This window comes from Pseudoalteromonas sp. APC 3495 (genome assembly GCF_030407645.1).
Lineage (GTDB): Bacteria > Pseudomonadota > Gammaproteobacteria > Enterobacterales > Alteromonadaceae > Pseudoalteromonas > Pseudoalteromonas tetraodonis.
Map to the genome: position 1 here is coordinate 57672 of NZ_JASDDA010000009.1, position 57671 is coordinate 115342.

A 57671-nucleotide genomic window follows, 5' to 3' on the forward strand; every position below is an offset into this window, starting at 1 on the left:
AACTCTCGATTATTCACTTTATTATCAAAGATGCTGGCGCGTTGATTAAACACAAACTTTACTTTGCGCTTATTTAGCAACCTAAAGCTGGCTTTATAAAAGGCTTGGTTATCTATTTGCGCTTCACCGGGTAAAAATAGCCCTTGATTAAAACGCCCTGTAAGCTCAGGTTCTAAATCCGCTATTTGCTGCGTATTAACCGCTTTGGCACTAAAATTTAGTAACGGCTTTATTCGCTGTGCAAAACTTTGTAAGTCACCTTTATCCTGCGGGTGAGCAACCACTAAGGTGCCCTGCTGTTGAAAGAACACCTCACTGTTTAACTCATCTAAAATAGCAGGCCAGCGAGCAATAGAATCTACTCCCAATAGTGCTAAATCATGTTCACACATAACCGACTCAGCTAGTGGTGCCAGCATAGCCGCCGCCACTTTACCCGCACTATTTTGAGTATGCTCGTCATCAGCTTCAAATACAGTAATACGGTGCTGCTTACTTAATTCAAGCGCCGCCAACCGCCCCGCTAAACCAAAGCCCACCACAGCAATGTCATAAAACATAAACACTCCTACATTTAGCTGCGAGCTGCGGGTCTCTGGCTTCGAGCAACAAGATGTTAAGATAAACATTTCGCTACTCGATGCTCGCAACTCGCAACCTATTTTATATTGCTTTATGGTAAATCTCTGAGCCTGTTTGCTTAAACTCTTCAGATTTAGCTTTCATCTCGGCCTCTACATCAACCATTTTGATTTCAATGGCATCACCCACGTTATTAGGATCAATACCGCGCGCTTCTAGATCTTTGGCGTAGTCGCGTACTTCTTGGGTTATTTTCATCGAACAAAATTTAGGGCCACACATGGAGCAAAAGTGGGCTACTTTTCCTGATTCTTGCGGCAGTGTTTCATCATGGTATTCACGAGCGCGAACAGGGTCTAAACCAATGTTGAATTGGTCGTGCCATCTAAATTCAAAGCGTGCTTTTGATAGGGCGTTGTCTCGCTCTTGTGCACCGGGGTGACCTTTGGCTAAATCGGCGGCATGAGCGGCAATTTTGTAGGTGATAAGGCCTTCTTTAACGTCTTCTTTATTTGGCAAACCTAAATGTTCTTTCGGTGTTACATAACACAGCATGGCACAGCCATACCAAGCTATTTGCGCAGCCCCAATCCCTGAGGTTATATGGTCGTACCCCGGTGCAATATCAGTGGTGAGTGGGCCTAAGGTATAAAAGGGCGCTTCGTCACAATGTTTAAGTTGCTCTTCCATATTGGCTTTGATCATATGCATAGGCACATGCCCAGGGCCTTCTATGAACACTTGTACATCATGCTTCCAAGCTATTTTAGTCAGTTCGCCTAAGGTACGAAGCTCACTAAATTGCGCTTCATCGTTAGCATCGGCAATAGAGCCCGGACGCAGACCGTCCCCTAGTGAAAAACACACATCGTATTGTTTTAAAATTTCACAAATATCTTCAAAGTGGGTGTATAAAAAGTTCTCTTTATGGTGCGCTAAACACCATTTGGCCATAATAGAGCCGCCACGCGACACAATGCCGGTTACGCGTTTTGCTGTCATAGGGACATAGCGCAAAAGCACGCCGGCATGAATAGTAAAGTAGTCAACTCCCTGCTCTGCTTGTTCAATTAAAGTATCGCGGAATATTTCCCACGTTAAGTCTTCAGCTACGCCATTTACTTTTTCAAGGGCCTGATAAATGGGTACAGTACCAATAGGGACTGGCGAATTACGCACTAGCCATTCGCGGGTTTCGTGAATGTAGCGCCCAGTTGATAAATCCATTACGGTGTCGGCACCCCAGCGGGTTGACCACACCATTTTTTCAACTTCTTCCTCAATAGATGAACCAACTGATGAATTACCTATATTGGCGTTAACTTTAACTAAAAAGTTACGACCAACAATCATAGGCTCGGTTTCTGGGTGATTAATATTGTTAGGTAAAATAGCGCGACCACGCGCTATTTCAGCACGCACAAATTCAGGAGTAATAAACTCAGGAATACTCGCGCCAAACGACTCCCCTTTATGCTGCGCAGCTAGTAACTCTTCACGTATTTGCGCACGCCCCATGTTTTCACGTATCGCTACATATTCCATTTCTGGGGTAACTATCCCTTGGCGGGCATAATGCATTTGCGTTACGTTTTTACCCGCTTTTGCACGGCGAATTTTTGGTAAATACTCAAAGCGAATATGATCAAGCCCATCGTCAGCCATACGCTGCTGCGCAAACTGTGAGGTAACTGACTCAAGTACTTCAGTATCACCACGGCTTTCAATCCACTGCTCACGGTATTTATCAAGCCCTTTACGTACATCTAATTCAAAATTAGGATCGGTATACGGGCCAGATGTATCGTAAACACGCAGCGGCTCATTCGACTCATACACAGGGTTTTCATCTGTGCCACCTATGAATGTATCGCTTAATGTTATTTCGCGCATACCTACACGCACGCCTTGCTGGGTTCCTTCAACATACACTTTATGAGAGCTTGGGAATGGTTGACCCGTTAGGTTATAAATATAGTCAGATGCAGCAGCACGGGTTTCGCGGCGCGACGATTTTTTTGTAGTGTTTGACATGACTTACCTCATTGCTTAAGGGTTGTCTTGCCAGATATTCCAATGGAATAGAGAAAGATCGTAAAGTAGCTTTATGCCACTTTGCAGCCTAAATTGACGGGTTTGATTTTGTTGTACGCATAAAAAAAGACGCACAAGCGTCCCGTTTAGGCAGCTTGTTCCCTACGCAGGTATTAACCTGATCAGGTTCACGGATCCCGCTTTCGCGATCTCAGCCTAAATAAAACTTAGGCACTCCGACAAGTAGTTAAATTGTTCGTTGATTTGATAATGTTTTAATCAAATCTGCTATGAGTGTACGCCAGTTGAAAATTCCCCGCAAGGGGCTGTTTTTCAAAATGTGTAAAATTTACTTAGGGATAAACACAAATTTTTGCTCGCCTTGCATCACCAATTTTTGGTCTTGCAGGTTAAGCTCGGCACCTTGCTTAAGCGCTTGTAAAAACTGCTGTTCAAACTCATCCAGTTCAGGGCCGCATGATTTGCGTGTCATTCCTAATTTACTTACGCTCAAGCTGCTATCTTCAAGCGAACCTTCACCAAAAAACTTATTGCATCCGGCAAAGCCATTTATTTGTAGCGCTTCTATAAAGCTCATTGATGCTTTAAAAGATGCGGGAATAGCCAAACCATCAACCTTTGATAATTGCCATTGTGTATATTTTAGCTGCTCAGTGGTAACTGTCCCTGTTGATGCGCAACCAACACATAAACCGATTACAAGCATCGGTATTGCTGCTAATTTCATGTTACTACTAACTTATTGTCTAATTAATGTAATAGTATCAATATTTGTCAGGTTTATCCGTTAAAAATGCATGTTTTAAATGTAAATTTTTGTTCTAAGCTAGTTTAAAAGCAGTGCTATTTGGAATTAAGCAATTGCTTGGAATAAGTTATCTATCTGTGGTGGTAAAAATGGACGACCTTTCTCGTTAACCGACGTACCTATTACTAAGGCATTGAGCATCACTTTTTCGTCTAATTTGCGAACTACCGTTTGTTTAAACGCAAATTTAAGGCGACTAATGCGTACAGGCTCTACTGCTACATAAAATTCATCCGCTGGCTTTAAAGACTGCTTGTAATCCATTTCACTGCGAAGTACCACTAAGTTAATTTTATCTTTGGCAAGTTGTGCAAAATCAACACCCTGTGCGTATAAAAACTCATGACGAGCGTGCTCCAGATAATTAAAATAAACACTATTATTTACAATACCTTGTAGGTCACACTCGTAGTCACGCACTTTAAAGTCTACTTTAAAGGTCATATTAGTAATCCAAATTATTTAACGTATAATTGCCGCGTTTATAGCACAAGTGTTGAAATAATTGCTACCATACAAGTCCCTAAAATGGAGTTAAGTAACCTAATGAATTTACGTTTGTCTTTAATTACAGCCACGTTATTACCACTATTCGGTGCCCCAATCTACGCCAATGCAGATGACACCGACCTAGAGAAAATCATTGTTACTGGTGACTTTCAAAAAGAAAGCATTCAAACGTTAAGTGCCAGCGCAAGTTTATTTTCTGAGGATGAAGTAAATCTCAGAGGGGCTACTTATTTAGATGAAATGCTAGCAAGCGCTGCAAATGTGAATTTTGCTTCAGGCGCCTCGCGCGGACGTTATATTCAAATTAGAGGGGTGGGACTTCGTTCACAATTCGTCGACCCAATTAACCCATCTGTCGGTTTAGTGATTGACGGTATAAATTATTCTGGCCTTGGTGGCAGCTCATTATTATTTGATATTGACCAAGTAGAAATTTACCGCGGCCCACAAGGTACACGTTTTGGCGCCGATGGCATGGCGGGTATGATTCAAATGCAGTCAGCATCTGCTACCAACGATCCTAGTTTAAAATTACATTTAGGTGCTGGCACTTATAACAGCCATGAAGCAGGCGTTGCTGCTAGCACAGGTTTAACCGATGATACCAGTGCACGCGCTAGCTACTTTCGCAGAAAATCTGACGGTTACGTAAACAACCTCTATTTAAATGATGAAACACAAAATCAAGATGAACAAGTTGCCCGCTTTAAATTAAATAGCCAACTCACAGCTCATTTAAATTCAGAGCTAAACCTGCACTATATCGATATCAATAACGGTTATGATGCATTTACCCTTGATAATTCTCGCAACAGTCTTGCTGATCAACCGGGCGAAGATAACCAACAAAGCTATGCTGTTGGCCTTAATAATACTTACACCGGTTTTGACGCCTTTGATGTCAGCTTAAACCTTTCAGCCATTGATACTGAGCTTTTTTATAGTTTTGATGAAGACTGGGTATGTAACGATACAAGTAAGCCGCAATTATGTGCTTCCGGTCTGCACCCCGATGGTTATAGCTCAACAGATATTTATAGCCGCGATCGTGATGATCAAGCGCTCGATCTGCAGTTTAATGGCAAAACAGGTAATTGGGTGGCGGGTATTTACTATCAAAACCGCGATGTTGACCTTGAGCGTCAATATACATGGTTAGCCAATCCATTTGCCTCAACCTATGAAACCAATAACATGGCAGCTTATGGCCAATTAGCCACAGCAATAGGCCCAAAAACTACGCTTATTACCGGTTTACGTGTTGAACAATATCAAGGTGATTACACAGATAGTAACGGTTTTATTGAAGAAACTGACGATATTATGCTCGGTGGCAAGGTTGCACTTGAATACCAAGTTATTGACCGCACCATGATTTATACCAGTATCACGCGCGGTTACAAAGCCGGTGGGATTAATTCAGAAGCGCTAGCAAAAGCAAAAGATGAAGGGTTAAGTTTAGATGCTGATTTTTTCAAACAGCATACTAGCTTTGATCCAGAGTACTTATGGAGTGGTGAGTTTGGTGTTAAAGGCAGCTCATTGGATGATAAGTTTACCCTGCGTTTAGCTGCATTTTATATGCACCGTGACAATATTCAATTAAAGTCGTGGCAAGTATCAGACCAACAATTTACCGGTTATGTCGCCAATGCCAGCTCTGGCAGTAACTATGGTCTTGAAATTGAAGGCAGCTATCAACTAACACCAAACTTATTTATTACCGGAAGTGCCGGATACTTAGACACTAAAATTAATGACTTTGTTACTAAATCTGGTTTAAATCAAGACGGTCGTGAGCAAGCACAAGCGCCTAAATATCAATATGCATTTAGTGCACGCTACAATGTTACTGATGAGTTATATGCTATGTTAGGTGTTGAAGGTAAAGATGATTATTACTTCTCCGATAGCCATAATGCACAAGCTCCAAACACAAACTTAGTGAATGTAAGCATTGGTTACGAAGCCGATATGTGGGCTGTACGCGCATGGGCACGTAATGTGTTTGATGAAACCGTTCCAACTCGCGGTTTTGAATTTGGCAACAACCCGTTAGATGGTTACGCAACCCAAACTTACACACAATTAGGCGAGCCTCGCGTAGCCGGTGTTACGTTTACACTTAATTTGTAATACTGCGACCAGTTGTCAGTTCGAGAATAAAAAAAACACCGCGTTTAATGCAAACGCGGTGTTTTTTTATCTGATAGCTGACCGCTAAAAGCTATTAGCTGCTTTAAGCTCTTGCCACATCAAACGCAATCACCTCTTTTATTTTTTGCTTATTGGTTGCTAGCATCACGAGTCTATCAATTCCCAATGCAACCCCCGCACATTGCTCTAAACCATGCTCTAATGCGGCAATTAAACGCGTATCCATAGGTACTTGTTTTAAGCCATTAGCAGCGCGGTAGGCGTTATCTTGGTTAAACCTTTTTGCTTGCTCTTTGGCATTGGTGAGTTCATTAAAGCCGTTGGCTAACTCCATATTTTTATAATAAAGCTCAAAGCGCCCTGCAACTCGCTGATCGTGCTCACAGATTTGTGCAAGTGCCGCTTGCGATGCGGGAAAGTGATACACAAAACAGGGGATTTCTTGACCAATAGTCGGCTCTACTTTCATACAAAATAATAATTGCAGTAAGGTATCTTTATGAGTCTCGTTTTTAGCAATATCAGCAAAGCCATGTTCGCATGCGAGTTGTTGTAGCTGCGTGATAGAGGCAGTTAATGGATCAAGCCCTAGCGTGCGTTCAAATGCGTGTTGGTAGGTAATCCGCTCTGCAGGCGCAACCTCAAGAATAAGCTGCATCAACTCATCTATTTCATCCATTAAAGCAAATTCGTCAAACCCAGGACGATACCATTCGAGCATTGTAAATTCAGGGTTGTGATGACTGCCCGCTTCTTCATTTCTAAATGCCTTACAAAGCTGGAAAATAGCGCCTGAGCCGGCCGCTAACAAGCGTTTCATCGCAAACTCTGGAGATGTTTGCAAAAACAGGGGAAGCCCACCAGCATGACCTGGGCCGACAAATGTAGTATCAAAGCTGGCTAAATGCACATCGGTTACACTGGCAGCACTTAAACTCGGTGTTTCGACTTCCATTACATTACGCTCATAAAAGAATTCCCGAATGCTGCGCATAATTGCTGCGCGTTGCTTAAGTATTTCTATGCTGGCACTCGGCTTCCAAAGATCTGCTGACATATTTTCTCCAAAAAAAATCCCAGCTTAAGCCGGGATTTAATTAATAAGACGCGTTGCTGCTTACTTAACACGGCTCACGTATTCACCATTACGAGTGTCTACTTTAATCACTTCGCCAATTTGTACGAATAATGGAACACGTACTACAGCACCTGTGCTAAGCGTTGCTGGTTTACCACCCGTGCCTGCTGTATCACCTTTAAGGCCCGGATCAGTTTCAGTGATCTCAAGCTCAACAAAGTTTGGTGGAGTTACAGCAATTGGGCTGCCGTTCCATAATGTAATAGTACATACATCGTTTTCAACTAACCATTTTCCAGCATCGCCCAGTGCTTTTTCGTCAGCAGCGATTTGTTCAAATGTTTCATTGTTCATGAAATGCCAAAATTCACCGTCTGTATATAGGTACGCTAAATCGGTATCCATTACATCAGCACCTTCAACCGATTCACCCGATTTAAAGGTTTTTTCAAGTACCTTGCCAGAGATAAGCTTACGGATACGAACACGGTTAAACGCTTGGCCTTTACCCGGTTTTACCATTTCATTTTCTAAGATACTGCAAGGTTCGCCGTCCATCATAATTTTTAGGCCGCCCTTGAACTCGTTGGTGCTATAATTCGCCATCGTTTCCTCTATTTATATTTTTCGAGTAATCTACGTGCCAATGATACAAAGAAATGAAGCAAATTTGCATAAAAACTGGCAAAAAGAATTAGCAAATGTAGTTACCTGCCCAAAAGTGTTGTTAGAAATGGTTGGTTTATCGAGCCAAGTCCATGAAAACGACATAAAAGCTCGTAGCTTGTTTCCTGTTCGTGTGCCATTGCCTTTTATAAAAAAAATTCGTCATGGCGATGCAAATGACCCTTTATTGCTGCAAGTTATGCCCCGCCATCAAGAGTTTTTGACTAAATCGGGGTTTAATAAAGACCCGTTACTTGAGCAAGATAACAATCAACCGGGTCTGTTACATAAATATAAATCGCGTGTTTTAGTCATGTTTAAAACCGGTTGTGCTGTAAATTGCCGCTACTGCTTTAGACGCCATTTTCCTTATCAAGAAAACCAACTGAATAAACGTAGCCTTATTGATGCATTGAGCTATATAAAATCGGATAAAAATATTAACGAAGTGATTTTAAGTGGTGGCGATCCACTAATGGCCAAAGACGATGCTATTAGCTGGTTTTTAGATGAGCTTGAGCAAATACCACAAATTAAACGCATGCGCATACACAGCCGCTTGCCTGTGGTTATTCCTGCACGTATTACTGAACAATTATGTGAAAGATTAGCAAAGTCACCATTAAAAATTATATTCGTTAATCATATTAACCATGCAAACGAAATAGATAATGACTTTAAAAATGCCATGAACATGCTCAAAAAAGCAGATGTGCTACCGTTAAACCAGGCGGTTATTTTAAAAGATGTGAACGATACAGTTGATGCGCAAATAAACTTAAGTGAAGCACTATTTGATGCGGACGTACTGCCTTATTATTTACACTTACTGGATAAGGTAGAAGGCGCAAGTCATTTTGATATAGATGAGGCGCAGGCCATAAAAATAATGGCAGAGCTTTTAGAAGCCCTGCCAGGATTTTTGGTGCCTAAACTAGTTCGGGAAATAGGAGGTCAAAAAAGTAAAACCCCTATCGACCTCAAATTAGTTTAAACATAAACGTTTACATTATTCCCAAGTGTTGCAGTGACCGACTTAGCCGGTGTTTGCGCACTTGAAGATTGTGTAGCACCTTCAATAAGTGCCAGTGCAGCGGCACCATCAGCTTGCTGTTGCTTTTTAGATAAAGCAGCAGTTAATACTTCTGCGCCTTGGCCTGCACCAGGCATTGTAGGTAGATTTCCACCTGATATATTCATAACTCACACCTGACTTTTAACTGTAATACACGTATTATAGTCGCTGAATTGGTAAATTACTTTACCAACCCACTTAAGTATTTATCGGCAACATTGCACTAAGCTTTAGGAAAACCATGGATTCTATAATTGAACAACTCAACGCCAACTTAAAAATTGTTTACCGTCAGGCACTTGACGCTGACAAAAAACTCGATGAGTTACAACAGCAAGGTCACGGAAAATTTAAAGCCTTATTTGCCGAGGACGCTGGATTTAGTTTCGAAGCTAAACGTTTTAAGCCTTACGTGTTAGACGTTGCCGCTGATGTAGAAAGCTTATCAAGCGACGGTTTGGATGAAGAAAAACTAAAACAAGCGGTTATTAAACTACAAAATTTACTAACGCTGTTAGCGACCTTTAAATAAAAATTAGCGACTTACTTGCAAAGCATCTACCAAAGTAGATGCTTTGCATTATTAGTTAGATACGCGGTAAAATTTGCTCACCAAACCACTCTGTTAATAAGCGTTTTTCATAGTAAAATGCTTCGTCTCGACCCATTTTAATTTTATCCATAAAGCCCATATCTTTTAAGCTCACTTTGTCTTCTTGTGCGACAACACCACTTTCATTACTAAGCACATAGTTAAATTCAATCCGTGGAAAGTGAATGGGTTTAACCACCCGAATTTCGTTAACACCGCCATAGCGCACGTCACCAGCTAAATCTAAATCGGTTACTTCAATTTTTAAACTATAATTTTTAGGAAGCTGCTCACTGAGCTTTGCAAAGTGCTCATCAATATTTTTGGCAATTTGCTTATGGTATGAGCCTTTAGTTTGGTTTGATGGGCGTACATCGCGATAATCATTAAAGTCATGCCATTTAACTTGTGCCTCACCCGCGCAAACAACACTCGGTAGTGCAATAAATATCAACATTGCTATTTTTTTAACTGAGTTCATACGTTTCTCCAACGAGTATGCTGATCATTATAATCAACTAAATATTTTACAAATTGCTATACCTAACTTTAGCAATTACATATGAACTATAACTTAATCTTTCTACTGCGGTGTTATTAAAATTGCACAAAATGTAATCAAAAGTACAGCTTGCGATGTTACGATTGCAAAACAAACAAAATAATACATGTAAAAGCTCAGTATTTATGGTGAAATTAACTTAATTGAACAGAGGTTTCCAAGGAGCATTCATGGCAATTTTAGTAACCGGTGGCGCAGGCTATATTGGCTCACACACCGTTTTAGAACTTTTACAGCAAGGCAGCGACGTTATCGTGATTGATAACTTAAGTAACTCCTCTGAAGAGTCACTTGAAAGAGTGAAAAAAATAACTGACAAAGCAATTACTTTTTATCAAGGTGATATTTTAGATAAACCCTTTTTAGACTCGGTATTTGCCAAGCATACCATTGAAAGTGTGATTCATTTTGCTGGCCTAAAAGCCGTGGGAGAATCGGTCGTAAAACCCATTGAGTATTATCAAAATAATGTACAAGGTACACTAACACTGGTTGATGCTATGCGTGATGCAGGTGTATTCAAACTGGTATTTAGCTCATCCGCCACTGTATACGGCGACCCAGCAAGCTTACCAATACGCGAAGACTTCCCCGTTGGCGGTACAACCAATCCATATGGTACGTCTAAACTAATGGTTGAAATGATGTTGCAAGATATCGCTAAATCAGATAAGCGCTTCGCGTTTGCTATTTTGCGCTACTTTAATCCTGTCGGTGCACATGAGTCAGGCTTGATTGGTGAAGACCCTAATGGTATTCCTAATAATTTATTGCCTTTCATTTCACAAGTTGCGGTTGGCAAATTAAAGCAACTTGCTGTATTTGGCGACGATTATGATACGGTTGATGGTACTGGCGTTCGTGATTACATTCACGTTGTAGATTTAGCCCTAGGGCATTTAAAAGCACTTGATAAAATAGCCGCAGAAACCGGTGCGCTTGTTTATAACCTTGGTACAGGTAACGGCTATTCAGTATTACAAATGGTCAATGCGTTTATTAAGGCTAGCGACCAAGCAATCCCTTATGCGGTGTCACCTCGTCGCCCAGGTGATATTGCAGCCTGTTATGCTGCGCCAGAAAAAGCCCTTAGTGAACTAGGTTGGCAAGCTGAGCGTGGTATTGATGTCATGATGCAAGATACTTGGCGCTGGCAATCAAATAATCCAAATGGATATAAGTCATAAAGGCTTCTTTAAGTTATCAGCTTAAAATTAAAACACCGCATTTAAATTAAATGCGGTGTTTTAATGTTGTACTTACCAATTTTGCATTTCTACAATCCGTGACTGGGTTCGCGCATATTCAAAACTTAACTTTTTACCTTGGTATAACTCGTTTATGTCGGCCTGGGCATTAATTACCAGTAATTTGTGGCAATCGTAAAACTCATCGACTAAGGCAATAAAACGCCGTGCTTCATCATCAAGAGTATGCTCATCCAATTGCTGCTTTTCTCGCTGATAGCTATCTTCTATACCATGCACAATAACCTTACCGGTTGCCTCTTTTCCCATTATTGGCACATTCGCGATATATACTACCGAAAACTGTTCTGCTAAAAACATATAGTCATTGGCGCTGCGAGGACCTGAGCACAATGCCATAAAATCAATCAGTAAAGCATCGTCAGTTTTTAATAAATAGGAGAGTGCTCGGCCATGCACAGTCATTGTATTATCACGCGTTGCTTGAGGGTATGCGGATAAAAACCCAGCCTCAAATTCCGCGTGGGGCAAGTTAATAAAATAATGACGACTGCTTCTAACGTACCTGAAGCGGTGGTCTTCCTCCCCCGCTACGTTAATTACATGACAATGCGCATTTATTAAATCGATAGTTGGTAAAAATCGCGCGCGTTGCAAACCGTTGTAATAAAGTTGCTCGGGTTTTGCGTTAGAGGTTGCGACTAGTACCACGCCTTGTTCAAACAAAGCGTTAAATAACCGAGCCATGATCATGGCATCACCAATATCACTAACAAAAAACTCATCAAAGCACAGTACCTTTATCTCTTTGGCCCACTGTTTAGCTATTATTTGTAGCGGATTTTTATCCCCTTGTAACTTGGCCAATTGAGCATGAATTTTTTCAATAAAGTGATGAAAATGCAGGCGCTGCTTTTTCTCTGTGGGTAAGTTTTTATAAAATAAATCCATCAGCATAGATTTACCCCGACCAACAGGACCGTATAAATATACCCCTTTGATTAACCGTGCTTTTTGCCACCAGCTTGTTGGCTGATTTAATTGCTCACTCAAAGACTGTAACGCACTCACGGCTTGGTGCTGCGCCGCATCAAAAACAAGCTCTCCTAATGAAACTTTGCGGTGGTACAGGCTTAAAATTTCTGTGCTGGGCTCTGTCATGGCATTTCACTATCCGCTATACTCGCGGCCATTGTAGCCGACTAAAAATGTGAACAACATGAAATTTCCTTGCCGTTTAGATAAATTTATTAGCCATTTAGCAGAGTTACCACGCTCAAAAGCCCGTGCGGCAATAAAAAGCCAAGCGGCTAGCGTTAATGGCGAGGTGATCACGGCATTCGACTTTCAAGTTACTCTACAAGATGACGTGCTGTTTTATGACGAGCCATTAGTTTTTTTAGGTAAACGCTACTTTATGCTCAATAAGCCGGTAGGTTATGTATGCGCTAATTCGGATGAGTTACACAAAACCGTATTTGATTTGCTTGATGAGCCAAATTTGAGCGATTTCCATGTTGCTGGGCGTTTAGACATAGACACGACAGGCCTAGTGCTTATTACTAACGATGGCGAGTGGTCACATAAAATTACCTCGCCGAAAAAGAATAAATTTAAAACCTATTTGGTTGAAACCCAAGAGCCGATTACCGATGATGCACTGCAGCAATTACGCGACGGTGTACAGCTTCACAATGAAAAAGATTTAACTCGCCCTGCTATTGCTGAGCGCTTGGGGAATTATGGTTTACGCTTGTCTATTTCTGAGGGTAAGTATCACCAAGTAAAACGTATGCTAGCAGCGGTAGATAACAAAGTAGTTGAATTACATCGTGAACAAATTGCGGGTATAAAGTTAGGTGAAGATCTGGCTGCAGGTGAATACCGCCCACTAACCGCCGCAGAGATAAAACTGTAAGGCTGTTTAGGTATTAGGAAAACAGCTTCAAACTGACCGCAGCCCTTTCTGAAACCTGACGCCTAAAACCTGCTCTTATGATTTAATCTGCACTAAATCAAAGTCTGTCATCCCGGGTACAATGGCTTGTAGGCGAGACTCTGTAATATCTAGAGAATTTAAGCATTCACAGTATTCAGAGGCTTTAAGTTCTAATTGGTGGGCTTTTTTCTGCAACGACTTATCGATTTCTTTGGTGATGATATCCATGCGTTGCCCCATGTCGTTCATGCGGTCTTCTATATTGCCTTCTCGAGATTTAAACGCATCCCCGAGCGACATTAAAATAGCACCCAAAGAGCCATGTACTGCAGAGTGTATTTTTTGGCTAATTTCTTTAGTAAAAAAATCATCAATTTGGGAAAGCGATTGAGGGGCTATAAAAAAGAAGTCGTCGCCACGCTTAAACTTATCCATAAGTGCACGCTCTACATATTGTAATTGCGTTTTTAGCACTTCGGGTTCTTTATCTGACATGCCCTCAACAACATGCTCAATAGCACTGAGTCCCAGGTTTACACCATCAGTCGCTAAATCGACTAGCTCAGGAACCGTTTGACGAATACCATTGCTAAATTGTTCTAGCACTTTACTTTCGTCGGTACTTAAATCGACCCAGTAGCCTCGAATAAACAGTTGATTATTATTGTTAATTTGCACCCTAGTTTGGCCTTTATCAACAATACGGATCACATCATCGGTAATAATTAAACCATGACGAAGTTCAACATCACATTGCTTTTGTGCGATTGCATTGCAGCTTAAAAGTGCCATTGATAACGCCAATATCGAACGAGATAAAAACGCCATAAACACCTCAAAAAGACTAAAATAGGGGGTGGCTAGATTAACAAAAAACCAACTTTATGCAAGCAAAAGTAACACCCTAAAAACAAGGCACCATGAAACGTAACGTTTATACAGCGCCTTTATCCTCTGGCTTGTACTATTAAATAGGTGAGCCTGGTGGTATGGGTAACGCTTTAAAGTTATCAGGCCACTGGCCTGTTGTTAAAAACTGATTAATTTGCGCCGCTAAATAGTCTTTAAATGCGCTGTCACCTACTTCAGGATGGCTCAGTAAAGAGTGTTGATTAAACTCATCCGCTAGTTTATTTAGGTAAAAATGCAGTTGCGCTTGCACCTCTGGACTTAGTGTTTGGCTAGCGACAAGATCAGCCATAGTTTTTGCCGTTAAGTACTGTACTCGTTGCGTTACTTTTCCTGTCATAGTGGCAGGCGCTGATACATTAAACACCTGCTTATATAATTGTTTAAGCAGCTCATCTAAGCCATAAAAGCGGTTATCTCGCACTTGCTGCTGCGCTAGACGATTTAATCGTTGAGCATTAAGTAATAGCGATAAGCTATGCTGCGCGGCGACTTCAGGTAATGCAAGTGCATCCATGGTTAAGCCGGTACGCCCCACTATACTTTCTCGTGATTTAGACTCGCCATACGCTTTAGGCACGATTAAGGAAAGTATCGACTCTGGAAGCGTTAAGTTGCTTGCTTTTAGGGTCGCTAAAATGGCATTAACCGCTTGTTGTTGAGCCTCTTTAGTTACAACTTGGGCGCCTTTAACGGGTGCATCACTGCGTATCTCATAGTCATAATCAACGCCCGCGATAAGCTTAGCAACCGCTTCAACTTGATAACGGTGGAACAAATAAAGCGGTACTAGCTTTTCTTCCAATTGCGATAGCGCAACCCCAGTTTTTATATTATTAATACCAAACTGCCCAAGCGCCTGCTTTCGCACATCAAGCACTCTAAGTAATTCTTCACTTGGATTACTGCCGTTATCCCAAAGGTGCGCTGTAGGGTGCGCCCCACCTTTGGCACGGGCATCACTGTCAGAAATAAACGCCAAACCTTGCGCTTTATTTTGCTGTAAAATAGCAGCGAGTGCTGCGCTTTCATCTTGTCCGGTAAAGTCGCTGTAGCCATATTTGATCACTTGGGTATCCCATGCCCCCATGCCTTTAGCATAACCATCAGATACATCTAACTGACCATTATCAGCAAAACTTAACAACGGATGCGGATAGTCCATCACCGAAGCACGATTATTTACTGACGCAGCAAAGTTGTGCGCAATACCCAGTGTATGACCAATTTCGTGAGCACTGAGTTGACGAATACGATCAAGTGCCATTGCATGTAAGGTACTTGCTACTTCATTGCCTTTTAAATAAGGCGCTGCCAGTGATTCAGCAATTAAAATATCTTGGCGTACTCGTAGCGATCCTAGTGTGACATGGCCTTTAATAATTTCGCCTGTACGTGGGTCTATAATTGAACTGCCATAAGACCAACCACGAGTTGCGCGATGCACCCATTGAATAACGTTGTAGCGCACATCCATAGGATCAGCATTATCTGGTAGCACTTTAACTTCAAATGCATTTTTATATCCTGCTGCATTAAAGGCGTTATTCCACCATTGCCCGCCTTCTAATAAAGCCGTTTTTACTGGTTCAGGTACGCCAGGGTCTAAGTAATACACAATGGGTTCGACCGGTTCACTTACAGCCAGACTCGGATCTTTTTTTATTAACCGATGGCGTGGAATGTAACGCACATACATAGACTCATCGAGCCCTGCTGCATAATTTTTATGCTCCACACTCCAATAACCCGATTGCGGGCTGAATTTACGTGGCGTGTAATTGTCATCAGGCAATTTGATTAATGAATGGTGCATATGCACGGTTAGCGCGTATGGATCAGCACTCACTTGGCGCACATATTCACCTGGTTTAGACCCTTTAAAGGTGAGAATGGCTTCAAGTTCAGTATTTTTCAAAAATGCTTTTGAGCGATTTATAAATACCGCACTGCGTGACTCATCAAGGCTAAACTGCCCTTGCTTGCGCGCAGCTAAAGTACGGCTTACGCCATGTACATCGCTTAGTAAATAGGGGGTGTAATCAATTAATGCAGCATTGTCATCTTGCGCGACAACTTTAAAACCCGCCAAAATACTGGATGCAAACGCTTCTTTAACGCTTTGCTGCTCTGCTAGATTACTTGTGTTTGCACGGTAGTAAGTATTTACAGCGCGCAACATAACCTTATTGCCAAAGCGCTCAAACTGTACCAAATAAGTACCGCCTAATTGGCCTCTATCTAAACCAATATCGTTAGACCCTACTCCATAAGGTAAGCTGTGTTGTAATAAAAATTGTTGTTCAAGTTTATCAACCTTTAAATACACATTGCCGTTTTGCGTATCGTAAAAGAAAGAAAAATAACCCGGGAAATGGTTCATTTTTTCAGTAAATTCGTCAATAGACTTAATTGCTGCGTGCGCTTGAGTTATCATACAGAGCAACACAGTAAAGAGTATGTAACTTAATCGTGATATTTTTTGCATAATCTTATCTTTGTTATTAGCGTTTTAAATGCGATGTAGGTATCCCATTATAGGGGGTTATTTATACAATACAGTTATTTAAGACGAATTTCAGCGCTCTAAACTAATCTCTCTCACATTATGATTAGTTTTAACACGTTATCAGGAAAAAAGAATGCGTAGACTCCCACCAGTATTACTAGAAGATGGCTGTTCAAGAGAACTTTTGTCGTTAATTCGTACTATTTTAGCGGCATGTAAAGAAATTTCATTTCGCGTCGGTCAAGGTGAATTATCGGGCGTATTAGGCTCAACCCTCGATGAAAACATTCAAGGCGAAACACAAAAGAAACTCGATGTACTGTCTAATCAGTTATTAAAAGATATATTGCTGGAGTCAGGCACAGTTAAAGCGATCGCCTCTGAAGAAGAAGATTATACTGTTGCCGGTAACCCAGATGCCGAGTACATTGTTGCATTTGATCCACTTGATGGCTCGTCAAACACCGATATTAACTCGCTAGTAGGCACTATATTTTCTATTATGAAAGCGCCGGTGGGCTCTGATGCTGCTGATGAAAAGATTTTTATGCAACCTGGGCATCAACAAGTAGCTGCAGGTTACGTACTGTATGGGCCATCGACCATGCTTGCGCTAACAACGGGTAAAGGTACACGCATGTTTACCTTAGATAAAACCCAAGGTAGCTTTTTACTTACCCAAGATTTTGCCGCTATTCCTGCTAAAACCAATGAATTTGCAATTAATGCCTCAAACCAGCGCCACTGGGAACCGGCGATGCAAAACTACATTAATGATTTACTTGCGGGAGATACAGGCCCTCGTGCTCAAAACTTCAATATGCGTTGGATTGCTGCAATGGTTGGCGATGTACACCGTGTACTTAGCCGTGGTGGCTTATTTACTTACCCAACTGATACTAAAGATCCTAATAAGCCTAATAAACTGCGTTTACTTTATGAAGCAAACCCAATGGCAATGCTAGTAGAGCAAGCAGGTGGTATTGCTTCAACAGGCACTGAGCGTATTATGGATATTCAGCCTGATGCCATCCATCAGCGTGTTGCGGTTATTTTAGGCTCTAAAGACGAAGTAGAAACTTGCTTGAGCTATCATAAGTAAACAAGTTGTCAGTTGTCAGTTGTCAGTTGTCAGTTGTCAGTTGTCAGAAAATACTAAGCCGGATTTAACTTAAATGCGGCTTAGTATTATTTATCCGTTACATAAAACCGCAGTAAGCTCGCATCTAAAAGAGTTGAGTTAGCCTAAATCTAGTCCTTTAATAATGCTAATAATTGTTCAAGCTTTGTATGGCTAAACTCGCCCATTTGTTCGCTATTGCTCAGCGCATAAATAACCCCTTCATGCTCAGCGCTATCTATATCTGCTCTTGATTCAATGACGTTGGCCCAAAGCGCGAGATCATCGAGATCTATTTCATTACTTACACAGCGCTTAAGCACATCAATCAATACGGGTGTCGTTAACTTATAAAGTGGCTTAGCATTGTGCGCAGAGCTTGACACTATTACTGAGATTGCTTCGTCTCTTTGCTCCCCAAATGTAATAAATTCAGCCAATGCTTTTTGTATATTCATAATGTTTGTTATTCTTGCTGCTCTACTGTTAATAAGACCTAAAATGACCCAGATAAACTGCAGCCAATGTAATACAACGCTTAACTGTAATGTTAATGATATAACCGCATGTTGGTGTTATCAGTTACCCGCTATTTTACCACTCGATGATACAGCAACCAGCTGCTTATGCCGATCATGTTCTCTTGCTAAAATAAATAGCTATTTAGAGACTATATACACCCAACCAATAAAAGCTCAAATCGCTTTTGCTAAACAATTTAGAAGCCATGATAATTTAATTGAAGGGTTAGATTACACCATGCAAAATAGTTACATGGTGTTTAGTAAGTGGTATTTTTTAAAGCGTGGTACTTGCTGCAAAAATGGTTGTAAAAATTGCCCTTATAGCTAAATTAGCCACACACAGCAATAGGCAGTGAGTTATCAGCGCCCCATTCACTCCACGAGCCATCGTACACACTTAAATTACTATAGCCGCATTCATCGGCAAACAGCGCAAGCGCACAGGCAGTAACACCAGAGCCACAGCTAAATTGTAAGTGGGTTGCATTACCGACTAATTCACTAAACTTTGCCTGTATAAAGTCGAGTGATTTTGCTTCACCATTTTCTAATAGACTAGTTAAAGGTAGCGAATAGCTATTAATAATATGGCCGCTGCGCATTCCGGCTCTTGGCTCACTACTTTTGCCGGTAAAGCGCTCATAAGCGCGTGCATCTAAAATAACTGTATTGGCATCCTCAGTAGCACTTAGCACCTGTTTTTTATTAATAAAGTAATCAGGCCGGTATTGAGCAATAAAATCGCCTTTTAATGATGCTTGTGTATAGTTTGATTCAACCGGAAGCCCGAGTTCAAGCCACTTGGCTAAACCGCCACTGAGGACTTTTACGTTATCAAACCCCATGGCTTTAAACATCCACCAAGCTCTAGCTGCACTGAATAACCCTGCATCTTCATAAATCACCACAAGTGAATCGTGATTCACTCCCGCTTTTTGCATCACTTGAGTAAATTGTTCTGCACTACACAAGGTATTAGGCAATGGGTTTGAGGTATCTGCGAGTTCTTTTTTGATATCAAACCGTTGTGCTTTAGGAAGCATGGCAACGGGTGAGTACTCCCCCGCAGCTGAGGGACGTAACATACCCGCATCAAAAATAACCAGGTTAGCTTGCTCTAAGCGAGCATGTAACCATTGTGCACTGACCATGTTTTTCATCGTCTTTCCAAATTTGAGGAAATGAAATAGCTATATATTATTACAGCCTGTTTATAAACAGAATTTAGACTGGTTACAAATTATAATAATGCTAAAATAGCTGCTTTGAGGTTTCTAAGTAAAATAAAATTATGCCAATCCCTTTTTACATTATCAATATGCAAGGCTGCGAAGACCGTTGGGAAACAACCCTAAAGCGACTTACCAGTCTACACTTAAATGCTGAACGTTTTGAAGCGACCATTGGCAAAAACCTTAGTGAAGAAGAAACCCTCAAGTGGTATTGCCCGAAAAAAAATAAAAAACGTTACAATCGCAATCTATCTGCAGGTGAAATTGGTTGCTATGTAAGTCATATGCGCCTTTGGCAAAAAATGGTTAATGAAAACATGCCTTTTTGTGTTGTATTAGAGGATGACCTTTTCATTGAAGCTTCACTTAAAGATGTTGTTGATGCGGCGCTTAAATTGAAAAACTGGGATTTAATAAAATTATCTGACAACAGAAATTTTCCATTTATTGACAGTGCCCCATTAGAAAATAATCTAACAGTCGGTAATTATAAAAAAGCACCAAATGGCACTCAAGGCTACATCATTTCATTAAGTGGGGCTAAAAAACTACTGCAAAGAAAACCATTTTTTAGACCCGTAGATGTCGATATGCAATTTCACACAGAAGTAGGGCTAAGTATGATTGGCATAAAACCCTACCCGGTTGCCGAAGATCGAAGCTTTATTAGTGAAATAACAAGCGCTAATGCAGGTTCGCACTCAAACCGCAGTACATTTATCAGAAATTTAATTCATAGATCGAGTATTCATATGCAAAGACGATATAAAACTGCGGATCTTGCCAAAATTACAAGTGAGTAATACCAAGCATATTTTTAAATGTATGCATTTGATTATAAAATTAAATCTTAATAATTTCGCCACGCAATGGCGCCATTTTAGCTAAAATTTTATTTTGCACTGTATGTGGGATATTTTGCTCGTTCATTGCATTTATTAATAAATCGACAACGTGATTGAAGTCTTTTTCGTTTATATTCATGCCAGTATGAATAGCAACCATAGAGTCACCTTTATATTCACAAGGGCCCTCCACCAGCGAACATAAATGGCTAATAAACCCTTGTCGAAAATGACTGATATTACTGTGCTCAAAGTAATGAAACACTTGTTGGTCATTACCTATTTGTGTAATAAAACTATCAGTTAGCCTCTCAAGCCCAGCTTGTTCGCCAAGCTGGTGATACAAAGAGGTGTTGGGTTGGGTTGTACACCCTGCAAGTAAGTTTAAACAACAAAAAATAAATACACTCAGTTTCATTACCAATACCCCGTAACCGATAAATACCAGCCAGTTTGATTATCAACACCAGCAATCCGCCCTAAATCTAAATAGGCCGCAGTCACACTCATATGCTTATTTGGTATCCACGCTATAAATAAATCACGCCAATCTTGTTCGCCTAACCCCAAGTTGTTGGCTTTTTGTCGATATTCAACACCAATGGCAAGTTCACGACTTACAAAAACTGCACTACTTGCTTCTAGCAAAATATGGCTGCCCTCATTAGCCCCGCCATACCCTAACAGTCCTAGCTGATTGGCTTTACTGTAGCGGGTGGTCACATTCCAAAACCAGTTGTACCCAGCAAGTGCGCCCAAATGTAATTTACTGGCGGCTAGGTACACATCTGTACCACTGGTATTTTTTGCGCCAACTAACTTTGCTACTGTGCCATCCTCTAGTGATTTATGCTGTACGCCCACACTTAGCTGTGGCCACTGACTATAAACAATATCACCGTATAAACGTACTTTTGCTCCAGTAATTGACTGCTCTATTTCGGTATTGAGCGCAGGCACATCAAACTGCTGCGCCGCATAACTGAGCTCAACTCGATTGAATAGGTTTAGCTGCATGCCGCAGACATCAAGACGGTAGTCAGTAACATCAGCACGACTACAAAAACCATTAACAGCCCATTCGTCTTCACTGGCATACCCTGCTAATTGTGCCCAAGGAACTAATCCGCCCCCTGCACTACCTTCAATTTGAGACACCCCAGGTGTTGCTAATAATTTCCCCGTAGCAGCCATACTTAACGCACTACAAAATGAGAGTGCCAAGGCGAATAATAACTTAATGTACACGCTGATATTCCTCTAACCATTGTTCTAATTGCTGCGCTTTTAAAGGGCGACTTAAATAATAACCTTGCGCATGATCGCATTGCATTTCGTGAAGCATTGATAAAGACTCAGCGGTTTCCACACCCTCAGCCACAACAGAAAACCCCAATTGGTGACCCAATGTGATTGAAGAGCGCACTATGTATTGATCTTTTTGTGATTCGTGCAGAGTTAAAATAAAGCATTTATCTAACTTAAGCTCATCAATAGGTAACATCTTTAAGCGCCCCAATGATGTTTGTCCGACACCGTAATCGTCTAATGAGATTTTAACGCCAATAGTTTTTAAATCTTCTAACGCTTTAATACCTTGGGCTTCATTTTCAATCATATCGCGCTCCGTCAACTCAATAGTGACAGAGCTTGGGTTTACTTGGTATTTATTTAAGGTGGCTACCAACGAAGCGTGAAAACCTGAATGAGCAATATCTTGGGCAGAAACATTTATAGCGGCTTGTAAATGAATATCCTTTTTTGACCAATCGGCTATTTGTGCAATCACAGTCTCGACAACCCAAGCGGTCAGCTCTACTATTAACCCTGACTGCTCGGCTAAATCAATAAAGACCTCAGGCGAGACCCAGCCACCATCTTTTCGTTGCCAACGAATAAGAGACTCTACCTTATCAATTTTCTGACTTTTAATATTCAATTTAGGCTGATAGGTCATAAATAATTGTCCATTATCATCATCAATTGCTTGTTTGAGTTCATCAAGCATAATTAAACGGTCTAAATGCGCCTCATCTTCACCGTCTTGATAATAATGTAAGCTTTGCTGACTCGTTGTAGCTGCATCAACAGCAATGAGTACACGTCGCATTAAATCGTCTGCTTTAGTCCCTTGCTCTGGGTATTGCACAATACCAGCATTAAAACGTAAGCTTATTTTTAAATTTTTAACCTTGTAAGCTAGCTGTAATTGCTTGAGTAAATCAGCCACTGCACATTTTACCTGCTCAACCTCTGCACAAGGGTAAACCGTTAAAAATTCATCGCCACCAATACGGGCATGGAAACCACCTAGCTCATCAGAAAATTGACGAATACGGTTTGCCACTGCAATTAAACATCCATCCCCTACTTGTGGACCAAGCTTATCGTTTATATGCCTTAAGCCTTTTATATCAATAGCAACAAGCGTGTACCGCGCATCATTAGTGAGCCGCTTAGCTAATAAATCTAACATAGCAGAACGGTTATAAAACCCTGTTAAAGTATCGTGATGTGCTTGAAAACTTATTTGCTGCTCACGCTTATTAATATCATTACCCATGTTATTAAAAGCATTCACGAGCGTTTCTATTTCACTGCTTTGCTTTTTACCTTCAAATTTAAAGCGGTAGTCGCCTTTTGCAAACTGTCTGGCAATAACCGCTAACTGTGAAAGTCCTGTCGTTAAATTATTTGCTAACAAACTACTGGTGATCACACCAAATAACATAGTTAAAACAGCGAGTGTGATCAGCGTTAATAATAATTGCTCAATATCGCGATAACTCGAGCTTAAATCTGCGCTAAGCAGTAAGGTTATCGGATGCGATTGTAAAGAGGGTAAAGCTATTTGTTCGTTTTCATAGGCCAAATATTCGGCAAAAAAACGAGCCGTAGTTTTTTTGGTAAAGTACGCTATTGGTTGAAAGTTATCTGGTTGGGATACTAGCGAGCTTGTTGCAAAATCATCTAATTGCGCAACAAAACTAACCTCCATTCCGGTTAAGCTTTTTAGCTCAGTAGCCACTGCAGATGTTATTTTAAATCCGACCAAACTGTAAGCGATAGTCCTGGGAGTTTTAACTGGCAATAAAATCACTTGGTACAGCTGGTTATTTAACACCACAAAGCTCGATTGCTCAGAATTATTTAATAACTCATCCATTAAGGGCTGTAGGTTATCGGCAAAATTTTGTGCATTAACATTAGCTGATACTAACCGCCCTGATAAATCGAGCAACAGCATAAGATCCGCATTGATCCGTTGACTGTGGTTGTATAACACACTGCTAATAGTGGCGGCATCACGAGTTGCAACCGCTTGCTTAAAACCAAAATCAGCGGTTAACACCTTTGCGGCTGTTAATAATAAGCTCTCTTTTGATTTTAAATATTGTTTATAAACGCTTTGCGCAACCGTTATATTTTGTTGCACTTTTTCTGCCTGAAATTTACTGGTAGACCACCAAAAGCTCAGTAAACTAACCAAGGTAGTGAGTAATACCAAGCCAACGCAAAGCGTTGTAATACGACTGCGTAAATTATTGGCCATTGCCTTCCCTAAATTGACTGCCAAAGGTATTACGTGGTGCAGGGGTAGATGTATTTATAGTTATTGATAACGGGCTGGTTGATTCTATATTAAACAGTTTTTTATTATCCAAGGGAGCTGTTTGCAGTGAATGCCAAACACTGGCTTGCACAGGAAAAGTGTCTACTTGCAGCTTTATCTGGCCTTGCTCGTTACTGGTATACACATGACTACTGTTAGCGACATATATATAGCCCACCATGGAGTCATGAATATTGCAGCCTAGAACAACAACACCTTGATTATCAAACTTAATAGGTTCTTCTGGCTGGCCAGAATAGAGCTTTAATTGAAAAGGTTTAGCTTTTGAAAAAGAATAAACATGGTGGCGAATATTATCGCTATTTGGAAAGTCGACGTACTGACCTTGGTGCACAATAAGCAACTCTGGAGAAAACTGTTTATCAACTTGATCCATTACCGCTGTGGGTAAATTGCCCGAAGTTTTTGAAGAAGGTAAATGATTTATTTCTACGACAGCATTAGGCAATACTTGGCCATGCTGATCTTTAATAACCAAATTAATGTTATTACCAAAAGCCGATACATTAAACAATACACCCAGTACTAATAAATAACGACGTTTTGCAATAACTTGCCATGCTCGCTCTAACATAACCACACCCAAAAATTCACCATAGGTTAAGTTAATTAGAGACGAGCACTAATTGCAAGAATTATAGTTCAGTAACTTAAAATAAATACTTTTTCATTAGTTAAAATGAGCTTTGCTATTTCTGTCTACTTACTACGTTATTTAACGATTAAACCGTAATCAGCATCTAAAATAGCAATCACTTCTTGGCGCGGATCATTAGGTATAATAATCTCTTTACCAATAATTTTGCTCGCGATGCCCACATAAGTGTCAGACACTTCAAGCATTACTGACTCAGGTAAAATATAATCTTTTGCTAACTGCTCACGCTCAGCCATACGGTCTTTATTTAATAACACATCATTCTCTGGTACGTTATTAATTAACAGCTGACGGAAACCTTCCTTTGAGTTTTCAACAATCTTGCCATCTCTATAAGATGCTTCATCCCAAATACGCGATGAATCGGGTGTCCCTACTTCATCAATATAAATAAGTTGCTGCGCACCATTTAAATCTTCTACGTAACCAAATTCAAATTTAGTATCTACGAAAATTTGCCCGAGCTTAGCTAACTCATTACTAATTAGCTCGAACCCTTCTACCAATAATTTTTCGTATTTGGCGACATCGTCAGCCGATTTAAAATTAAAAACATCTAAGTTGTTTGTAATATTTTCACGAGTGATGTTTACATCATCAACGGCAGGAATATCAGCAACCCCTTCTATAATACCCTTAGTAGAGGGAGTTATAAGTACTTGCTCAAGCTTTTGATTCGCTTTTAAGCCTTCGGGAAGCTGCAAACCACAAAAGTGTCTTTCGCCTTTGGCGTAGTCGCGCCACATACTGCCGGTAATATATTGACGAGCAATCGCTTCAACTTTAACCGTACTGGCTTTACGAACAATCCATACGTATGGATGAGGAATATCAACAATATGATTACCCGCCAAACCGGCTTCATTAAACATGTTAAACCAATGAGCAGCCACTGAGTTTAATGCAATCCCTTTACCAGGAACGCCATTTAGGCCATTTTCACCTTGCCATATGCAATCAAAAGCAGAAATTCTGTCAGAAATAACCATAATGGCTAATTCAGTATCGGCAGGAACGTTATAGCCTTTTTCATTTATTAAGCGTTTGCTATCTGCATCGGTTAACCAATAAACTGAACGCACTTTGCCACTATGTACTTTACCTTTGGTACGAATGGGTAAGTCATCGTTTACGTCTAAAACTTTATAGCTAGTCATGCTATCTCCGGGGTTTGGCATGCTCAAAGAGCAAAGTATGGAATTGGGGTTAGGCGCTCTATAATAATCTAGCCAACCACAAAGCTCAATCTTAGGCTAAAAACAAATCATCTCAGTATATTTATCTAGCTGGCGCATTGGGGTAAACTTGCATGATTACTTGCCCTAAGGAGCTAGCTTGAACTATTTAACTGCCACTAAGAATAAGAAATATTTAATGTATATTTCTCAAAATTATTCCTATGCTATTTTAAGGCCTTTGCAAGCAGAAATATTAGCTCAAGGAGGGGAAGTTAAATGGTTTTTAGAAGGTGATAATGTTAATCCTGACTTTTTGAAAAGTGATGAAAAAACACTAAATTCTATTCATGAAATAAATCAATGGGCGCCTGACGCAACCTTTGCACCAGCGAACTCTATCCCTACATTTTTTCCCGGAAAGAAAGTGGCTGTTTTTCACGGCTTTGATGCTGGAAAGCTAAATAAAAAAGGCCAAAACGATCACTTTAAAGTGCGGGGCTGCTTTGATTTATATTGTACACAAGGCCCAAATACAACGGCTCCATTTACGGCGTTACAAAAAAAATTGGGTTATTTTAAGGTAGTAGAAACAGGTTGGCCTCCCCTAGATCAATTTTTTAACGGTAACTCAAAGCCTAGCCACATTGATGAAACAGACTCTCGCCCAACAGTATTGATCTGCTCTACATTCTCAAAACGCTTATCTCTTGCACCTAAACTTTATGAACAAATAAAACACTTTAGTGAAAGCGGTAAATGGCGACTCTTAGTTCAGTTTCATCCTAAAATGGCACAAGAGTGGGTTGATAAATACAAAGCGTTAAGTAATGACAATCTAACCTTTGTTGAAACAGACAATGTTATTCCTTTATTACAATCTGCTGATGTAATGCTGTGCGACACTTCATCCATATTACTGATGTTTTTGGTACAACGAAAACCAGTTGTAACGTTTTGCAATAAAGCACCTGAAAAACACTTACTTGATATTACGGATAAAAATAACGTTGAAGCCGCAATAGACTACGCACTAACTTACCCAAAAGAACTTGTAGATAATATTGAAGCTTTTTGCCAAGAGTTACACCCATACACAGATGGTAAATCAAGCCAACGAGTACTTTGCGCAACCAATGAACTGTTGCATAGTGATGAAAAGCTCAAAGCAAAACCGCTTAATTTTATTAGACAATTTAAAATGCGCAAAAGACTTAACTATTGGAGTTGGTAAGCCGTTATGATCAACCTTGAGAATGTCTCTTTCAAATGGCAAAAAAGCGCAGTCACCCCGACTCTCGCTATTAAGCAGCTTACGATTAATGCTGGGGAACATGTTTTTTTACATGGTCCAAGCGGTAGTGGTAAATCTACCTTACTAGCGCTACTGGCAGGCATTAATGTAACCACTAGCGGCCAACTTTGTGTTTTAAACCAAAACCTAAGTGCGCTCACCAACGCACAGCGCGATGCATTTAGAGCGGATCATATTGGCTATATTTTCCAAAACTTTAATTTACTACCTTATTTAACCCCATTAGAAAACGTGTGTTTAGGGTGCCAATTTTCGAAAAAGCGTCAGCAACACATGCTCAGCCAAGCCGATAATTTAGAGAGTGAAGCAGCCAGATTACTCAATGCACTGGGGTTAGAGGCGCACTTTCATAATCAAAATGTTGCCACTTTAAGTATTGGGCAACAACAGCGTGTTGCTGCAGCACGCGCATTTATAGGCAGCCCTGAACTTATTATTGCCGATGAGCCTACTTCAGCACTTGATACCCAAAATCGTGAAAGCTTTATTAAGCTGCTATTTGAACAAGCAAAAAAAAGTAACAGCACGCTTGTTTTTGTCAGTCACGATGAAACATTAAAGCCACTCTTTAGCCGCACAATCGACTTAGTAAGTTTACAAGGTGATGTATGATTTTATTTAAACTTGCCTATAAAAGTTTGCTCAATAGACGTGCCAGCGTATTACTCACATTGCTCACTATCGCGATTAGCGTCATGTTATTACTCAGTATTGAGCGCGTTCGCGTGGATGCCAAAAGTAGTTTTAGTAATACCATTTCGGGTACCGATTTAATTGTTGGCGCACGTACTGGCGATATTCAATTACTACTCTCCTCGGTGTTTAGGATTGGCCATACCAACAATGGGGTGAGTTGGCAAAGCTATCAATACATAACAAAACAGCGCGGGGTTAAGTGGAGCATTCCTATCAGCCTTGGAGATAGCCACAAAGGCCAAGCAGTCTTAGGCACCACACTCGATTATTTTAAGCACTACCGATTTGCCAAAAAACAGCCCTTAGTATTTGAACAAGGACAGGCTTTTTCTAGCATCAATGAAGTTGTTATAGGTAGTGAGGTTGCAAAAAAATTAGCTTATCAAATTGGCGATGAAATCGTTATTTCTCATGGTATGGGCAATACTAGCTTTCATCATCATGATGATAACCCTTTTAAAGTGGTCGGTATCTTAAAGCCTACCGGTACCCCAGTGGATAAAACCTTGCATGTGCCACTGGCGGCAATTGAGCTGATCCATGGTGGCGGCCATCATGATCATGACGATCATCATGATCACTCGAGCCATGCATTAATTGGGCACCCAAAACAAATTACCGCCTTTTTAATGGGCTTCGACTCACCGCTTTATACGCTACAAATTAGGCGCAACATTAACCAATATAAACAAGAGCCTCTATTAGCGATTATGCCCACAGTCACTTTAAAAGAGCTTTGGGAAATGCTGGCAATAATAGAAAAAATACTGCTGTTATTTTCATTTGTGGTGGTCATTATTAGCTTGCTCGGTATGTTAACCACACTACTTGCTAACCTTAATCAACGCCGCAGAGAATTGGCAATATTACGCTCTGTGGGTGCTCGCCCTTGGCAGTTATTTTCGCTGATCAGTATGGAATCACTGCTCACCACCTTTTTAGGCTGTTTGATAGGGTGTATTTTATTTTATGCACTTATGGGCACTACGGCGGGTTACTTGCAAAGCCAAGCAGGGGTTAGCATTAATATCAGTATGCTCTCTGACTATGAACTCACTTTGATTGGCGTTATTATGGCTGCGGGATTCATTATTGGTTTGATCCCCGCAACACGCGCTTACTTTTATTCTCTCAGTGATGGTATGAGTATAAAAATATAAACTTTAGGATGATCATGACGTTGTTTAAAGTAACTACACACTCTTTAATGCTATTAAGCGCAGTGCTAATTAGCTTTGCTAGCGTTGCAAATCCATCCAAGGAAATTTTTTGGGAAGACCTCATACCCGAGGGCCATGTACAAATAGATACTCAAGCACAAGCTAATCACGAAGGCAGTGAACAAAACTGGGTACAACCTGATTTAGACGCGCCAGTTGTTAAAGCACTTGATGGGCAGTCTGTTAGCTTACCTGGTTTTGTTGTACCTCTTGAAGGCGATAGCGAACTTATCACCGAGTTTTTATTAGTCCCTTACTTTGGTGCCTGTATTCATGTGCCCCCGCCGCCGCCAAATCAGCTGGTTCATGTGACCATTAAAGGCGGTGTCCCTATCGATAGCTTATACGATGCGATTGTTGTAACGGGTATTATTAAAACGCAAACTTGGTCTGGCGAAATCGCCCAAGTAGGTTACACAATGCAAGCTGTCGGTGTTGCTCCTTTTGAGCTTTAATTCTTAAAATACAGAGCCCACTCTATAGTGGGTTTTTATTTTGTTCTATCAACCACCCGTTCTTATATCTCGTTCAAGTTCAGACTGCGTTTTCACTGGATGACAAGTCGACTTCACCGTGCTCTTATTGCTTTCATCTTCGTCAGAACTAAAAATTGTGTAGCTATAGTCTGTTTCAACTTCACCACCTAAGCACTCATGCTCTGCAAATACTTCATCTCCATAACCCTCTGGCATTTCTTTTGACGCACACCCACTGAGGATCAGAAATGTTATTAAAATTGACATTACTTTCATATTAATCACCTTAAAAGAACACGTTATAAATTATAGTTCGTACTCAAAATGCCATGATGGAAGCTTGTTGAGTAATGGCAGAAGTGCTTTTTCTTTTCTTAAATCACGACGCTCTCTCTCCAACTGTTCTCGCTCTCGGCGTAACTCTTTACTTTGGCTACTTGACGGTTTATCACTCGTTAATTCATCACTAATAGATTGCAGCCGCCAATTAATATTATTAAGTCGATCATCTATCTCGGCTTTCCTTGCTTCAAATTGATAACGCTCATTACCTTCTTGCCATGCTTTTCTAAACTGTGTGTCATTACAAATCCCGTTATACGCATCGCCTCGTAAACCTAGGGTAAAGCCATTTTCAGGCTCACAAAAGGCTGCGAGCCCCTGTTTGTAACCAGCTTGATAATCATCTAATTTTGCAGTGATGCCAAATTCACTACAAGCAGATATGATTTCTCTGCCATGTTCAAATGTATACCCTTGCTCACCATGACTAAAGCCTAGATTTGTCCAATTGGCCTGTATACATTCATCCTGAGACAAAGAAGAGCATCCTGATAGCAATATGAAAAACAGTAAAAACAAGTAACGACTAGACATTATTTTTCCTAAAATAGCCAAACTCAACTAAGTACCTATTCTAGGGCGAGATAAAGGTAAAGTGAATAATAAAAATGTAACAAGCTATTCTAATAAACCTGAAATTTAGAATAAAAAACCTTGAAAGCATGCACTTTCAAGGTTTTATTTATAGCGTTTTACAGTTATTAAGTTAAGCAGTACCACCTACCGTTAACTGATCAATTTTCAAACTTGGCTGGCCTACGCCTACTGGTACACTTTGACCGTCTTTACCACAAACACCGACGCCTTTATCAAGTGCTAAATCATTACCTACCATAGAGATTTGTTGCATAACCTCAGGGCCATTACCAATTAAGGTAGCACCTTTAATTGGCTGGGTGATTTTACCATTTTCAATTAAATACGCTTCTGAGGCACTAAATACAAACTTACCCGAGGTGATATCCACTTGGCCGCCACCAAAATTGGGAGCAAACACGCCTTTTTTAACCGTGCTGATAATATCAGCTTGGCTATGCTCGCCGCCTAACATGTAAGTGTTGGTCATACGTGGCATAGGTAAATGCGCGTATGATTCCCGACGAGCATTACCTGTTGGGTTTACCCCCATTAAACGCGCGTTCATTTTATCTTGCATATAGCCTTTTAAAATACCGTTTTCGATAAGTACGTTATAGGCTGCAGGCGTGCCTTCATCATCGACATTAAGTGAACCACGGCGATCGGCCATAGTGCCATCATCAACCACAGTACATAGCTCTGAAGCAACTTTTTGACCTACTTTACCGCTAAACGCAGACGCGCCTTTACGGTTAAAGTCTCCCTCTAGGCCATGACCTACGGCCTCGTGCAACAACACGCCTGGCCAGCCATTACCTAATACCACTTCCATAGTACCCGCTGGGGCATCAATAGCTTCTAAGTTTACTTTAGCTTGACGAATGGCTTCTTCTGCAAAACCCATCCAACGCGGCTTACCATCTACCAGCTCTTTAAAGTAACCATAATCTAGGCGCGCACCGCCACCAGCACCGCCACGTTCACGACGACCATTCTTCTCTAGCAATACAGAGCAGTTTAAACGGATCAGTGGGCGAATATCGGTAGCAAAGGTGCCATCGCTGGCTGCAATTAATACTTCTTCGTATACCGCAGACATTGAGCTAATAACTTGCTCAGCATCAGGGGCTAATTCGCGAATATAATTTTCAAGCTCACGTAACAAATTAACTTTATCGGTATCGCTCATACTAGAAATTGGTTGATGCGGTGCAAACTGCTGCTTTGCAGCCACGTCACTAAATACTTTAACCGCTTTATCTTCACCGGCATCGGCAATACTACGAGCAGCGGTGGCTGCTTTGTTTAACGCTTCAAGATTAATTGCGTCTGAATACGAGAAACCGGTTTTTTCACCGCTTACAGCCCGCACACCCACACCACGCTCAACGTTATAAGAGCCTTCTTTTACTAAGCCGTCTTCTAATACCCAAGACTCATGATGGCTCGATTGAAAATAAAGATCGGCATAATCAACTTTGTGCTGGTGAATATAAGCTAATGTTTTTTCGAGTTCTTCTCGATTTAGCTGGCTGTCGTGTAATAAATGCTGTTCAACCGAATTCATAATAATGGCTCTCTAAATCGTTGGTGAGATTGCAACGGCATATCTCGTCTAATTTTGTGTAACTGGTTTAAATCTACGGTGCAACTAATAAAACCAAGCCCTGTTGATTTTTCACTTAATGTTTCACCCCAAGGCGATAACATGAGGCTGTGACCATAAGTTTGCCTACCGTTTTCATGCGTTCCATATTGCGCTGCAGCAATAACATAACATTGCGTTTCTATAGCTCGCGCTGCAAGTAGCGGCTGCCAATGCGCTTTACCTGTTGGAACAGTAAACGCACTGGGTACTAATATAATTTCGGCGCCTTTGCGAACTAAGGCATTAAATAAACCAGCAAAACGCAAATCATAACATACTGTTAAACCAATTTTACCAAAGGGCGAATCAACAACCACAACCTCATCGCCGGCTTGAGTAAAATCGGATTCTCGGTAGCTGCCGGTCTGGTCATCTACCTCAACATCAAATAAATGTATTTTGTTATAGCTTGCAACAATATCGCCTTGATTATTAAATAAATGAGAGGCGGCGTAATACTTATGCTGGTTATATGGCTCTGGTAACGTGCCAGCGTTTAACCAAATGTTGTGTTTACGGCACAATTCACTGAGTTGCTGTTTGTACTGTTCAATGCGCTGTGACACTAACAACGTATCACCTGCGTGTTTACTAAACACTAAAAATGCTTCTGGTAAACACACTAGCAGCGGACGAGCTGTCGGTAAGGTTTGTAATGCCTGTTTTAATTTTGCAATATTATCATCAGGGTTTAAGCCTGAGCACATTTGCAATGCGATAATCGCAGGAGATGAGTTTATGTGTTGTTTATTCATTGTGTGGCGCTAACCTCGGCATCTTTAAGTTTTAACTCTGAGGATGCTTGTGGCTGGTTTTGTGCTGCTTGCGGTAAAGTCACCTCTCGACTCTTACGATCTAACTCTTGTACCTGAGGATCGTTCATTTTGCCTGTTACTTTAAAGTTGATCTCTGAGATCACTCGGGCAGAATGAATCACTTTATCAATTGCTAAAGCTGCAAGCCCCGTTACTGGATTAACCATCCAAGCCACAATCACCGGAATGCTCGAGGTTACTTGTGGTGCCACGGCTAAGTCGTAGTCAATTTCGAGAGTATTTAAATTTGCATACCCTTTTATAGAGAGATCGGCAGGTACCCCATCCATTTTAGTATCTTGGGTATAGGCAATGCCTTTATCTATCTGCATGGTGCCTTGCATGCTGTTATAAAAAAAACCTTTAGAAAATACATCTCTAAAATCAAGCTTTAGCTTACGCACTAATGAATCAAGGCTCAGTAATGAGAATACGCGTGCACCTCCATCACTGATTTCAGTTAAATGGCCTTCGCCTAAATCCCAGCTAATTTCACCATCTAAACTGGCAATGTCTAAATCATAAGGTGCCGCTTGCCAATTTAGCTGATAATTTAGATTGGCGTTTGAGTCTTTAATAGTGGTGGTAATATCAAACTCATTAAATAAGGCGCCAATATCATTACTTTTAAGTTCACCGCTCATCGCCGTTAGGCCATTCTGCCATTGCCCTTTAGTCCGTAATATATGGTCGCCCTTATCAACCACTAGCTCAGAAATAAGCAGCTTTTTACCATCGCCTAACAATGAGGCGCTTACCTTATCAAGCTGATAATGACTTACTTTACAATCGGCACATTCAAATTCAATAGCCGGTAATTTTGTAAGCCATGCAAGTTGTTCAGGGGTTGATTTTTCGCTCGGTTGCTCTGATTCTGTATCTAAAAAATTAAGCCTTAAATAATCGCTATTAATTCGAATCGGCTGACTTGATTGCCCGCTAGGTATAAATACTTCGGCTCTTAACTCTTTGGCATTGAGCTTTAATTGCAAATTATTATTTAGGGGCGATAAACGCATATCAAAATCATTAAACTGCATGCCACTCACGTTAAAAGAGTTAATATTCGCAACCACTTCATGTAAAGGCGGCATCACGCCCGTCGAGGCACTGTCAGACTGCGCTTTAGCTACATTAATAATTTGATCAATTAAATCAACCCAAGGTAATAACTCACTTTGCGTTAAATTAATACTCACCGCTAAATTTTGTGAGTTAAGCCCTAAATCTTTTTCACCGATAATAAAATGAGCGTTGGTAAACTGCGATTGAGTATTGTCTAGAATGGCATTGAAATAAAATAACTCATTAATATTTGCAGTGATCAGATTAGAGATATCATCACCTTGAATAACCGCACTCAGAGGCCAAATTTGCTCACTGCTTTTTGTATATACTCCTGGCAAGGAACTATTTAAGCCAATAAGTGGCGATTCAACTTCGGCACGATAGTTAAACCCTTGCTCGGTAAAATTAAGCTCTAAAGCAATATCAACGTCACTTTGCCCGCTTAAGTAACCATCTAAAATACCTTGACCATGGTTTATGAGTGTTTGCGCATCAAGCTGAGCATTTATATTTATATTAGCGCGATAATCCTCTGCGTTTGCGTCACTAGTGTAGTTAATCGTTAATGGCATACCAAGCCATGTAGCCGTAGCATCGGTGAGGTTTATTTGTTGATTATTAAAGCTAAGTTCACCCTTTAAATGCTCAAGCGAAATACCGGGAGCAGAAATATAAAGAGGTGAGTCGAGTAAATTAACCTTACCAGTTACACTCGCTCCGCCCTCAAATTGTGAACCGATTAGCAATTCAATGTTTGCGCTGGCAAGCCCCTGTCCTTGCACAACATTAAAAATATCAGCTAATGGATTTGCTAAAGGCGTGGCGACAAAAAAATCGTGCATTTTTTCAAGCTCAGCTTGCTTATCAATACTAACCACCAATGGCGCATCGCCCATTAAGTCATCAATACTCACATGTACACTACTGCCAACGTCAAGGTTTACCAGTTGGCCTTGCTGGCTATAAATATCCATTCGCTCATTTGCAAAATGCAGCTTTACACTGGCATTTGTGACTGCTTGCCAAGCCGGATCGAATTGATAGGTAGCATTATCTATTTGCGCTAAAACATCAAACTGCCCAGAACCATCGTCAAATGGAAAGCCTGATAATGGACCAGAAAATAACACCTGGGCATTTGTTACTTCACCTGATTTTATTGCGCCATTTAAATAACTAACTAACTCAGGGCTCATTAACGTTAAAGGAAAATAATGACCGGCAATACTGGCATCGGGGGCAAATGCTTCGGCATATAAATCTAAGCGAGGCGTCTTACCTAAACTTAATTTCATCTGTGCACTTAAGGTCACTTCATTGTTATCAAACCACAGGTTATCACTACTAATATGCCAATCGCCTGAGCGCTTAGCTAAATCTAATTCAATGTTTAGCTGGTTATAGTCAATATTATTACTAAAACTAGCACCTGTAATTAAGTGGCTGTTTTCACCAAAAATAGTGATCCGGCCATATTGCTGATTAACCAATCCATCAACCCTTAAGGATTGAGCGGCGGGTACGGCGTTTTTTTCTTTCCAGCTAATTTCATCGGCTTCAAACCACAACTGCCATTGCTTTGCATCGGCAAACTCTAGATACGCGTTTTTTATTTCACCACTGGGTTGGCGAGCTAAAAAAGGAGTTAAATCAGTAAAATTAGTTAATTCTGCTAAATCATTTAATAGGGCTAAATCGAGTTGCTGCAGCCATATTTTATTTTGCTTGCCTAATAAAGCTTCAAATTCGAGGCTAGGCCACGTTATTTCGTTGGTACTAAACGCTAAGCCGGTACTTTTTAACCGCCAGCTATTTTGCTCAGGGTATAAATGAAATCCCCCTTCACTTAGGCTGACCTTTTGTGTTTGATCATTGAGTTGCCAATTTACCGCACTCGGTAACCACTGTACTTTTACGTCACTTACTAAGCCTTGCTCTAGCCTAAGCCATGCTTGTAAGTTTAAATCACTATGCAGTTGCTGCTTTTGAGTATTTATATACTGGGCCAACCAATTTGACACATCAACCTGATTAGCCTGCACATATAAATCGCCCACCATTTGCTCTAAGGTTTCACCTTTGAGCGCAATACGGGCATCAAAATTACCCACAGAAATTCCCGGTAACGCTAGGCTACCGCTACCAAGATGCTGTTTATCTTGGTTTTGCCATACAATGTTTTCTAATAATAGTTTACGTTCTTTGTTATCTTCTAGTACAAAGCTGATGCTGGAGTTTTCTATTGCAAAGTGACCGGTTTCGCCTAAAAACAGTCCTTCTATTAGTTCTTTTTGCTCAAATGAAACTTCATCTTGATTACCAGCAAATAAATTAGCGACATTAACCTTGGTATGAAAGCCATTGATCACAAAGTAATTTGATTTAAGCTGCAGCGACTTTAAACTTTCCCAAAGGTTTAGCTCTAAACTGGTTTTAGCTATGGTTAAAGAGATAGGGGCTGTTTGGTTGTCTTTAAATGATAATTCTTCGAGTACTAAAGCGGGACCACTGCCTTGCCAACTTGCTGATATAGCACCTATAGATAAACTAATATCAAACTTATCATCAAGGTAGCTTTCTATATCTCCTTTATAATCGTTTGCGTAGGGTAAGGTGTATTTTAAAATAGAAACAATCACGGCCAGTAGTACTAAAATTACAGCACTTATTTGCCATAATTTTCGCACACAATAAAAACAGGCCGCTTTAAATTTCATTACATCATTACCACATCAAACTGCTCTTGGCTGTATAAACTTTCAGTTTGAATATTGACCTGCTTTCCAATAAATAGTTCTAATTCGGCGAGGTTATGATACTCATCATTTAATAGCGCTTCACAAACTGCAGGCGAAGCATACACTACAAACTTATCTGCATCGTAAGCGCGATTAACACGTACTATTTCACGAAGAATTTCATAGCAGACTGTCTCAACTGTTTTTTGTGAGCCTCGCCCTGAACATGCTGGGCATACATCACACAATACATGTTCTAGGCTTTCGCGGGTACGTTTGCGGGTCATTTCAACTAAGCCTAATGCCGACAAACCATTGATATTAGATTTGGCACGATCTTTATCGAGTGCAGATTCTAATGAGTGCATTACACGGCGTTTATGCTCATCGCTTACCATATCAATAAAGTCGATAATAATAATACCGCCCAAATTGCGCAGCCTTAGTTGACGAGCAATAGCAGAGGTTGCTTCTACGTTGGTATTAAAAATAGTTTCTTCAAGGTTACGGTGACCAACAAAAGCGCCTGTATTTACATCAACAGTGGTCATCGCTTCAGTTTGATCTATGATCAAATAACCACCCGATTTTAAAGTAACTTTACGATGCAGTGCTTTTTGAATTTCACTTTCTACATCAAATAAATCAAAAATGGGGCGCTCACCTGGGTAATACTCAAGCACTTGTGATAACAAAGGCACAAACTCTTCAGTAAACAGCTTAAGCTCTTGGTAGGTAAGCTTAGAGTCAACACGGATGCGCTCCATATCTTCACCAACGTAATCACGTAACGTTCTAAAGGCAAGTGTAAGATCTTCATGCAAGATACTGGCTTTGCTTGTTTTTCTGCGTCTAGAGACAATTTTATCCCAGAGCTTTTTTAAAAAAGCTGCATCGTGTCTCAGCTCCGCTTCACTTGCGCCTTCAGCAGCTGTTCTGACAATAAAACTACCGTTTTCATCGCCGTATTCGGCTACAATTTTTTTCAGCCTTGCACGCTCTTCTTCCGTTTCGATACGCTGACTCACCCCAACATGTGTCGCATCAGGCATAAACACTAAATACCGTGAAGGTATCGTGATATCAGTGGTTAAACGTGCCCCTTTGCTACCCAAAGGGTCTTTAACCACTTGCACCATAATGTACTGACCTTGGCGAACCAGTTCACGAATATCTTGGACTTTTTTAATCGGCTCGTCGTCAACGCCCTCAACAATAGAGGCACTATTAACGATATCTGAAGCGTGTAAAAAGGCGGCTTTCTCTAGGCCTATATCAACAAAAGCGGCTTGCATACCTGGTAACACGCGGCTTATTTTACCTAAGTAAATATTACCCACGATACCTAAGTTACCAATACGTTCTAGCTGAATTTCTTGTAATACACCGTTTTCGATTAGGGCAACGCGACTTTCACTTGGCGTGACATTGATCAGTAGTTCTGTACTCATGCTACCCTCTTAAGAATGTATTTAATAATTGTTCTGTCTCATATAAAGGTAAGCCGACAACGGCAAAATAGCTACCCGAAATATGCGTTACAAAGCGCCCACCTACCCCTTGGATACCGTAACCACCGGCTTTATCTTGAGGCTCGCCCGTTTGCCAATAAGCATGTATTTCTTCATCACTGAGCGTTTTAAAGGTGACATCTGTACTGACCACACAACTGAGTACTTTATCTGATGTAGCAAAAGCGATGGCAGTTAACACTTGGTGCGTGTTCCCTGATAAGCGCTTTAAGGTTTGAGTAAAATCGTCTTTATCTCGAGGCTTACATAATGATTGGTTATCCATCACCACCACAGTATCACTACCTAGCACTGGCCGGTCAGTATAACCTTGCTCTACGCCCATTTGCGCCTTTAAACGCGCTAAACGCTCTACATAGTCATGCGGGCGCTCATTAACAAACTGGCTTTCATCGGCATCAACACTAAACTGTGAAAATTCAATACCCAATTGGGTTAGAAGCTCTTTACGACGGGGAGACGCGGAGGCTAAATATACTGCGCAAGTCATTATCTGATCCTAAAATGTCTACGGTATTTTCGAAGTAATAAAAATACCCATATCCAGCTCAACATGCCTGTTAATACAGGCCATAAGTAATGTGGGCTAAAATAAACGCCAAGTAAAAAGTGATTTAACCAAAACTGCATTAAGTGGTAAAGCGTTAAGAACAAGCCTATAAGTAGGCTTTGTTGCCACAATGAAAAATTGCGAATTTTTTGGAAGTTACTTGCAGTAACAAAAATACACACTGAATAAGTTAAGGAATTAACACCCAATGAGGAGCCTGTTGCTAAGTCAATTAATAACCCAACAACCCAAGCAGTCCCTATATTTAGTCGATGCGGTAAAGCCAAAGACCAGTACATAAGCACCAACAGCACCCAATCAGGACGAAATGGTTCAAGTGAAAAAGGTAACGGCATTAGCGCCATTACTAATGCAAAGAAAATACTTAATGCGATTAAGAGCATATGACGGTTAATCATCACCCATCAACTCCTGCTGATTTAGCCATAACACCACTAATAACCGAATTCGATCTAATTGAGCTATCGGCTCAGCAAATACTTGCGCAAAAGGTTGGCCTTCATCACGAGTTATTTCGGTGATCACAGCAACCGGATAACCTTCAGGAAAGGTACCACCTAGGCCAGAGGTCACCAGCACATCACCAATACGAACATCTAAGCTATGCGGCACATGTGATAGCTTTAGCACGTTAATTTTACCGATACCTTCAACCACTGTGCGCACATCGTTTCGTAATATACGCACCGGTGTTGCATGGGTGGTATCTGTAATTAACAGCACCCGCGAGGTTGTTGAACCAACTTTAGTCAACTGCCCGACTAACCCCATATCATCAATCACCGCTTGGCTTTCGCTTAAACCATCGGTGGTTCCCCGATTTATCACCACTTGGTGACTATAAGGATTTGAATGAACAGAAAGTACTTGAGCAATAATTTTACGATTGGTGTGTTTAGAGGAAGAGCCAAGTAATGCACGAAGTTTTTGATTCTCTTTTGCTAAAAACTCATACTGCTGGATTTGCTCACTTTGCAATACTTGCTTCTTTTTGAGTGCTTCGTTTTCGGTTAGTAACTGCTCACGGGTATGCAAACTTTTGGCGCTAAAGCTAAATACTTCGTAAGGTAGGTTAGCAACATAAATAAGTGGACTGACCAACGTATTCAAACTAGTACGAATGTTCTCGCCACCTTGCGTGTACTTGTCTCCAAGGATCAATACGATACTCAAAAGCACTGCGACAAAAAGTCGCAGTTGCAAAGAAACCGTTTTTTCAAACATTGATTTCATTAATCGTAACTAAAAACGTCACCACCGTGCACATCAATCATCTCAAGTGCCTTGCCGCCGCCACGTGCAACACACGTAAGTGGATCATCAGCAACAACCACTGGAATGCCCGTTTCTTCCATTAGCAGGCGATCTAAATCCTTAAGTAATGCGCCGCCGCCAGTTAACACCATACCATGCGCTGAAATATCAGATGCCAGCTCAGGTGGAGACTGCTCAAGCGCCACCATGACAGCGCTTACAATTCCCATTAGTGGCTCTTGTAATGCTTCTAAGATTTCATGCGAGTTAAGCGTAAACGAACGAGGAACGCCTTCTGCAAGGTTACGACCACGCACTTCTATCTCTACTGGTTCGTCTGTTTTAAATGCCGATCCAATTTGGTGTTTAATATTCTCAGCGGTGGCTTCACCGATTAAGCTACCAAAGTTACGACGCACATAATTAATAATGGCTTCATCGAACTTATCACCACCAATGCGTACTGAAGATGAATACACAACACCATTAAGTGAAATAATAGCGACTTCTGTTGTACCGCCACCAATATCAACCACCATAGAACCCGTTGCTTCAGACACCGGTAAACCGGCACCAATTGCAGCTGCCATTGGCTCTTCGATTAAGTAGACTTCGCGAGCACCTGCACCCATCGCTGATTCACGAATTGCACGCTTTTCAACTTGGGTGGCTCCACAAGGAACACAAATAAGCACGCGTGGGCTTGGGCGCATAAAATTATTATTGTGCACTTGTTTGATGAAGTGCTGTAACATTTTTTCAGTAACATAAAAATCAGCAATCACACCGTCTTTCATTGGACGTATAGCTTTAATATTACCAGGCGTACGGCCCAACATTTGCTTAGCTTCTGTACCTACAGATGCAACACTTTTAGGTCCACCAGCACGCTCTTGACGAATAGCAACAACTGAAGGTTCGTTTAATACAATACCTTCTTCTTTTACATAAATTAGTGTGTTGGCTGTACCTAAATCGATCGATAGATCGTTTGAAAAAATACCACGGAGTTTTTTAAACATGAGGCTGGATGACCTTTGAAATTCGTTCTTATTGTAGTTGCGCTTACTTTAACATTCTCAACACAATGAGCAATGTAAAGCGCAGCCGTCTTTGTAATCATTAAAAAGAGGAAGCACCGCTTCCCCATTAAATATTATCGTTCGCTCATTAAGCGAAAGCCAATATAATTAGCTCTAAAATCTGGCGCTAAAATTAAACGCGTTGATGCACGAGCAAGGCTAGGGGCAAAATTCCATGCACCTCCGCGAACAACGGCATCTTTTTTATTCCCTGTGCTACTAGTCCATTCCCATACATTGCCTACAGTATCGTATAAGCCAAATGCATTTGCAGAAAAAGATCCAACGGGAGCCGTGCGTTTATTCGACCACTCGCTACCACACCAACCACAGTTAGCTAGGTTTTTACCAATTTCGTTACCCCATGGGTACTCTGTCTCAGTGCCTGCACGCGCCGCATATTCCCACTCAACCTCAGTAGGTAAACGATACGTTTGCGCTGTTTTATCAGAAAACCATTCAGCGTAAGCAATAGCATCATTTTTTGTCAAACACACAGCAGGAAACTCATTGGTTTGCTCAAATCCTGGAGCACGCCAATTTAAGCTTGCTTCCCAAACAGGTTCGCCGTTGAGGTAATATGCGCAACCTTTGCCTTTTTCAGCTTCGGTTTTATATTGCGTTTCGTTTACAAACGCTTCAAATGCGCCAACAGTCACTTCTTTGCTCTGCATAGCAAAAGATTCACTAATCGTTTTTTCAACCACGGGGCGTTCATTTTCAAGCCCATTGCCGTTTATATCACCCATTTTAAATTTGCCAACGGGGATCATCACTGCTGATGGGTCCACCATAGGTGGGCGTGTATCAACTTCCATTCCTTTTGGGCAATCTGCTTGTATTATTTGCTCTCGCTTTTTAGTCGGTGCAGCAATCGACTCTGACTTTTTTTCCAACTGAGCAAAAAGCGTTCGCGTTTTCTTTAAGTCAATTCGCGCTTTATAAGGGATGTAACCCTCTTTGCGTATTTCTAATTTATGCAAACCACGTGGTAAGTTCGTCACCAAACGAGTAGAACCTACTCGAATATCATTAATAAATACTTCATCGCCGTGTACATTAGAGCGTAAGGTTAACTGAACTAATTGATCTTTCTTGTTCTCAGCGACCACTTTAGGCTTTTTATTAACTGTTTTAGCGACAACGGCAGCGGCTTTATTATCCCCATTATCGCTGAATGTTAACTGACTATCAGAGAAAGTAGTGCTATAAGCTGGCTGATAAGTATTTGCCAGCGGGGTACCATACTCTAAACAAAAACTATTATTCACACTAAGTAAGTGACATAAACGACTGCTGTTTACATCTCCGCGCATAGTAACGCTTAAATTGACGTTGTAATCACCTTGCCCGCTAAATGCGCTCTTAATCACGTGACTACTTAAAATTTGTACTTGTGCCCCAGCCATGTCTCGCTTAGGTTCAACAAGACGTTTTTCTGTAAGATTTTCAAATATTTGATCTAAAAAACGTTTAGTTGCCTTTTTCAGCCCTATTTGCTGACCGCTCTGCTCACATGCCGCCAGTGTTTCAGTGCGCTTACAGTTAATGGTATGGTCAACTTCAAGCGTACCCTCTCGGGTAAATTCATTGCGTAATCGCTCTACACGCGCCGTAGTATATTGCACTTTTAAGCTTTCAATCGTGTTTTGAAGTGCATGTTTATCAGCGCGAATTTGCTCAATATCTTTTAGATGGGATGCAATTGCCGCCAATTGCATAGAAATATCATTTTTATTTTGTTCTTGATCAACAACGGCTTTTTGATAACGCGATTGTGCAGAGGTAATGTCTAGCGACGGATTATCAATTAAACGCCGATACATATCATTCATCGCCTCCAACGCTTGGTTTTTTTCTTTATCAAGCTGTGTGGAACGCGTTCTCAGCAATTCAAGTTGTGTTTGAAGTTGGTTCTCTTCTTTTAAATATTTGTCGAGCATCGTCGTTGAACGAGTGTATTCTGTTTGTTTCGTATTAATCTCTGATTCAATTCTGTTTACAGTAGTTGTATCTTGTGCAAATACTGTGCTTGCAAAAAAGCTAGCAGAAATTAACAGAGATAAAGGAGCAATTCGCATATATTCCAGTCCCAAAAAAGCGGCAATTATTTGGTTATTATTATTTTTTATAATAAAACCTTATGCTATGTACTTGAAGCACAAAACACAAGCTTTGTTCATTTATTATCTCAGTTTACAACTATTATCCCGTTTCATGCCAGTAAATAACCGTTTCATTTGTACTAAATAGCTAATTTATTTAACAACACCGAGATTTATCTGCATTTTACGCTATTAAGATGCCAATTTAGCCGCGTATTCATATTTTTTAGTTTGCTTAAGTAATAAAAACTGAGTCAAAATAACGCTATTACACAGCACATTCATCATGTAACTAATGAAAAAGAGCGATAATGCCAATACCATTCAGTATTAATGAACATAGCTATTTACAAACAATTACCAGTGAATTACTAACAGACAAGAAAATAACTTTAACTATTAAGCGCGATGATTTATTGCATCCACTTATCAGCGGTAATAAATGGCGAAAGCTCAAATACAATTTAGTTCGTATGCAACAACTGGGTAAATCTGAATTACTTACATTTGGTGGTGCTTTTTCAAATCACATTCATGCGTGCGCCGCTGCTGGTAAAGAGTTTAACTTAACAACCCACGCAATTGTGCGCGGCCCACAGCTTGATCTAAATAATCCTACTCTAAAATTTGCACAGCAATGTGGTATGCAGTTACATGCAGTCAATCGTATAGAGTACAAACAACGACATGATGAAGCCTATTTAGCCGCATTACAGGCACGCTTTCCAAACGCATACATTCTACCTGAAGGAGGCACTAACGAGTTTGCTATAGAGGGATGTAAAGAGCTTGCTCAGAGTTTACCTGAGCACGACTACTTAGTCTGTCCAACTGGCAGTGGCGGCACCTTGGCTGGATTGATAGAGGGCAGCTCAAATAAAATCAACCTACTAGGGATTGCTGTTTTAAAGCAAGCCGACTACCTGCGGGACGAAATACGCGCTCTTAGCCCTAAAGCAAAATCACAAAATAACTGGCAACTACTTACGCAATTTCACGGTGGTGGATATGGTCGTTTTACAGCTGAGTTATGGCAGTTTTGCCAACACATGCAGCATCAACATCAATTACCCTTGGAGCCTATTTACAGTGGTAAAATGATGTACGCACTTTGGCAGCTCATCAATAATGATTACTTTGCCCCTAACAGCAAAATTATTGCAATACATACTGGTGGGTTGCAAGGTTTAGAAGGGCTAAAATATCGCAAATTAGTGTAGAGTATATTTAACTTGTTAATTGCTTAGCATTAGTGAAATGCGACTTGAGTATAATTGGGGAGTAATTTAGAAAAATATCCTCCTTGCGCGCCGCTAATGCCTATTACTTTTAAAAGTTGCAGCTCCTGAGGCGTCTCTACATCAAGTGCAAAGACTGACAAGCTCAATAATCTACTTATATGCACAATCCCCCTAACGTATTTTTGTTGTGAATTACTGCGCTCTATCCCATGGACAAGTTCAGAAGCTAAGTTAAGTCCTGATATTTGTTTATTAAGCGTAAACTTAAAAATATTTTTACTGTTTCTCACATCATTAATTACAATATTGCAGTTTAGTGCCGCTATTGCTGCAAAAGCGCCTTGCAAACGTAATTGATTATTTAAGAATTCTGATTCATTTATAGAAAATTGCAGTGTATGTTGGTTTTTTAAGTCATTGATATAAGCAGTTAACCAGCTCCAAAACTCGTTATTAAACCAGTTTTTAGGATGTAACTTAATACTAATAACTGACGATGATTTATCTATAAGCAATAGTTTTTTAACTTGCATAACTACCGCTTGATCGTGCAACAGCGCCTCACCTTCGCTATAAAATTGACTGATACTTTCTTGATTAAGTAATTGTTTATTTCCCCTGTCATTACTTTTAATTGATACGTAATGCTTAATAATAGCGCCGCTATCGAGCTCGTATACTGGTTGAAATAAAATAGCTAATTTTTGCTTTTTAATTCGTTGTGATATTGAGTGTCTATCGAGCTTTTGGACATGACCATAATTTAACGCTAATTGGTGATAATGCTTAACTCGATTTTGCTGCGAGAGAGTAAGTGCCGACTTTGCCAACTGATACACCATAACCTGATCAGCCTCGGAATAATAAGTACATAAACCTACTTTTACATGCCTCTGTGCAGTTCTTGGCGCCAATACATGAGCGGCACTTACAATGCATTGATGTAAATATTTAGCGCAATTGAGTTTATCAATTGCATCAATCCCTTTGAGAGTAAAAGCGAAATTGCCTGCAGTTAATAACTTAACGGATATTTCAGTCGTATTAATAAAGTCTTTTGCCAATAAGACTTTAAGAGTCGCTTGTAAGTCAGTGTTTGCATCAAAATGGCATTCACACTGAATAAGTGCAAATACATTATATTTAATTGCTTCCTGCACATTAGTTGTCGCTATGGGAGCGAGCTGTAAAGAACTCACTTTGGGTGCATAACGTACTTTCTTATTATTAAAGTGCTGCTGACGTTTAGAGGTCATTGTGCTGTTTTTTATTGTTTTAGGCTTTTTAAAACGTCGAATACAAAGCATAGCGAGCAAAAGAACCGCGTTTATTATTAAAAACAAATAGCTATAGCTATACCAAACTGGCCATGAGTAGAGCAAAATTCCTTTTGAGTTAGCGCTAAAATAATGTTTTTGTTTTTCTATATAAATAGAGTTTTTATTAGGGGCGAGCGTAAAAGGCGTATTTGCAATAAGTTGTTTTTCATTGGCCAATGGCTGTTGCAATTGCTTCGCTAGCTTTAAACCAACTTGCTCGTTTTGATGCTGTAAAACCAAACTTAAACCGCTATTAATAATCACTAGCAAGGCGATACACAGAGCATAAAACAAAGCATTTGAATAATTGGTAAAGTGAAATTTACTGACTTTCATAACCCACCGGCACATCAAATAAGTTATTAAAGTGTTGTCTACTATTTGCAATTGTACAAGCCAACAATAAAAGTTTAGCGAAGGTTTAAAAGTTAGTACTTAATGTTTATAAACATTATATTTAGCCTTCAATTAGTTAACTAAACAGCTGTCATTATTTATATATTAGTTTGAACAAAGGAGGGCTTGGCTTAAAAAATAAAAACACCAGTATCACAGTGCTTTTTACACATTCATATGTTTACTTTAGGAAGTGTTTATTCAGATTTAAAAACTGTAGAAATGGAATACGGTCATTTTTTTAATAAAAAAGCCGCTTAATAGCGGCTTTCTAGAAAACTTTTAAACATTTTGCTTTTTGTCTTAGGTCAAAACGGGATATCGTCATCAAAGTCGATTGTTGGTTCCATAGGGTTTGATGCGCCACCTTGCGGTGCATTTTGTGGCTTAGGTGCAAACCCGCCTTGCTGTTGTGGTGCACTATTTTGTTGTGGTGCAAAACCACCTTGCTGCTGTGGCTGGTATTGGTTGTTTTGCTGCGGTGCTGGCTGCTGAGCAGGTGCAGATTGCTGCTGTGGAGCATAACTGCCTTGCTGGCTATTTTGGCCTTGGTTATTTTGACCATAACCACCGCTTTGTTGCCCGCCTTGGTTGCCTTGATAGCCACTACTTTGTTGACCACCTTGGTTACCTTGATAGCCACCACTTTGTTGATCGCCACCGCGTGCACCTAGCATTTGCATTTGACCCGTAAAGCCATCGACAACGATTTCTGTGGTGTATTTTTCTTGGCCTTGTTGATCAGTCCATTTACGGGTTTGAAGTTTACCTTCTACGTAAATTTGTGATCCCTTGCGGCAGTATTCACCCACAATTTCAGCTAACTTGCCAAAAAATACCACACGGTGCCACTCAGTTTTATCAACCATTTGGCCAGTGTTTTTATCTTTATAGCTATCTGAAGTTGCTAAGGTAATATTTGCTACACCATTACCATTAGGCATGTAACGAACTTCAGGATCTTGCCCTAAATTACCAACCAAAATTACTTTGTTCACACCGCGTGCCATGGAACCATCTCCTATAAACGTTAGATTAAACCAGCCACTCTTCGGGCTTGGTCTAGGTCAAATTCTTTATCATTAATCTTTAAGTAGCTACGACTTTCATCGCGAACTACGGTTGCTTCTATTACGCCGGGTAAAGCAACTAACTGAGAAGCCAGTGTTTGTGCCTGCTCTTCAGAATCTAGTTGGGTCATTAAACTAATAACTTTGCTTTTCGGTGGGACTTGCATTTTCCACGCAATAATAAGCCATATTACCCCAACAAGTGCCGCCGCCGCAAACACAGCTTGCGTACTAGTTGTTTGTGCTACATACCCGCCAAGCATGCCGCCTAAAAAAGCGCCTAAAAACTGGCTCGATGAATACCCCCCCATGGCTGAGCCTTTTTGGCTTGCTGGAGCAATACGCGACACAAGAGCCGGCATAGTGGCTTCTAAAAAGTTAAACGCAACAAAATATAACAGCATACAAACCGCAATACCAACAACGCTGTTTGCCCACATAGACATACTTAACATGCTGACTATTAAAACCATAACAGAACCAATAAAGGCTTGTTTTTCTTTCTCTTTTTTAATCGCCACTATCATTACTGGCACCATTAAAAAAAACGCCAAAAATAAAACCGGAATATAAAGCTGCCAATGGTTTTCGGCCACTAAGCCATCTTTAATTAATTGGCTTGGTAATACTACAAAAATAGTCGTTAATGTTAGATGCAGCAATAATACGCCTGCATTTAAACGTGCCAGCTGTGGGTGTTTAATCAATTTTTTGATGTCACTAAAACTGGCAAGCGTATCGCCTTTAGGGGCTTTATTTATTGCACTGGGAACGAGCATAGTGACTATAAAAATACCACACACAGCCAAAATAGCCGTTAGCCAAAATACGCCTGCAATGCCCCACGAAGCTGCCACTATAGGCCCTAATAACATCGCAAACGCAAAGCTCATGCCGATGCTCATGCCAATCACCGCCATAACTTTGGGGCGCTGTTCATCACGGCTTAAATCTGATGCAAACGCTAATAATGCGCTGGCTATAGCTCCCATGCCTTGTAACGCACGCCCTACCGTCACCATTTGAATAGACTCTGCCAAAGCGGCAATTACCGAACCTAAAGCAAACACCGCCAAACCACCGACTATGACTTTTTTACGACCTATTTTATCGGAAAGTCTCCCCATTGGGATTTGTAATACGGCCTGAGTTAAACCATACGCACCAATTGCAAAACCAATCCAGATAGGTGAAAAGCCTTCAAGCTCTTGACCATAAATAGCTAAAACAGGCATCAGCATAAACAAGCCGAGCATTCTAAATGCAAACACACTCGCTAACGATACGGCAGCGCGTTTTTCTCGTGAATTAAGTGAAGATGCGGTCATTATATGCGTGATCTTACTGTGTTAAAAAATTAGGCAAGGATTCTATCACAAGCTTGGCAATAATTAATCGTCTATAACTAAGGATTTTTTCGATGATCAAGGATTAATATTGCAGCGTATTATGCGATACTGAACAAATAATTTTGGCAATAAACGAGATAGCATGGAAAACATTGAAGTCCGAGGCGCCCGCACGCACAATTTAAAAGACATCAGCCTAACCATCCCACGTGATAAACTAATTGTTATTACTGGCTTATCTGGTTCAGGAAAGTCATCACTTGCATTTGATACGCTGTATGCAGAAGGGCAACGCCGGTATGTTGAATCACTCTCTGCTTATGCAAGGCAGTTTTTGTCATTAATGGAAAAGCCCGATGTAGATCATATTGAAGGCCTTTCTCCTGCTATTTCCATAGAACAAAAATCAACCTCGCATAACCCACGTTCAACCGTGGGAACTATTACTGAAATCTACGATTATTTACGCTTGATGTTTGCACGCGTTGGCGAACCTCGCTGTCCGACTCATGATTTACCGCTCGCGGCGCAAACAATCAGCCAAATGGTCGATACCGCACTGGCGCTGCCTGAAGGCACAAAGTTAATGCTCTTGGCGCCTGTTGTTAAAGACCGTAAAGGCGAACATGTAAAGCTATTAGAGCAGCTTGCAAGCCAAGGCTACATTCGCGCACGTATTGATGGCGAAGTGTGCGACCTATCTGATCCACCACCACTAGATCTACATAAAAAGCACACAATTGAAGTCGTGGTTGATCGCTTTAAAGTCAAAGACGGCCAGCAACAACGTCTCGCGGAATCATTCGAAACAGCACTTGAAATGTCAGGCGGCGTTGCCAACATTGCGTTTATGGACGATAGCAATGCTGAAGAAATGCTGTTTTCAGCAAATTTTGCCTGTCCAACCTGTGGCTATGCGATGACAGAGCTTGAACCGCGTCTATTTTCGTTCAACAACCCAGCCGGGGCTTGTCAAAGCTGTGACGGTTTAGGTGTAAGGCAATACTTTGACCCTAATCGCGTGGTTCATAACCCTGAGATAAGTTTAGCTGGCGGTGCAATTAAAGGTTGGGACAAACGCAGCTTTTACTACTATCAAATGTTGCAAGCAGTTGCACAACATTACGACTTTGATTTAGATGTGCCTTATCAGGAACTAGCTAAAGAACATAAGAAAATTATTCTAGATGGCTCGGGTGATACTAAAATTGCATTTAATTACCGTAATGACCGCGGTGATTTAATTACACGTAATCATGTATTTGAAGGCGTGTTAAATAATATGAACCGCCGCTACCGCGAAACTGAATCAAACTCTGTGCGTGAAGAGCTAGCTAAGTATCAAACTAGTCAAGCGTGCCCTAGTTGTAAAGGTTCGCGCCTTCGCCAAGAAGCACGTAACGTATTTATTGGTCAAACTAACTTACCAACCATCACACATATGAGTATTGGTGAGGCAATGAGCTTTTTTGAAGGCTTGCATTTGACTGGGCAAAAAGGCCAAATTGCGGAGAAGATTTTAAAAGAAATTCGCGATCGTTTATCTTTCTTAATAAATGTTGGCCTAAATTACTTATCACTTGAGCGCAGCGCCGACACGCTCTCTGGCGGTGAAGCACAGCGTATTCGTTTAGCGAGTCAAATTGGCGCTGGATTAGTAGGTGTAATGTATGTTTTAGATGAACCATCTATTGGTTTACACCAACGTGATAACGACCGTTTATTAAAAACCTTAGTGCATTTACGTGATTTAGGTAACACCGTTATTGTTGTAGAGCATGATGAAGACGCGATCCGCGCGGCAGATCATATTATTGATATTGGTCCGGGTGCTGGTGTCCATGGCGGCCATGTTATTGCTCAAGGTACACGCGATGATATTTTAGCGAGCAAAGACTCGGTTACCGGTCAGTTTTTATCGGGGGTGCGTAAAATTGAAGTACCTAAAGAGCGCCATGCTACTAACGATAAATGGTTAGAGCTGTTTGGCGCTACCGGTAATAACTTAAAAAATGTTGATTTAAAAATACCCTTTGGCTTAATGACCTGTATTACCGGTGTATCGGGCTCAGGTAAATCTACACTCATTAACGACACCTTATTTAAACTCGCTCACACTGAGCTTAATGGCGCCACAACTGCAGAAGCGGCCCCTTACAAGTCAATTGCAGGCCTTGAGCACTTTGATAAAGTGATTGATATTGACCAAAGTCCTATTGGCCGCACACCGCGTTCAAATCCTGCAACTTATACCGGTATTTTCACCGGTATTCGTGAACTGTTTGCGGGTACTCAAGAAGCCCGTTCACGTGGTTACAAAGTAGGTCGCTTTAGCTTTAATGTTAAAGGTGGGCGTTGTGAGGCATGCCAAGGTGATGGCGTTATTAAAGTAGAAATGCACTTTTTACCTGACGTATATGTGCCGTGTGATGTATGTAAAGGTAAACGTTATAACCGCGAAACCTTAGAAGTACAATATAAAGGCAAAAACATCAACCAAGTGCTCGATATGACCGTTGAAGATGCCCATGACTACTTTGATAAAATACCGGCCATAGCACGCAAACTTAAAACCCTAATGGATGTTGGACTTTCTTATATCCGCTTAGGCCAAGCCGCTACAACACTTTCTGGTGGTGAAGCACAGCGAATTAAGTTAGCACGTGAGCTTTCTAAGCGTGATACCGGTAAAACGCTATACATATTAGATGAGCCAACAACAGGCCTGCACTTTGCAGATATAGAGCAGTTATTAGTAGTACTGCATCGTCTGCGCGATCATGGCAATACCATTGTAGTGATTGAGCACAATTTAGATGTCATCAAAACAGCCGACTGGATCGTTGATTTAGGCCCTGAAGGTGGTGCTGGCGGCGGTGAAATACTGATTGCAGGTACACCAGAAGAAGTGGCTGAATGCCAGCGCTCTCATACTGGGCACTACTTAAAACCGTTATTAAATAAATAACGGTAATACGCTTTAGATAAGGAAAGTCGGTGTTAAGGTATTTAAAAATTGCAAAATGGCGTGCTAATAAGCAGTTTAAGCAACAGCAAAAAAGCTGGCAACCACACCAAGTTAAACTGCTTAGCCATATAAAAAGCATATGGTTTAACCTTAACACCGCGCAAAAACTTTATCTGCTTGCGTTTATAACTCTAGCCATTTTTAAGTTAACGTGGCTATGTGCCACTATTACTATTATTGCGCTGATCATAGAATTTTGGCCTAAGTTTAATCAACTATGGAATTCACTCGCCGGTAAAGCACTTATTTTGGTATTTTATGCCAGTATTGCTAACTTTGTTTTAGCAAGTGCTAGTGGCATTGTAAATGAAGTCACTCAGGTATCAGCTAATCACTTTAATTACACTCATAACTTTGCCACTTTATTATATTTACCGCCTTGGACACTAGGAATAACTCTGGCAACACTGCTCGGCTTACAACTTATTTTGCCTTTTTACATCATAGTGTTATTACTAATCAAGCCATTTGGATCTGATCGCATAAAGTTTATTAGCCAAAGCTACTCACCACTTCTAACTGCATTAACCCGCTTTTTTTTAGCGACGGTAGTGTTTGTAAGTCTGATTGCATTTATTGATGAAAAACCGCCTGAAAAAGTATTAAACGATATAGTAAATAGCTTTGAAAATAGCCAATCGCTCGCAAATAAATCCCCCGCTGAGCAAGAGCAAGCCATAGAAAAATTGAGTGAGCAAATAGAGAAAAAACTCCCCTCTTCAGACAATGACGGCGCTCAGACAAAAACATTTGGTATTCGCTTAGAAGGCGAAGATGAGAACACTCAAACGGTTAGGCAGTTTTTAGATACTAAAGGCTACTTTGAACGTAGTAAGCGCTTAATTGCCATATTTGCCTATAGTTATGAAGCAGACAGTTATTCACGCTGTAAGAAATCAACAGAGAGTAAGTCAATCGAACTCAATGATTACGAAATTATTGAAATAACGCCTGATCAAAGCATGCCTTACGGTTATAAATTTATAGTTAGAGCCTGTGAGTCTGCCGGTATTTCTGCTACAAAACATTAAAATACAAAAAATGCCGCTAAATTAGCGGCATTTTTGTATCTGCAAATAAACGCGCTTATGGGCGTGGAATAAACCCAACCGCATCATAAACTGCTTTTAATGTAGTTTCTGCACGCGCGCTGGCTTTCTCGGCATAATGAATAGCGCTATTCGCTCCAACTAATTTGTACTATTTGCATATCTTTATACTTAGATCCCGTAAACAATATTTCATTGCTTTCGTTTACCTCAAAACCAATAGGTCGAAAGTCCACGTGTGTATCCTGTATGGTTTGATCTTGTAAATTTAGCCTAGCGATTCTAGAAATAGAATCTGAATAATAGAAATAGTTTTTGCTAATGCCATATGCAACTGACTTTTTGGCATTTTTAGGTAATTCCCAGCTTTGCCTATCTGAAAGGCGAATTAATTGATTATCATTGGTTACGTATCCGTTACCTTTACTATCTGAAATGAGTTTACTCGCTTTTATTCCTTCTATCACGCGTGTATCGCGGGTGAGTAAATTAAATTCTGCCAATATATTTTTTGAACCAAGTCGCTTAATATAAATAATGCTTTCGTTATTTTTTGACCAAATATAGCTTATTATTTTATGCTTATTAAATTCTTCTAACGGATAAAATTTTTGAGCGTTTACGTCATAAAGTGAATAGCTTTTATTTTTTATGAACATTATGTGCTGCTTATTGGAAGAAGCTCTGAGCATTCCTAATGCAAAAGTCGAAGGGGCATCATCATAATTAAAAAAGCTAAGTTGCTTTGTAAAACCATTTTGAGAGAGCCATAATTGACTGCTGCCAGAACGCTCAGATACGAAAACATGCGCAGGCCCTTCTTTATTAACTATTTCAATAATGTTGTAGTCGTCTTTATCACTTTTATAGAGCGTTTCATACTTAGGTGTATCGCCAAAAGGGTCTGTTGCTTTAATTAGCGAGTATGATTGGGTTTTATTCTCTGAATAAAAAAGACTATTGGCAGAGTGAACCGCTATATAATAAGGATTTATCTTTGGGGTTACTGTTAGCGTATGTTTAACAATGTTTTTTTCATCAAACATAATGGTTGAAAGCTCAGAACCTTCAAATACAATCACGCCTTTATCGTCAGCAAGCCAATCAAATGCAAAGCTAATCGTGCTTTTTTCTGCTTTAAATAACCGCTTGGTTTCATGGGTCTCAAAGTTATAACTAAATACAGAAAAAGGCTTACCCTTTTGACTAAGTATATATGCTATTTTATTACCAGAATGAGATAAACGCGGCATGATTACGCCATACATTACCCCTGGTGGTGGGATCACTATGAATTCTTTTTTAAGTTCTAAATCAAATTTATATAAACCTGAACCTTCATGCTCATTTTTATATTCGGTGTAATAAATATGTTCACCACTTTCGTCTACTTGCGCATAACCTGTATATCTAAGGTCACACTTTTTAATAGAGGTAGCCTCCCCAATAACAGGAAACTGGCTTAAATCAACAAGTACCATTTCGCACTTTTGCTGCTTTAAATTGGTAGCTTGTAATAGCACTGAGTGCTGGTTTAACTGCCATGATAAAATAGACACCTGAAAGCCTGGATAGGTAATTTCAATCTCTCGCTGATCTGAAAGACGCTTAACAAATGCATGCATTACGTCATTTTCAGGTTCTATATTAGTGTAAGCTAAAAACTGTTTATCAGAAGATACCTCGGGGTGAACCTCGCTGCCAATATTCCACGTACTTGCTACCTTATTTACCGTGATCTGTTTAATCTTTTCGCTAGAAGGTGCATTAATAAAAAACAACCCAAACCATACTAAAAAGCATATAAAAATAATGACGACTAAAGAATAGATCAAAAACTTTTTACTATTCGTTCTTTGAACCGGTTGAGAAGTAGTTGCAGTCACTACCTCTTCATTTTTTGCAGAAATATCCGGTGAGTCAGGCAAAAAGTTTACAGGCTCTTCAAAAACGCTTGCTTGCGTTAAGCGCTCTGGTATGACGGTTAGACTGTACCCTTTACGGTAATGCGTTTTCAAAAGCGGCGCTTTTTCAATGGGGTGAGCAAGCTGCTTTCTTAACTCTGAAATAGCACGATTAATCGCATTGTCGTCTACAAAGCTTTGCTGCCACACACTCTCTATTAGCGCTTGACGGGAAACGATTTGTTGAGGCTTATCTATAAAATACAGTAATAGCTTTACTAAAAGTGGGTCTAATTCCCTTTCCATGTTGTTTGAAGTAATCACACATCGATTACTAATAAATTGCCAAGGTCCGATTTGATAATTCATAGTGTTTACGTATTTTTATTTTTCACTAACCCTATCACAGGTACACTTTTTAATATAGTTAGGTGAATTAGAAACCTTATTTCTGCAGATAAGGTTTAAGGCTAACACTTTAATTTAAAACAATAAAAAAATAAAAATTCTTATGAATAAATCACTCACAACTAGATAAGCGACTCTCGGTAAATTCAGCGATATTCTTTAAAACGTCATCAACAAGCAGCTTACTGAACACGACTTTTAAATGTTAATTAAGCTGACTTTTAAACATAAAAAAGGTTTCATTATGAATAACGCAACTAAAAAAGTATTACCCGTAATTATATTAGCAACAGTATTTAGTACAGCCTCTGCAGTCGCTACAGAAAGCAAAAGCAACACGCTATTAGCTAATTCAGGGCAATGTGCAGCCGGTGAAATAGTCATCAATAGCAATCAAATAATTTATGCTACAAACACCGATTCACTCATTAAGCATGAAGTAAACACTGAAACATTATTTACTAGTATAGAGAATCAAATAACGGCCGACTTTGAATCTTCTATAAACAAGATGAACGCAAAAATTGATAGCAACCTTTCGAAAATAACGTCATCACTAACAACTTATATAAGCACTATTTTAACCAATCAATAATAAATAAAATTTCATTAAGGAAGTGTTATGAACGCATTTACTAAAAAAGTATTTTCAGCAACTGTATTATTGAGCAGCTGCTTATTAGCAACGACTGTGCAAGCACAAAGCTCAGTGTGGCAGGTAAGCAAAGGAAATGACTCATTATTTATTGGCGGCACAGTACACATTTTACCGAAATCAGAAATGCCTCTACCAGTGGAGTTTAACCACGCCTATAAACAAGCAGATACTATTGTATTAGAAGCACCAATACCTGATCCTAGCGATGCACAAGCACAAATGAAAATGTTGAGCGCACTATCCTATAAAAATAATGAAACATTGAGCCAAAAGCTAACTCCAGAGGTAAAGCTCGCATTAGAAAACAAGCTGGCTGAATTTGGTGCAAATCTGAATAAATTAGATAACTTTCGCCCAGCAATGGTTAGTATTGTGCTGATGTCGATGGAGTTGCAAAAACAAAATTTAATGGGTGAAGGCGTTGACGCTTACTTTACTAAAAAAGCGACATTAGATAATAAAGAACAACAATACTTAGAGACGATGGCATTTCAGTTAGAGTTATTTAAGACTATGGGTGAACATAACGAAAATGACTTTATCAAAAATAATTTAGCTGGGTTTGATAATTACGGTGTGATGTTTAAAAAATTACTCTCAGCTTGGCGTGAGGGTGATACACAATCGCTCTATACAGTAGCACTTGAACCGATGCAAAAAAATGATCCTGCAACTTATAAACAATTAATGACCGATAGAAACAATAACTGGCTAGTTAAAGTAGAACAAATGTTTAAAAACGATAAAAGTGAATTTGTACTTGTGGGCGCAGGACACCTCGCCGGAGAAGATAGCTTACTGACATTACTTGAGAGTAAAGGCTACCAAGTATCTTTAGTTGATATTAACAATACAACTTCCAAAACAACTGCTGAGGCCGATTGATGGATAAAACAGACAAGCAAGCAATGTCACTTCTATTTATATTTGGCTTTTTAATGTTAATCAGCGTGATATAAAAAATGCCGCTAAATTAGCGGCATTTTTGTATCTGCAAATTAACGCGCTTATGGGCGTGGAATAAACCCAACCGCATCATAAACTGCTTTTAATGTAGTTTCTGCACGCGCGCTGGCTTTTTCAGCCCCTGTTCTCATGATGTCATTAAGAAGTGTTTGATCTTCACGAATTTCTTTAAAACGTGTTTGAATTGGCTCAATCATGCTGACAACAGCTGCTGCGGTGTCTTTTTTCAAATGGCCATACATTTTGTCTTCGTATTCAGGGACTAACTCTTCAATTGAGCGCTTAGTTGCCACACTTAGTAGCGTAAGTAAATTAGATACACCTGGCTTTTCTTTGCGATCAAAGTAAATACGCGCTTGCTCGTCAGAATCGGTAACTGCTTTTTTAAGCTTTTTCTCAATCTTTTTCGGCTCGTCTAACATCATAATAAAGCCATTTGGATTTTCATCTGACTTAGACATTTTCTTCAGTGGATCTTGCAGGCTCATGACTCGCGCACCAAATTCTGGAATATACGGTTCTGGCAGCGTAAAAATATCGCCGTAAACATTATTAAAGCGAGTTGCAATATCACGCGTTAGTTCAAGGTGCTGTTTTTGATCTTCACCTACAGGTACTTTGTCTGCTTGGTACAGTAAAATATCAGCCGCTTGCAAAGCCGGATAAGCAAATAACCCCACATTAATATTATTAGCATGCGTTGCCGACTTATCTTTAAACTGGGTCATGCGATTAAGCTCACCCATTTGCGCATAACAGTTTAATACCCAGCCAAGTTGCGCATGCTCAGGTACCTGAGATTGTACAAATAACGCCGCTTTTTCTGGGTTAATACCGCATGCCGTATATAACGCAACGCCATCGAGTACACGAGCACGCAATAATTCAGGGTCTTGGCGTACGGTAATTGCATGCAAGTCTGCAAGCATAAAGTAGCTATCATATTCTTCCTGTAGCTTAACCCACTGGTTAATAGCGCCAACATAGTTGCCTATTGTCATACC

51 protein-coding genes and 1 riboswitch (2 of these 52 cut by a window edge) are annotated in these 57671 nt (G+C 40.3%); of the genes, 17 read left to right on the top strand and 34 right to left on the bottom strand.

Going from position 1 to position 57671, the window contains the following annotated elements:
- The 4 genes from QL984_RS05715 to QL984_RS05730 form a co-directional block, all read right to left on the bottom strand.
- Positions 1–560, bottom strand: partial view of an FAD-dependent oxidoreductase gene (locus QL984_RS05715; protein WP_028834527.1) — the 5' portion only. 442 nt of this gene lie to the left of the window's left edge; only the first 560 of its 1002 coding nucleotides appear in the window; it begins with the start codon at positions 558–560; its stop codon lies off the left edge, out of view.
- Between the two features lie 103 nt (positions 561–663).
- Positions 664–2616, bottom strand: coding sequence for a phosphomethylpyrimidine synthase ThiC (gene thiC, locus QL984_RS05720; RefSeq protein WP_128583435.1), 1953 nt, complete (start codon positions 2614–2616; stop codon positions 664–666).
- A 142-nt stretch (positions 2617–2758) separates the two neighbouring features.
- A riboswitch (TPP riboswitch) is annotated at positions 2759–2865 on the bottom strand.
- A 100-nt stretch (positions 2866–2965) separates the two neighbouring features.
- Entirely contained in the window at positions 2966–3364 is a 399-nt protein-coding gene (locus QL984_RS05725) for an META domain-containing protein (RefSeq protein ID WP_013463956.1), read from the bottom strand.
- 126 nt (positions 3365–3490) lie between these two features.
- On the bottom strand, positions 3491–3889 hold the full coding sequence (locus tag QL984_RS05730; protein ID WP_008465083.1) for an acyl-CoA thioesterase: 399 nt from the start codon (positions 3887–3889) through the stop codon (positions 3491–3493).
- Between the two features lie 102 nt (positions 3890–3991).
- Between QL984_RS05730 and QL984_RS05735 the strand changes: the two genes are divergently transcribed.
- Entirely contained in the window at positions 3992–6091 is a 2100-nt protein-coding gene (locus QL984_RS05735) for a TonB-dependent receptor (protein WP_036955827.1), read from the top strand.
- A 103-nt stretch (positions 6092–6194) separates the two neighbouring features.
- On the opposite strand, the gene epmA is transcribed toward QL984_RS05735, so the two are convergent.
- Positions 6195–7169, bottom strand: a complete 975-nt coding sequence (gene epmA / locus QL984_RS05740; RefSeq protein WP_036955826.1) for an elongation factor P--(R)-beta-lysine ligase — start codon at positions 7167–7169, stop codon at positions 6195–6197.
- 60 nt (positions 7170–7229) lie between these two features.
- Positions 7230–7796, bottom strand: a complete 567-nt coding sequence (efp, locus tag QL984_RS05745) for an elongation factor P (protein WP_010390517.1) — start codon at positions 7794–7796, stop codon at positions 7230–7232.
- 40 nt (positions 7797–7836) lie between these two features.
- On the opposite strand from efp, the gene epmB reads away from it, so the two are divergent.
- A complete protein-coding gene (gene epmB / locus QL984_RS05750; protein ID WP_024601669.1) occupies positions 7837–8850 on the top strand; it encodes an EF-P beta-lysylation protein EpmB in 1014 nt (337 codons plus the stop codon).
- Here the strand turns inward: epmB and QL984_RS05755 are convergent.
- Positions 8847–9056, bottom strand: a complete 210-nt coding sequence (locus tag QL984_RS05755) for a hypothetical protein (protein WP_024601670.1) — start codon at positions 9054–9056, stop codon at positions 8847–8849. The two genes, epmB and QL984_RS05755, sit on opposite strands and share 4 nt — an antisense overlap.
- 116 nt (positions 9057–9172) lie before the next feature.
- Between QL984_RS05755 and QL984_RS05760 the strand changes: the two genes are divergently transcribed.
- Positions 9173–9463, top strand: a complete 291-nt coding sequence (locus tag QL984_RS05760) for a hypothetical protein (RefSeq protein WP_010390514.1) — start codon at positions 9173–9175, stop codon at positions 9461–9463.
- Positions 9464–9518: 55 nt separating this feature from the next.
- Here QL984_RS05760 and QL984_RS05765 read toward each other — a convergent pair whose 3' ends face one another.
- Positions 9519–10004, bottom strand: coding sequence for a DUF3016 domain-containing protein (locus QL984_RS05765; protein ID WP_024601671.1), 486 nt, complete (start codon positions 10002–10004; stop codon positions 9519–9521).
- A gap of 251 nt (positions 10005–10255) precedes the next feature.
- Between QL984_RS05765 and galE the strand changes: the two genes are divergently transcribed.
- Positions 10256–11272 (top strand): UDP-glucose 4-epimerase GalE, encoded by a 1017-nt coding sequence (gene galE / locus QL984_RS05770; RefSeq protein ID WP_024601672.1) that lies wholly within the window; start codon positions 10256–10258, stop codon positions 11270–11272.
- A 72-nt stretch (positions 11273–11344) separates the two neighbouring features.
- On the opposite strand, the gene zapE is transcribed toward galE, so the two are convergent.
- Positions 11345–12454 (bottom strand): cell division protein ZapE, encoded by a 1110-nt coding sequence (zapE, locus tag QL984_RS05775; protein WP_024601673.1) that lies wholly within the window; start codon positions 12452–12454, stop codon positions 11345–11347.
- Between the two features lie 58 nt (positions 12455–12512).
- Between zapE and rsuA the strand changes: the two genes are divergently transcribed.
- Positions 12513–13211 carry a 16S rRNA pseudouridine(516) synthase RsuA gene (rsuA, locus tag QL984_RS05780; RefSeq protein ID WP_024601674.1) on the top strand — a complete coding sequence of 233 codons (699 nt, stop codon included), beginning with the start codon at positions 12513–12515 and terminating at the stop codon, positions 13209–13211.
- A gap of 75 nt (positions 13212–13286) precedes the next feature.
- Here the strand turns inward: rsuA and QL984_RS05785 are convergent, their stop codons facing one another.
- Both QL984_RS05785 and QL984_RS05790 read right to left on the bottom strand, forming a co-directional pair.
- Positions 13287–14060 carry a YggN family protein gene (locus QL984_RS05785; protein WP_008115461.1) on the bottom strand — a complete coding sequence of 258 codons (774 nt, stop codon included), beginning with the start codon at positions 14058–14060 and terminating at the stop codon, positions 13287–13289.
- A gap of 139 nt (positions 14061–14199) precedes the next feature.
- Positions 14200–16629 carry a zinc-dependent metalloprotease gene (locus tag QL984_RS05790; RefSeq protein WP_024601675.1) on the bottom strand — a complete coding sequence of 810 codons (2430 nt, stop codon included), beginning with the start codon at positions 16627–16629 and terminating at the stop codon, positions 14200–14202.
- 154 nt (positions 16630–16783) lie between these two features.
- Between QL984_RS05790 and QL984_RS05795 the strand changes: the two genes are divergently transcribed.
- A complete protein-coding gene (locus QL984_RS05795) occupies positions 16784–17752 on the top strand; it encodes a class 1 fructose-bisphosphatase (RefSeq protein ID WP_008115459.1) in 969 nt (322 codons plus the stop codon).
- Between the two features lie 149 nt (positions 17753–17901).
- Here the strand turns inward: QL984_RS05795 and QL984_RS05800 are convergent, their stop codons facing one another.
- Positions 17902–18228: a hypothetical protein gene (locus tag QL984_RS05800; RefSeq protein WP_036955823.1), complete on the bottom strand. Its 327-nt coding sequence runs from the start codon at positions 18226–18228 to the stop codon at positions 17902–17904.
- A gap of 43 nt (positions 18229–18271) precedes the next feature.
- Between QL984_RS05800 and QL984_RS05805 the strand changes: the two genes are divergently transcribed.
- Entirely contained in the window at positions 18272–18622 is a 351-nt protein-coding gene (locus QL984_RS05805) for a cysteine-rich CWC family protein (protein ID WP_036955954.1), read from the top strand.
- A 1-nt stretch (position 18623) separates the two neighbouring features.
- Here QL984_RS05805 and QL984_RS05810 read toward each other — a convergent pair whose 3' ends face one another.
- Positions 18624–19454 (bottom strand): sulfurtransferase, encoded by an 831-nt coding sequence (locus QL984_RS05810; RefSeq protein WP_036955815.1) that lies wholly within the window; start codon positions 19452–19454, stop codon positions 18624–18626.
- A gap of 131 nt (positions 19455–19585) precedes the next feature.
- Here QL984_RS05810 and QL984_RS05815 point away from each other — a divergent pair, with 131 nt between their 5' ends.
- A complete protein-coding gene (locus QL984_RS05815; protein ID WP_036955812.1) occupies positions 19586–20329 on the top strand; it encodes a glycosyltransferase family 25 protein in 744 nt (247 codons plus the stop codon).
- A gap of 40 nt (positions 20330–20369) precedes the next feature.
- On the opposite strand, the gene QL984_RS05820 is transcribed toward QL984_RS05815, so the two are convergent.
- From QL984_RS05820 to QL984_RS05840, 5 genes are all read right to left on the bottom strand, one after another.
- Complete coding sequence (locus QL984_RS05820) at positions 20370–20789, bottom strand: group 1 truncated hemoglobin (protein ID WP_036955810.1); 420 nt, start codon at positions 20787–20789, stop codon at positions 20370–20372.
- Positions 20789–21619: a DUF3034 family protein gene (locus QL984_RS05825; RefSeq protein ID WP_036955801.1), complete on the bottom strand. Its 831-nt coding sequence runs from the start codon at positions 21617–21619 to the stop codon at positions 20789–20791. The genes QL984_RS05820 and QL984_RS05825 overlap by 1 nt, the downstream gene beginning before the upstream one ends.
- Positions 21609–23924 carry an EAL domain-containing protein gene (locus QL984_RS05830; RefSeq protein WP_036955798.1) on the bottom strand — a complete coding sequence of 772 codons (2316 nt, stop codon included), beginning with the start codon at positions 23922–23924 and terminating at the stop codon, positions 21609–21611. Before QL984_RS05830 ends, QL984_RS05825 begins: the two co-directional genes overlap by 11 nt.
- Positions 23914–24579, bottom strand: coding sequence for a methylamine utilization protein (locus QL984_RS05835; protein WP_036955795.1), 666 nt, complete (start codon positions 24577–24579; stop codon positions 23914–23916). The genes QL984_RS05830 and QL984_RS05835 overlap by 11 nt, the downstream gene beginning before the upstream one ends.
- A 137-nt stretch (positions 24580–24716) precedes the next feature.
- The gene (locus tag QL984_RS05840; protein WP_036955794.1) at positions 24717–25820 is read right to left on the bottom strand and encodes a phosphoribosylaminoimidazolesuccinocarboxamide synthase; all 1104 of its coding nucleotides are present in this window, start codon (positions 25818–25820) and stop codon (positions 24717–24719) included.
- Positions 25821–26037: 217 nt separating this feature from the next.
- Between QL984_RS05840 and QL984_RS05845 the strand changes: the two genes are divergently transcribed.
- Genes QL984_RS05845 through QL984_RS05860 form a run of 4 tightly spaced genes read left to right on the top strand, consistent with a single transcriptional unit; the run spans position 26038 to position 29524 of the window.
- Entirely contained in the window at positions 26038–27072 is a 1035-nt protein-coding gene (locus QL984_RS05845) for a CDP-glycerol--glycerophosphate glycerophosphotransferase (protein WP_013463934.1), read from the top strand.
- Positions 27073–27078: 6 nt separating this feature from the next.
- Positions 27079–27765, top strand: coding sequence for an ABC transporter ATP-binding protein (locus tag QL984_RS05850; RefSeq protein WP_028834508.1), 687 nt, complete (start codon positions 27079–27081; stop codon positions 27763–27765).
- Entirely contained in the window at positions 27762–29009 is a 1248-nt protein-coding gene (locus QL984_RS05855; protein ID WP_036955792.1) for an ABC transporter permease, read from the top strand. Before QL984_RS05850 ends, QL984_RS05855 begins: the two co-directional genes overlap by 4 nt.
- A 14-nt stretch (positions 29010–29023) precedes the next feature.
- Positions 29024–29524, top strand: coding sequence for a DUF3299 domain-containing protein (locus QL984_RS05860; RefSeq protein WP_036955789.1), 501 nt, complete (start codon positions 29024–29026; stop codon positions 29522–29524).
- Between the two features lie 48 nt (positions 29525–29572).
- Here the strand turns inward: QL984_RS05860 and QL984_RS05865 are convergent, their stop codons facing one another.
- The 11 genes from QL984_RS05865 to QL984_RS05915 all read right to left on the bottom strand — a co-directional run bounded on the left by QL984_RS05865 (position 29573) and on the right by QL984_RS05915 (position 43255).
- The gene (locus QL984_RS05865; protein ID WP_231485782.1) at positions 29573–29821 is read right to left on the bottom strand and encodes a hypothetical protein; all 249 of its coding nucleotides are present in this window, start codon (positions 29819–29821) and stop codon (positions 29573–29575) included.
- Positions 29822–29851: 30 nt separating this feature from the next.
- Positions 29852–30421, bottom strand: a complete 570-nt coding sequence (locus QL984_RS05870) for a DUF2799 domain-containing protein (protein ID WP_081844594.1) — start codon at positions 30419–30421, stop codon at positions 29852–29854.
- A gap of 172 nt (positions 30422–30593) precedes the next feature.
- Complete coding sequence (tldD, locus tag QL984_RS05875) at positions 30594–32033, bottom strand: metalloprotease TldD (protein ID WP_036955786.1); 1440 nt, start codon at positions 32031–32033, stop codon at positions 30594–30596.
- On the bottom strand, positions 32030–32869 hold the full coding sequence (locus tag QL984_RS05880; RefSeq protein WP_036955783.1) for a carbon-nitrogen hydrolase family protein: 840 nt from the start codon (positions 32867–32869) through the stop codon (positions 32030–32032). Before QL984_RS05880 ends, tldD begins: the two co-directional genes overlap by 4 nt.
- The gene (locus tag QL984_RS05885; protein ID WP_036955781.1) at positions 32866–36714 is read right to left on the bottom strand and encodes a YhdP family protein; all 3849 of its coding nucleotides are present in this window, start codon (positions 36712–36714) and stop codon (positions 32866–32868) included. Before QL984_RS05885 ends, QL984_RS05880 begins: the two co-directional genes overlap by 4 nt.
- Positions 36714–38186: a ribonuclease G gene (gene rng / locus QL984_RS05890; RefSeq protein ID WP_013463925.1), complete on the bottom strand. Its 1473-nt coding sequence runs from the start codon at positions 38184–38186 to the stop codon at positions 36714–36716. The genes QL984_RS05885 and rng overlap by 1 nt, the downstream gene beginning before the upstream one ends.
- 1 nt (position 38187) lies before the next feature.
- Entirely contained in the window at positions 38188–38757 is a 570-nt protein-coding gene (locus tag QL984_RS05895) for a Maf family protein (protein WP_013463924.1), read from the bottom strand.
- On the bottom strand, positions 38757–39236 hold the full coding sequence (gene mreD, locus QL984_RS05900; protein WP_016900308.1) for a rod shape-determining protein MreD: 480 nt from the start codon (positions 39234–39236) through the stop codon (positions 38757–38759). Before mreD ends, QL984_RS05895 begins: the two co-directional genes overlap by 1 nt.
- Positions 39229–40071, bottom strand: coding sequence for a rod shape-determining protein MreC (gene mreC / locus QL984_RS05905; RefSeq protein ID WP_016900309.1), 843 nt, complete (start codon positions 40069–40071; stop codon positions 39229–39231). Before mreC ends, mreD begins: the two co-directional genes overlap by 8 nt.
- Entirely contained in the window at positions 40071–41114 is a 1044-nt protein-coding gene (locus tag QL984_RS05910; protein WP_013463921.1) for a rod shape-determining protein, read from the bottom strand. Before QL984_RS05910 ends, mreC begins: the two co-directional genes overlap by 1 nt.
- 134 nt (positions 41115–41248) lie before the next feature.
- Positions 41249–43255 (bottom strand): formylglycine-generating enzyme family protein, encoded by a 2007-nt coding sequence (locus tag QL984_RS05915; RefSeq protein WP_013463920.1) that lies wholly within the window; start codon positions 43253–43255, stop codon positions 41249–41251.
- Positions 43256–43590: 335 nt separating this feature from the next.
- Between QL984_RS05915 and QL984_RS05920 the strand changes: the two genes are divergently transcribed.
- A complete protein-coding gene (locus QL984_RS05920) occupies positions 43591–44499 on the top strand; it encodes a pyridoxal-phosphate dependent enzyme (RefSeq protein ID WP_013463919.1) in 909 nt (302 codons plus the stop codon).
- 29 nt (positions 44500–44528) lie between these two features.
- Here the strand turns inward: QL984_RS05920 and QL984_RS05925 are convergent, their stop codons facing one another.
- The 3 genes from QL984_RS05925 to QL984_RS05935 all read right to left on the bottom strand — a co-directional run bounded on the left by QL984_RS05925 (position 44529) and on the right by QL984_RS05935 (position 48633).
- Positions 44529–46175: an EAL domain-containing protein gene (locus QL984_RS05925; RefSeq protein WP_013463918.1), complete on the bottom strand. Its 1647-nt coding sequence runs from the start codon at positions 46173–46175 to the stop codon at positions 44529–44531.
- A gap of 368 nt (positions 46176–46543) precedes the next feature.
- Entirely contained in the window at positions 46544–47245 is a 702-nt protein-coding gene (ssb, locus tag QL984_RS05930; RefSeq protein WP_024602151.1) for a single-stranded DNA-binding protein, read from the bottom strand.
- Between the two features lie 20 nt (positions 47246–47265).
- Entirely contained in the window at positions 47266–48633 is a 1368-nt protein-coding gene (locus tag QL984_RS05935; RefSeq protein ID WP_024602150.1) for an MFS transporter, read from the bottom strand.
- 163 nt (positions 48634–48796) lie between these two features.
- Here QL984_RS05935 and uvrA point away from each other — a divergent pair, with 163 nt between their 5' ends.
- Together uvrA and QL984_RS05945 are read left to right on the top strand one after the other, a co-directional pair.
- A complete protein-coding gene (gene uvrA, locus QL984_RS05940) occupies positions 48797–51622 on the top strand; it encodes an excinuclease ABC subunit UvrA (protein ID WP_024602149.1) in 2826 nt (941 codons plus the stop codon).
- 29 nt (positions 51623–51651) lie between these two features.
- On the top strand, positions 51652–52713 hold the full coding sequence (locus QL984_RS05945) for a hypothetical protein (RefSeq protein ID WP_013463914.1): 1062 nt from the start codon (positions 51652–51654) through the stop codon (positions 52711–52713).
- 146 nt (positions 52714–52859) lie between these two features.
- Here the strand turns inward: QL984_RS05945 and QL984_RS05950 are convergent, their stop codons facing one another.
- Positions 52860–55004 carry a winged helix family transcriptional regulator gene (locus tag QL984_RS05950; protein ID WP_036955775.1) on the bottom strand — a complete coding sequence of 715 codons (2145 nt, stop codon included), beginning with the start codon at positions 55002–55004 and terminating at the stop codon, positions 52860–52862.
- A 283-nt stretch (positions 55005–55287) separates the two neighbouring features.
- Between QL984_RS05950 and QL984_RS05955 the strand changes: the two genes are divergently transcribed.
- The gene (locus tag QL984_RS05955; RefSeq protein WP_013463912.1) at positions 55288–55638 is read left to right on the top strand and encodes a hypothetical protein; all 351 of its coding nucleotides are present in this window, start codon (positions 55288–55290) and stop codon (positions 55636–55638) included.
- Positions 55639–55665: 27 nt separating this feature from the next.
- Positions 55666–56586, top strand: coding sequence for a TraB/GumN family protein (locus QL984_RS05960; protein ID WP_036955772.1), 921 nt, complete (start codon positions 55666–55668; stop codon positions 56584–56586).
- A gap of 122 nt (positions 56587–56708) precedes the next feature.
- On the opposite strand, the gene trpS is transcribed toward QL984_RS05960, so the two are convergent.
- Positions 56709–57671: the 3' portion of a tryptophan--tRNA ligase gene (gene trpS, locus QL984_RS05965; protein ID WP_008115060.1), read on the bottom strand. It continues 42 nt past the right edge of the window; only the last 963 of its 1005 coding nucleotides appear in the window; its start codon lies beyond the right edge, outside the window; its stop codon occupies positions 56709–56711.

Excerpts from the sequence above, each read along its gene's own strand:
- thiC (WP_128583435.1), bottom strand. The coding sequence starts at position 2,616 with ATGTCAAACACTACAAAAAAATCGTCGCGCCGCGAAACCCGTGCTGCT.
- QL984_RS05725 (WP_013463956.1), bottom strand. The coding sequence starts at position 3,364 with ATGAAATTAGCAGCAATACCGATGCTTGTAATCGGTTTATGTGTTGGT.
- QL984_RS05730 (WP_008465083.1), bottom strand. The coding sequence starts at position 3,889 with ATGACCTTTAAAGTAGACTTTAAAGTGCGTGACTACGAGTGTGACCTA.
- QL984_RS05735 (WP_036955827.1), top strand. The coding sequence starts at position 3,992 with ATGAATTTACGTTTGTCTTTAATTACAGCCACGTTATTACCACTATTC.
- epmA (WP_036955826.1), bottom strand. The coding sequence starts at position 7,169 with ATGTCAGCAGATCTTTGGAAGCCGAGTGCCAGCATAGAAATACTTAAG.
- efp (WP_010390517.1), bottom strand. The coding sequence starts at position 7,796 with ATGGCGAATTATAGCACCAACGAGTTCAAGGGCGGCCTAAAAATTATG.
- epmB (WP_024601669.1), top strand. The coding sequence starts at position 7,837 with ATGATACAAAGAAATGAAGCAAATTTGCATAAAAACTGGCAAAAAGAA.
- QL984_RS05755 (WP_024601670.1), bottom strand. The coding sequence starts at position 9,056 with ATGAATATATCAGGTGGAAATCTACCTACAATGCCTGGTGCAGGCCAA.
- QL984_RS05760 (WP_010390514.1), top strand. The coding sequence starts at position 9,173 with ATGGATTCTATAATTGAACAACTCAACGCCAACTTAAAAATTGTTTAC.
- QL984_RS05765 (WP_024601671.1), bottom strand. The coding sequence starts at position 10,004 with ATGAACTCAGTTAAAAAAATAGCAATGTTGATATTTATTGCACTACCG.
- galE (WP_024601672.1), top strand. The coding sequence starts at position 10,256 with ATGGCAATTTTAGTAACCGGTGGCGCAGGCTATATTGGCTCACACACC.
- zapE (WP_024601673.1), bottom strand. The coding sequence starts at position 12,454 with ATGACAGAGCCCAGCACAGAAATTTTAAGCCTGTACCACCGCAAAGTT.
- rsuA (WP_024601674.1), top strand. The coding sequence starts at position 12,513 with ATGAAATTTCCTTGCCGTTTAGATAAATTTATTAGCCATTTAGCAGAG.
- QL984_RS05785 (WP_008115461.1), bottom strand. The coding sequence starts at position 14,060 with ATGGCGTTTTTATCTCGTTCGATATTGGCGTTATCAATGGCACTTTTA.
- QL984_RS05790 (WP_024601675.1), bottom strand. The coding sequence starts at position 16,629 with ATGCAAAAAATATCACGATTAAGTTACATACTCTTTACTGTGTTGCTC.
- QL984_RS05795 (WP_008115459.1), top strand. The coding sequence starts at position 16,784 with ATGCGTAGACTCCCACCAGTATTACTAGAAGATGGCTGTTCAAGAGAA.
- QL984_RS05800 (WP_036955823.1), bottom strand. The coding sequence starts at position 18,228 with ATGAATATACAAAAAGCATTGGCTGAATTTATTACATTTGGGGAGCAA.
- QL984_RS05805 (WP_036955954.1), top strand. The coding sequence starts at position 18,272 with ATGACCCAGATAAACTGCAGCCAATGTAATACAACGCTTAACTGTAAT.
- QL984_RS05810 (WP_036955815.1), bottom strand. The coding sequence starts at position 19,454 with ATGAAAAACATGGTCAGTGCACAATGGTTACATGCTCGCTTAGAGCAA.
- QL984_RS05815 (WP_036955812.1), top strand. The coding sequence starts at position 19,586 with ATGCCAATCCCTTTTTACATTATCAATATGCAAGGCTGCGAAGACCGT.
- QL984_RS05820 (WP_036955810.1), bottom strand. The coding sequence starts at position 20,789 with ATGAAACTGAGTGTATTTATTTTTTGTTGTTTAAACTTACTTGCAGGG.
- QL984_RS05830 (WP_036955798.1), bottom strand. The coding sequence starts at position 23,924 with ATGGCCAATAATTTACGCAGTCGTATTACAACGCTTTGCGTTGGCTTG.
- QL984_RS05835 (WP_036955795.1), bottom strand. The coding sequence starts at position 24,579 with ATGTTAGAGCGAGCATGGCAAGTTATTGCAAAACGTCGTTATTTATTA.
- QL984_RS05840 (WP_036955794.1), bottom strand. The coding sequence starts at position 25,820 with ATGACTAGCTATAAAGTTTTAGACGTAAACGATGACTTACCCATTCGT.
- QL984_RS05845 (WP_013463934.1), top strand. The coding sequence starts at position 26,038 with ATGTATATTTCTCAAAATTATTCCTATGCTATTTTAAGGCCTTTGCAA.
- QL984_RS05850 (WP_028834508.1), top strand. The coding sequence starts at position 27,079 with ATGATCAACCTTGAGAATGTCTCTTTCAAATGGCAAAAAAGCGCAGTC.
- QL984_RS05855 (WP_036955792.1), top strand. The coding sequence starts at position 27,762 with ATGATTTTATTTAAACTTGCCTATAAAAGTTTGCTCAATAGACGTGCC.
- QL984_RS05860 (WP_036955789.1), top strand. The coding sequence starts at position 29,024 with ATGACGTTGTTTAAAGTAACTACACACTCTTTAATGCTATTAAGCGCA.
- QL984_RS05865 (WP_231485782.1), bottom strand. The coding sequence starts at position 29,821 with ATGAAAGTAATGTCAATTTTAATAACATTTCTGATCCTCAGTGGGTGT.
- QL984_RS05870 (WP_081844594.1), bottom strand. The coding sequence starts at position 30,421 with ATGTCTAGTCGTTACTTGTTTTTACTGTTTTTCATATTGCTATCAGGA.
- tldD (WP_036955786.1), bottom strand. The coding sequence starts at position 32,033 with ATGAATTCGGTTGAACAGCATTTATTACACGACAGCCAGCTAAATCGA.
- QL984_RS05880 (WP_036955783.1), bottom strand. The coding sequence starts at position 32,869 with ATGAATAAACAACACATAAACTCATCTCCTGCGATTATCGCATTGCAA.
- QL984_RS05885 (WP_036955781.1), bottom strand. The coding sequence starts at position 36,714 with ATGAAATTTAAAGCGGCCTGTTTTTATTGTGTGCGAAAATTATGGCAA.
- rng (WP_013463925.1), bottom strand. The coding sequence starts at position 38,186 with ATGAGTACAGAACTACTGATCAATGTCACGCCAAGTGAAAGTCGCGTT.
- QL984_RS05895 (WP_013463924.1), bottom strand. The coding sequence starts at position 38,757 with ATGACTTGCGCAGTATATTTAGCCTCCGCGTCTCCCCGTCGTAAAGAG.
- mreD (WP_016900308.1), bottom strand. The coding sequence starts at position 39,236 with ATGATTAACCGTCATATGCTCTTAATCGCATTAAGTATTTTCTTTGCA.
- mreC (WP_016900309.1), bottom strand. The coding sequence starts at position 40,071 with ATGAAATCAATGTTTGAAAAAACGGTTTCTTTGCAACTGCGACTTTTT.
- QL984_RS05910 (WP_013463921.1), bottom strand. The coding sequence starts at position 41,114 with ATGTTTAAAAAACTCCGTGGTATTTTTTCAAACGATCTATCGATCGAT.
- QL984_RS05915 (WP_013463920.1), bottom strand. The coding sequence starts at position 43,255 with ATGCGAATTGCTCCTTTATCTCTGTTAATTTCTGCTAGCTTTTTTGCA.
- QL984_RS05920 (WP_013463919.1), top strand. The coding sequence starts at position 43,591 with ATGCCAATACCATTCAGTATTAATGAACATAGCTATTTACAAACAATT.
- QL984_RS05925 (WP_013463918.1), bottom strand. The coding sequence starts at position 46,175 with ATGAAAGTCAGTAAATTTCACTTTACCAATTATTCAAATGCTTTGTTT.
- ssb (WP_024602151.1), bottom strand. The coding sequence starts at position 47,245 with ATGGCACGCGGTGTGAACAAAGTAATTTTGGTTGGTAATTTAGGGCAA.
- QL984_RS05935 (WP_024602150.1), bottom strand. The coding sequence starts at position 48,633 with ATGACCGCATCTTCACTTAATTCACGAGAAAAACGCGCTGCCGTATCG.
- uvrA (WP_024602149.1), top strand. The coding sequence starts at position 48,797 with ATGGAAAACATTGAAGTCCGAGGCGCCCGCACGCACAATTTAAAAGAC.
- QL984_RS05950 (WP_036955775.1), bottom strand. The coding sequence starts at position 55,004 with ATGAATTATCAAATCGGACCTTGGCAATTTATTAGTAATCGATGTGTG.
- QL984_RS05955 (WP_013463912.1), top strand. The coding sequence starts at position 55,288 with ATGAATAACGCAACTAAAAAAGTATTACCCGTAATTATATTAGCAACA.
- QL984_RS05960 (WP_036955772.1), top strand. The coding sequence starts at position 55,666 with ATGAACGCATTTACTAAAAAAGTATTTTCAGCAACTGTATTATTGAGC.